Here is a 46,188-nt window from a genome sequence, read left to right as displayed (position 1 = left end):
CACCTGGGCCGAGGGCCGGGCCGCCGGCGTCCGCGACGCCGTCACCGAACACGCCAGCGGCACCGACGTCAACGGCCTGCCCGGCGCCCTGGCCATCGTCGCCCTCGCCGCGCTCGTCGCCGTCTTCGCCGTCCGCGGCGTCTGGCGCACCGTCGTCGCCGCGCTGCTCGCCCTCAGCGGCGCCGGCGTCGCCGCCGCCTCCGTCGCCGGCGCCCTCGACACCTCCGCCCTCGCCGAGAAGGCCGCCAGGACCAACGGCCTCACCGGCACCGCCGTCACCGGCGTCACCCACACCGCCTGGCCCTGGGTCGCCCTCGCCGGCGGCGTCCTGCTGCTCCTCGCCGGGCTCCTCGCCCTGCGCCACGGCCGCGACTGGCCCACCATGTCCAGCCGCTACGAGCGCGACGGCACCCCCCGCCTCCGGGCCCGCCGCACCGCCCCCGACCCCGAGCGCCCCGAGGAGCTGTGGAAGGCCCTCGACCGTGGCGAGGACCCCACCCGGGACGCCCGGCCGTGACTCGGCCGTGACACGCCCCACCCCAGATCGAGGCGGCCGCCGACGTCGGGGACAATGACCATGAGCGTTCTCCGCGCCCGCGGGCGCGCCCACAGCAACGAGGAGTCATAGTCATGGCGGGTACCAGCCACGGACACACCCCGGCCGCCTGGACCGGTGTCACGATCGCCTTCATCGGCTTTTGCGTCGCCGGCGCGTTCATGGTGGCGGCCAAGCCGGTCGGGTTCTGGGCGGGCATCGGCGTGATCGCCCTCGGCGGCATCGTCGGCGGCATCATGCGCATGATGGGGATGGGCATGGCCCCCAAGGGCGGCAGCACGGCCAAGCGGGAGCCGCAGGCGCAGCCCCAGGGCTGACCGGCACCCCACCCACGCACCGAAGGCGCGGTCCGGGCCCGTACGGCCGAACGTACGGAACTCCGGGCTGCGCCTTCGCGCCGTCCGGCGGAGACTTCCCCGTATGCCGGACCGCACCGACGGCCCGCCGGAGGGCCGCGCCGACAACCGCGCGCACGTCCCCTCGCCGGGCACCGCGCCCGGACACCCCGCGCGCCGCCTGGCCGCCCCGCTCGGCGTCGCCGCCGCCCTCGGCACGGCCGTCGCCTATGTCGGCGCCGTCGACCCCAACCGGCCCGGCCACTACCCCGCCTGCCCCCTGCTGCGCCACACCGGCCTGTACTGCCCCGGTTGCGGCGGACTGCGCAGCATCCACGCCCTGTGCCACGGCGACCTCACCGCCGCGCTGGGCGCCAACGCCCTCGCCGTCGCCGGATACGCCGCCTGCGCCCTCCTGTGGCTCCTGTGGTGCGCCAGGGCCCTGCGGGGAGGAGGCGGGACGGCACCCCCGCGGCGCCCCGCCCACTGGTGGACGCTGGGCGCGCTCGTCCTGGCCTTCACCGTCCTGCGGAACCTGCCGTTCGGATCCTCGCTGGTCCCGTAGGACTTCCCGCCCCGTCCCCGCGCGGTCACCCCGCCGTCCCACGCGGTCTTCCCGTAGGCGCCCCGCGGGTGTCCACTGGGCATCCACGTTGTGGGACGTGCGTCAACCGGATGCGAAACCTTCGCCCTCCGGCAAGTACCATCGCAGTGCCTGGTGAGGAAGATTCGACATTTCCCGCCGCACCAGCCCAGACCATCCGAGTCCGGAAGGGGGCCGCTCGCGTGAGTGTGCTCGACGAGATCATCGACGGAGTCCGTGCCGACCTCGCGGAGCGGCAGGCGCGCGTCACCCTCGACGAGCTCAAGGAGCGGGCTGCCAAGGCCCCGCAGGCGAAGGACGGCGTCGCCGCCCTCCGCGGCGAGAACGTCAACGTGATCTGCGAGGTCAAGCGCTCCAGCCCCTCCAAGGGCGCGCTCGCCGCGATCGCGGACCCCGCCGGCCTGGCCGCGGACTACGAGGCCGGTGGCGCGGCCGTCATCAGCGTCCTGACCGAGCAGCGCCGCTTCGGCGGCTCGCTCGCCGACCTGGAGGCCGTCCGCGCCAAGGTCGACATCCCGATCCTGCGCAAGGACTTCATCGTCACGGCCTACCAGCTGTGGGAGGCCCGCGCCTACGGCGCCGACCTGGTGCTGCTGATCGTCGCCGCGCTGGAGCAGGAGGCCCTCGTCTCCCTGATCGAGCGGGCCGAGTCCATCGGACTCACCCCCCTGGTCGAGGTGCACGACGAGGAGGAGGTCCAGCGCGCGGTGGACGCCGGCGCCCGGATCATCGGCGTCAACGCCCGCAACCTCAAGACCCTCGAGGTCGACCGCGGCACGTTCGCCCGCGTCGCACCCGAGATCCCGGACCACATCATCAAGATCGCCGAGTCCGGGGTGCGCGGCCCGCACGACCTGATCGCCTACGCCAACGACGGCGCCGACGCCGTGCTGGTGGGCGAGTCCCTGGTGACCGGCCGCGACCCCAAGGGCGCCGTCGCCGACCTCGTCGCCGCCGGGGCGCACCCCGCGCTGCGGCACGGCCGGGGCTGACCGGGATGAGGACGTACGCACGGCTCGCCCGCGGCTGCAGGCCACGTGGCTGCCGTGCGCCCGCGCGGCGCGTTCTGGGGCGTCGCGTGCGGTATCACATCGGCTGTGAGCCCGGGCAGATCAACGGGATGCGATGGCGCGGCGGCGCGTCGCGCTAGTCGATCGCCATTGCCGGGTGCGGCGCCTCTGCGCCTGCGGCGGGCTTTTCCCGCCCACCCACCCGTTGCCCAGCACCTCATTACCTGTCCGAGGAGTACGTACGTGTCCTCTGAATTCTTTGTTCCGGACCCGGAGGGTCATACGCCGAGTGCCGAGGGTTACTTCGGCGCCTTCGGCGGCAAGTTCATCCCCGAGGCCCTCGTCGCCGCCGTCGACGAGGTCGCCGAGGAGTACGAGAAGGCCAAGGCCGACCCCGCCTTCGCGGCCGAGCTCAACGACCTGATGGTCAACTACACCGGCCGCCCCAGCGCCCTCACCGAGGTGCCGCGCTTCGCCGGCCACGCCGGCGGCGCCCGGGTGTTCCTCAAGCGCGAGGACCTCAACCACACCGGCTCGCACAAGATCAACAACGTGCTGGGCCAGGCGCTGCTCACCCAGCGCATGGGCAAGACCCGCGTCATCGCCGAGACCGGCGCCGGCCAGCACGGCGTCGCCACCGCCACCGCCTGCGCGCTCTTCGGCCTGGAGTGCACCATCTACATGGGCGAGGTCGACACCGAGCGCCAGGCGCTCAACGTCGCCCGGATGCGGATGCTCGGCGCCGAGGTCATCGCCGTGAAGTCCGGCAGCCGCACGCTGAAGGACGCCATCAACGAGGCGTTCCGCGACTGGGTCGCCAACGTCGACCGCACCCACTACCTCTTCGGCACGGTCGCCGGCCCGCACCCGTTCCCGGCGCTGGTCCGCGACTTCCACCGGGTCATCGGCGTCGAGGCCCGCCGCCAGATCCTGGAGCGCGCCGGCCGCCTGCCGGACGCCGCCGTGGCCTGCGTCGGCGGCGGCTCCAACGCCATCGGCCTCTTCCACGCCTTCCTGCCCGACACCGGCGTCCGCCTCGTCGGCTGCGAGCCCGGCGGGCACGGCCTCGCCACCGGCGAGCACGCCGCCACCCTCACCGCCGGAACCCCCGGCATCCTGCACGGTTCCCGCTCGTACGTCCTGCAGGACGAGGACGGCCAGATCACCGAGCCCTACTCGATCTCCGCCGGCCTCGACTACCCCGGCATCGGCCCCGAGCACTCGTACCTGAAGGACACCGGCCGCGCCGAGTACCGGGCCGTCACCGACGACGACGCCATGCAGGCGCTGCGGCTGCTCTCGCGCACCGAGGGCATCATCCCGGCGATCGAGAGCGCCCACGCGCTCGCCGGCGCGCTGGAGCTCGGCCGGGAGCTCGGCCCCGACGGGCTGATCCTGGTGAACCTCTCCGGGCGCGGCGACAAGGACATGGACACGGCGGCCCGCTACTTCGGGCTGTACGACGAGGGGGCGAAGTGAGCGGCACCATCGATCTGTTGAGCGGCGTCCTGGCCAAGGCCGGGGCCGAGAACCGCGCCGCCCTCGTCGGCTACCTCCCCGCCGGCTTCCCGACCGTCGACGACGGCGTACGCGCCGTCACGGCGATGCTGGAGGGCGGCTGCGACATCGTCGAGGTCGGGCTGCCGCACAGCGACCCCGTCCTTGACGGCCCGGTCATCCAGACCGCCGACGACATCGCCCTGCGCGGCGGCATCAAGATCGTCGACGTGATCCGCACGGTCCGCGAGGCGCACGCCGCGACGGGCGCGCCCGTGCTGTGCATGACCTACTGGAACCCCGTCGACGCCTACGGCGTCGAGCGGTTCGCCGCCGACCTCGCGGCGGCCGGGGGAGCGGGCTGCATCCTGCCCGACCTGCCGGTCGAGGAGTCCGAGGTCTGGCGCAAGGCCGCCGACCAGCACGGCCTGGCCACCGTGTTCGTCGTCGCCCCGAGCAGCCGCGACGAGCGGCTCGCCAAGATCACGGCGGCGGGCAGCGGCTTCGTCTACGCGGCCTCGCTGATGGGCGTCACCGGCACCCGCGAATCCGTCGGCCAGGAGGCACAGGACCTGGTGCGCCGCACCCGGGCCGTGACCGACCTGCCCGTCTGCGTCGGCCTCGGCGTCTCCAACGCCGAGCAGGCGCGGGAGGTAGCGCAGTTCGCCGACGGTGTCATCGTCGGCTCGGCCTTCGTCAAGCGGCTGCTGGACGCCCCCGACCTGGAGGCCGGCCTGGCCGCCGTCCGCACTCTGGCGGGTGAACTCGCCGAGGGCGTACGCGGGCGTTCGTAACTCTTTTGAAGGAACCGACGACCGGGGGCGCGCAGGCCGCGCCCCCGGTTCGTTGTACCGGGACGTGAGCCAGAAGAACCCTGAGGGGAAGCGCACCGCCCGTGAGCGGCTGCAGGAACAGCGCCAGAAGGAAGAGGCCCGGACCAAGCGCCGGCGGGCCCTGATCGCGGGCGCGGTCGTGGTCGCGGTCCTGGGCGTCGGCGCCGGCATCGGCGCCCTGGTGGCCAACGCGGGCAAGAGCAAGAAGGAGACGGCCGGCCCGCTGGTCGCGCCCCAGGGCGCCACCGGCAAGGACACCGTCACCGTCCCGGTCGGCAAGGCCGCGGCCAAGTCCACCCTGACCGTCTACGAGGACTTCCGCTGCCCCGGCTGCGGCCAGTTCGAGGTCGGCTTCCGCGACACCGTCCGCGACCTGGAGAAGAAGGGCCGGCTCAAGACCGAATACCACCTGGTCACGCTGATCGACAAGAACCTCGGCGGCAAGGGGTCCCTCAACGCCGCCAACGCGGCGGCCTGCGCCCAGGACGCCGGGAAGTTCGCCGAGTACCACGACGCGCTCTACAAGAACCAGCCCCCCGAGACCGACGACGCCTTCGGCAAGAAGTCGCGCCTGATCGAGCTGGCCGGGCAGGTCCAGGGCCTGGACACGCCGGCCTTCCGCACGTGCGTCGAGGACGGCACCCACGACAGCTGGGTGAAGAAGTCCCACGACGCGTTCGGCAAGTCCTCCTACCACGCGACCCCGACCGTCCTCCTCGACGGCAAGGACGTCTACGGCGACCAGAGCAACCCGCTGACCCCCGACAAGCTGCGTCAGATGGTCACGTCCGGGACCAAGGGCTGAGGGCGTTACGCAGCTGTTGCTCCGGGTGGGTTGCCGTGCGCGCGTCCCGGCAGGGTAGCGTCGGTGCTGCCATGGACATCGCTTACATTCCCAGCCCGTCGACCGGGGTGGTCCATCTCGGACCCGTCCCGCTGCGCGGCTATGCCTTCTGCATCATCATCGGCGTCTTCGTCGCCGTCTGGCTCGGCAACCGGCGCTGGATCGCGCGCGGCGGCCGGGCGGGCACGGTCGCCGACATCGCCGTGTGGGCGGTGCCCTTCGGGCTCGTCGGCGGACGGCTCTACCACGTGATCACCGACTACGAGCTGTACTTCGGTGAGGGGCGCGACTGGGTCAACGCCTTCAAGATCTGGGAGGGCGGCCTCGGTATCTGGGGAGCGGTCGCGCTCGGCGCGGTCGGCGCGTGGATCGGCTGCCGCCGCCGCGGCATCCCGCTCCCCGCCTGGGCGGACGCGCTCGCCCCGAGCCTCGCGGTGGCCCAGGCGATCGGCCGCTGGGGCAACTGGTTCAACCAGGAGCTGTACGGCAAGAGGACCGACCTGCCGTGGGCCCTGAAGATCGACGCGGACCCGGCGATCGGGCGGATCGCCGGTACGTACCACCCGACGTTCCTGTACGAGTCGCTGTGGTGCCTGGCCATCGCGGGCCTGGTCATCTGGGCGGACCGCCGCTTCACCCTGGGGCACGGGCGGGCCTTCGCGCTGTACGTGGCGTCGTACACCGTGGGCCGCTTCTGGTTCGAGTACCTGCGCGTGGACGACGCGCACCACGTCCTGGGCCTGCGGCTCAACGGCTGGACGTCGATCGTGGTCTTCATCGCGGCGGTCGTCTACATGGTGATCTCCGCGAAGCGGTGCCCTGGCCGGGAGCTCGTGGTGGAACCGGGTGCCGTCGAGGACGGCGAGAAGGCGGAGTCGGGCTCCCCGGAGCCGAAGAAGCTCTGACGCGGCGTATCAGGCCCCCACGGAAGGCTTTCCGGCACCGCCGGACTCCTCCGCGGGGGCCTTTCGCCGTCGCGGCGGGAAGTGAGCGGGCGCTGCGGGCCGTGTCGTGTGCACCACCGCTGTGCGGTGGTGTCCTCAATCGCCCGACGGGCTGCTGTGTTGTGTCCTCAAGCGCCGGACAGGCTGAAGCGGCTGAGCCCAGCCGAATCAAGCCCGTCCGGCGCTTGAGGACGCGCCCGCAGGGCGCCCGCCGCCGCAGGCGGCAAAGTAGCCCGCAGCTGCGCGACCCGTGCCGAACTGGCCGCTCCGTACGACGACTTTCGCCCGGCCCACAGCAAAACCGCAGGTCACAGAGGTAAGTTCGGCCTTCCTTGCTAGCGCCGCGCCCCTCTTCGTGCGTACCTTCGACCCAGGGGGCGAGCGACAAGGCCCGTACCCCCTTGGGGAAAGGGAGCACCCGGAGAGATGTCTGTCCTGGAAGCCGTCGCGGCACCGCACATCGCGCATCGCGACAACCACACGCACCGCGATGTGAACGGCGGCTGGCTGCGGCCCGCCGTCTTCGGTGCGATGGACGGGCTCGTCTCCAACGTCGCCCTGATGACCGGCGTCGCCGGTGGTTCCGCCTCCTCCCAGGCGATCGTGATCGCCGGCATGGCCGGCCTCGCGGCGGGCGCGTTCTCCATGGCCGCCGGTGAGTACACCTCCGTCGCCTCGCAGCGCGAGCTCGTCCTCGCCGAGCTGGAGATAGAGCGGCGGGAACTGCGCAAGCACCCCGCCGACGAGCAGGCGGAGCTCGCCGCGCTCTACGAGTCCCGCGGCGTCGAACCGCTCCTCGCGCGCGAGGTCGCCCGGCAGCTGTCCAGCGACCCCGAGCAGGCCCTGGAGATCCACGCCCGCGAAGAGCTCGGCATCGACCCGTCCGACCTGCCGTCGCCGACGGTCGCCGCCGTGTCGTCCTTCGGCTCCTTCGCGCTGGGCGCCCTGCTGCCCCTGCTGCCCTACCTGCTCGGCGCCACCGAGCTGTGGCCCGCCGTGCTGCTGGCGCTGCTCGGGCTCTTCGCCTGCGGGGCCGTCGTGGCCCGGGTGACGGCCCGCTCCTGGTGGTTCAGCGGACTGCGCCAGCTGGTGCTGGGCGGCGCGGCCGCGGGTGTGACTTACATCCTCGGTATTGCCTTCGGCACCGCCCTGGGGTGATGCTTTATGCGGGCCCCCGCATAACGTACGCGTTACCTCGCGGTTTCAAGCCCTCGACGATCGGGCACAATCCGGAAGCGCAGCGGGCAACGCCGCCCGCTCTGCGCTGTGCCCGGCGCGGCCGGGCCCGGTGATCCCACGCTCCCCAGGGGCCGCCACCTCGTCAGCAGTGTCCACATGCTGGACCGCAGCTTCCGCTTTCTGAGAAGCGCGCCATCATGTGAAACTGCACCGAATTCTCAGCAGAGGGCCAACGTCGTCCCTCGGCACATGCACACGCCATGACTGCCAGACGACGACGGGAGAGCCGATGCGCCCCTTTATTGCCGCATCCCACCCCGCCCAGCAGGGGATGTACGACCCGCGCAATGAGCACGACGCCTGCGGCGTGGGCTTTGTCGCGACCCTCACCGGCGAGGCGAGCCACGCGCTCGTGGAGCAGGCACTCACCGTCCTGCGGAACCTCGAACACCGCGGTGCCACCGGCTCCGAACCCGACTCGGGCGACGGCGCGGGCATCCTCCTCCAGGTCCCCGACGCCTTCCTCCGCGAGAGCGTCGCCTTCCCGCTCCCCGAGGCCGGCGCGTACGCCGTCGGCATCGCCTTCCTCCCCGCCGAGGACGCCGCCGCGGACGCCGCCGTCTCGCACATCGAGACGATCGCGGCCGAGGAGGGCCTCACCGTCCTCGGCTGGCGTGATGTCCCCGTCGCCCCCGAGCTGCTCGGCAACGGCGCCCGCGCCACGATGCCCGCCTTCCGGCAGCTGTTCGTCGGCGACGGTGTGAGCGAGGGCCTGGCCCTCGACCGCAAGGCGTTCGTCCTGCGCAAGCGCGCCGAACGCGACGCCGGCGTCTACTTCCCCTCGCTGTCCGCGCGGACCATCGTCTACAAGGGCATGCTCACCACCGGTCAGCTGGAGCCGTTCTTCCCGGACCTCTCCGACCGCCGCTGCGCCACCGCCATCGCGCTGGTCCACTCCCGCTTCTCCACCAACACCTTCCCCAGCTGGCCGCTCGCCCACCCCTACCGGTTCGTCGCCCACAACGGTGAGATCAACACCGTCAAGGGCAACCGCAACTGGATGCGGGCCCGCGAATCCCAGCTGGCCTCCGGCCTGTTCGGCTCCGCCGAGAGCCTGGAGCGGACCTTCCCCGTCTGCACCCCGGACGCCTCCGACTCCGCCTCCTTCGACGAGGTCCTGGAGCTGCTCCACCTCGGCGGGCGTTCGCTGCCGCACAGCGTGCTGATGATGATCCCCGAGGCATGGGAGAACCACGCCTCCATGGACCCGGCACGCCGCGCCTTCTACCGGTACCACTCCACCCTGATGGAGCCCTGGGACGGACCGGCCTGTGTCACCTTCACCGACGGCACCCTCGTCGGCGCCGTTCTCGACCGCAACGGCCTGCGCCCGGGCCGCTACTGGGTCACCGACGACGGCCTCGTCGTCCTGTCCTCCGAGGTCGGCGTCCTGGACATCGACCCCGCCAGGGTCGTCCGCAAGGGTCGCCTCCAGCCCGGCCGGATGTTCCTCGTCGACACCGCCGAGCGCCGCATCATCGAGGACGACGAGATCAAGGCCGGACTGGCCACCGAGAAGCCCTACGGCGACTGGCTGGAAGCCGGCCTGATCGGCCTCGCCGACCTGCCCGAGCGCGAGCACATCGTGCACACCCACGCCTCGGTCACCCGCCGCCAGCAGACCTTCGGCTACACCGAGGAAGAGCTGCGCGTCATCCTCGCGCCCATGGCCAAGGCCGGCGCCGAGCCCATCGGCTCGATGGGCACCGACTCGCCGATCGCGGCCCTCTCGGAGCGCCCCCGGCTCCTGTTCGACTACTTCACCCAGCTGTTCGCGCAGGTCACCAACCCGCCGCTGGACGCCATCCGCGAGGAGCTCGTCACCTCGCTGGTCTCCTCCCTCGGCCCCCAGCGCAACCTCCTGGACCCCACCGCGGCCTCCTGCCGTAGCGTCACCCTGCCCTTCCCGGTCATCGACAACGACGAGCTCGCCAAGCTCATCCACATCAACGCCGACGGCGACCTGCCGGGCCTGAAGGCCGCCACCCTCTCGGGCCTCTACCGGGTCGGCGGCGGCGCCCAGGCGCTCGCCGCCCGGCTGGCGGACATCCGCGCCGAGGTCGACGCGGCCATCGCCGACGGCGCCCGTCTGATCGTCCTCTCCGACCGGCACTCCGACGCCGAGCACGCCCCGATCCCCTCGCTGCTGCTGACCTCCGCCGTCCACCACCACCTCATCCGCACCAAGCAGCGCACCCAGGTGGGCCTGCTGGTCGAGGCCGGTGACGTCCGCGAGGTCCACCACGTCGCGCTGCTGATCGGCTACGGCGCCGCCGCCGTCAACCCGTACCTGGCCATGGAGTCCGTGGAGGACCTCGTGCGCGCCGGCACGTTCCTGACGGACATCGAGCCCGAGGACGCCATCCGCAACCTCATCAAGGCGCTCGGCAAGGGCGTCCTGAAGGTCATGTCCAAGATGGGCATCTCCACCGTCGCCTCCTACCGCGGCGCCCAGGTCTTCGAGGCCGTCGGCCTCGACGAGACCTTCGTGGACACCTACTTCCACGGCACCGCCAGCAAGATAGGCGGCGCCGGCCTGGACGTCGTCGCCCAGGAGGTCGCCGCCCGGCACGCCAAGGCGTACCCGGCCACCGGCATCGCCGCCACCCACCGCCGGCTGGAGATCGGCGGCGAGTACCAGTGGCGCCGCGAGGGCGAGCCGCACCTCTTCGATCCCGACACCGTCTTCCGGCTCCAGCACTCCACCCGCGCCCGCCGCTACGACATCTTCAAGCAGTACACCGAGCGCGTGAACGAGCAGTCCGAGCGGCTGATGACGCTGCGCGGCCTCTTCGGCTTCACCAGCGACCGCGAGCCCGTGCCGCTGGACGAGGTCGAGTCCGTCGGCGAGATCGTCAAGCGCTTCTCCACCGGCGCCATGTCCTACGGATCGATCTCGCGCGAGGCCCACGAGACGCTCGCCATCGCCATGAACCAGCTCGGCGGCAAGTCCAACACCGGCGAGGGCGGCGAGGACCCCGACCGCCTCTACGACCCCGCCCGCCGTTCCAGCATCAAGCAGGTCGCCTCCGGCCGCTTCGGCGTGACCAGCGAATACCTGGTCAACTCCGACGACATCCAGATCAAGATGGCCCAGGGCGCCAAGCCCGGCGAGGGCGGCCAGCTGCCCGGCCACAAGGTCTACCCCTGGGTCGCGAAGACCCGGCACTCCACCCCGGGCGTCGGCCTGATCTCACCGCCCCCGCACCACGACATCTACTCCATCGAGGATCTCGCCCAGCTGATCCACGACCTGAAGAACGCCAACCCCGCGGCCCGCATCCACGTGAAGCTGGTCTCCGAGGTCGGCGTCGGCACGGTCGCGGCGGGCGTCTCCAAGGCCCACGCCGACGTCGTCCTGATCTCCGGCCACGACGGCGGCACCGGCGCCTCGCCGCTCACCAGCCTCAAGCACGCCGGCGGCCCCTGGGAGCTCGGCCTCGCCGAGACCCAGCAGACCCTGCTGCTCAACGGCCTGCGCGACCGCATCGTCGTGCAGACCGACGGCCAGCTCAAGACCGGCCGCGACGTGATCATCGCCGCCCTCCTGGGCGCCGAGGAGTTCGGCTTCGCCACCGCCCCGCTGGTCGTCTCCGGCTGCGTCATGATGCGCGTCTGCCACCTCGACACCTGCCCCGTCGGTATCGCCACCCAGAACCCCGTGCTGCGCGAGCGGTTCTCCGGCAAGGCCGAATTCGTCGTCAACTTCTTCGAGTTCATCGCCGAGGAGGTCCGCGAGCTCCTCGCTGAGCTGGGCTTCCGCACCCTCGAAGAGGCCGTCGGCCACGCCGAACTCCTCGACACCACCCAGGCCGTCACCCACTGGAAGGCCCAGGGCCTGGACCTGGCACCCCTGCTGCACGTCCCCGAGCTGCCCGCCGGCGCCGTGCGCCACCGCGTCACCGAGCAGGACCACGGCCTGGCCAAGGCGCTCGACAACGAGCTCATCGAGCTCGCCACCGACGCCCTCGCCGTCGACTCCGCCGAGCAGGCCCGCCCCGTACGCGCCCAGGTCCCCATACGCAACATCAACCGCACCGTCGGCACGATGCTCGGCCACGAGGTGACCAAGAGGTTCGGCGGCGCCGGACTGCCCGACGACACCATCGACATCACCTTCACCGGCTCCGCCGGCCAGTCCTTCGGCGCCTTCCTCCCGCGCGGCATCACCCTGCGCCTGGAGGGCGACGCCAACGACTACGTCGGCAAGGGCCTCTCCGGCGGCCGGATCGTCGTCCGCCCCGACCGTGGCGCCGACCACCTCGCCGAGTACTCCGTCATCGCCGGCAACACCCTCGCCTACGGCGCCACCGGCGGCGAGCTCTACCTCCGCGGCCGCGTCGGCGAACGGTTCTGCGTTCGCAACTCCGGCGCCACCGTGGTCTCCGAGGGCGTGGGCGACCACGGCTGCGAGTACATGACCGGCGGCCGCGCCGTCGTCCTCGGCGAGACCGGGCGCAACTTCGCGGCCGGCATGTCCGGCGGCGTCGCCTACGTCATCGACCTCGACCCCGACAACGTCAACAAGGAGCTGGCCGGCGCCGTCGACACCCTCGACGCCGACGACCGGCGGTGGCTGCACGACGTGGTGCGCCGCCACCACGAGGAGACCGCCTCCACCGTCGCGGCCCGGCTCCTCACCGACTGGGACAGCGCGGCCGACCGCTTCCGCAAGGTCGTCCCCGCCACGTACAAGGCAGTGCTCGCCGCCAAGGACGCCGCCGAGCGAGCGGGGCTCTCGGAGACCGAGACCCACGAGAAGATGATGGAGGCGGCGAGCAATGGCTGACCCCAAGGGCTTCCTGACCACCGGCCGCGAGGTCGCACGGACCCGTCCCGCCGGTGAGCGCGTCAAGGACTGGAACGAGGTCTACGTCCCCGGCTCCCTGCTGCCGATCATCAGCAAGCAGGCCGGCCGCTGCATGGACTGCGGCATCCCCTTCTGTCACAACGGCTGCCCGCTCGGGAACCTCATCCCCGAGTGGAACGACTACGCCTACCGCGAGGACTGGCAGGCGGCCAGCGAGCGCCTGCACGCGACCAACAACTTCCCCGAGTTCACCGGCCGCCTGTGCCCCGCGCCCTGCGAGTCCGCGTGCGTGCTGGGCATCAACCAGCCCGCCGTCACCATCAAGAACGTCGAGGTCACCATCGTCGACAAGGCGTGGGACAGCGGCGACGTCACCCCCCAGCCGCCCGAGCGGCTCTCCGGCAAGACCGTCGCCGTCATCGGCTCCGGCCCCGCCGGCCTCGCCGCGGCCCAGCAGCTGACCCGGGCCGGCCACACGGTCGCGGTGTACGAGCGCGCCGACCGCATCGGTGGCCTGCTGCGCTACGGCATCCCCGAGTTCAAGATGGAGAAGCGGCACATCAACCGCCGCATCGAGCAGATGCGCGCGGAGGGCACCAAGTTCCGCACCGAGGTGGAGATCGGCCGCGACATCGACGCGGCCAAGCTCCGCAAGCGCTACGACGCCGTCGTCGTCGCCGCCGGTGCCACCACCTCCCGCGACCTGCCGGTCCCCGGCCGGGACCTGGGCGGCATCCACTTCGCGATGGAGTACCTGCCTCTGTCCAACAAGGTGCAGGAGGGCGACTTCGTCGCCCCGCCGATCACCGCCGAGGGCAAGCACGTCGTCGTCATCGGCGGCGGCGACACCGGCGCCGACTGCGTCGGCACCGCCCACCGCCAGGGCGCGGCCTCCGTCACCCAGCTGGAGATCATGCCCAGGCCGGGGGAGGAGCGGAACGCCGGCCAGCCCTGGCCCACCTTCCCCATGCTCTACAAGGTCACCTCCGCGCACGAGGAGGGCGGCGAACGGGTCTACTCCGTCTCCACCACCCGCTTCGAGGGCGACGAGGACGGCAACGTCCAGTGGCTGCACCTGGTCGAGGTCGAGTTCACCGGCGGCAAGCTCGAACAGAAGCCCGGCACCGAGCGCCGTATCCCGGCCCAGCTGGTCACCCTCGCCATGGGGTTCACCGGCACGGACGTCCGCAACGGGCTCGTCGACCAGTTCGGCCTGGAGCTGGACGCGCGCGGGAACATCGCGCGCGACGCGGACTACCTGACCAATGTGCCGGGTGTGTTCGTGGCCGGTGACGCGGGGCGCGGGCAGTCGCTGATCGTGTGGGCCATCGCGGAGGGGCGGTCCGCCGCCCGTGGGGTGGACCGCTTCCTCACGGGGGCCAGCACCCTGCCGGCACCGGTCCGGCCGACGGACCGGGCGCTGACGGTCTGACGGGATCTCTTCCCCACCCCGCCCCTTCCCGTGACCGGGGGCTCCGCCCCCGGACCCCTGGTCCTCAAACGCCGGACGGGCCTGATAGTGCCCCGACCGGCAGGATTTTCAGCCTGTCCGGCGTTTGAGGACAACGGGGGTCCGGGCGGAGCCCCCGGTTCGGGAAGGGGCGGGCAGGGGAAACCTCCCTCACCCCCCCAACCCCCGCGCCACCAGATCCCGGAACTCCACCTTCGCGTCCTCGGTGTACACCCCGACGTGCCCGCTGAGGTAGGGCCGCTCGTGGTCCTGGTACGACACCAACCCCCGCCCGCCCACGCTCGCTTCCATCCGCGCGTCACGCTGGGCGATCCGCACATCCGACCATTCGCCCACCGGGAACTTCCCGGAACCCGTGGCCAGGAAGCGCTGCCCGCCCTCATAGGCGGGATCCCGCTTGCCGAGCTCCCAGCCGTTGGGCTTGAGGGCGAGGTAGTAGAAGTGCTCGGGATCGGTGTACGCCCACACCAGCCACGGCACTTCCCACGGATTGGGGCGGGGCGTCCGCAGTTGGGCGACCGTCCGCATCCGGGCCCGGAAGTCCACGGCCTCGTACCGCTCCGTGGAGACGATCAGGCCGGCGTGGGTCTCCTCGGGCATCCGGGCGGGCAGGGGGGAGAGCTCCAGGCCGTCGTGGCGGCCGATGTTCTCGCCGTGGCCGTCGAAGACCGACCGCCACGGCCCGTGGACCGATCCCTCGGCCCACGGCCGTTCGGGCTCGCCGTCGCCGGCTCCCCACAGGGTCACGGCCAGCGCGGTGCCCGCCACCACTGCGGCGAGCACCGCGAGGCCGATCAGCCGGCGCACTCTCGTCATGCGGTCGAGTATGACCCCGGACCCTCGCCGGGGGTGCCGACCAGCGGCACGACGGCCCCTTCCGGTCCCGCGTCCGCGCCGAAGTCCTCGGCGAGCTGCGCGACGATCCGGTCGGTGGCACGGCCGTCCCCGAAGGGATTGCCGGCCGTCGCCATCCGCTCGTACGCCACCGGGTCATCCAATAGGGTGATGGCCGCCTCCAGGATGGACTCCGGCTCCGTGCCCACCAGCCGGGCCGCGCCCGCCTCCACCGCCTCCGGGCGTTCCGTGGTCGTCCGCAGCACCAGCGCCGGCTTGCCGAGCGTCGGGGCCTCCTCCTGGATCCCTCCGGAGTCGGTCAGCACCAGATCGCAGGAGGCGAGCGTGGCGGAGAAGTCGACATAGCCCAGCGGCTCCACCACCCGGATGTTCGGGTGTCCGGTCAGCTCGGGCAGCAGCGCGTCCCGGACAGCGGGGCTCTTGTGCAGCGGCAGCACCATCTCCACGTCGCCGCGGTCGGCCAGCCGCCGCAGCGCGCCGCCCATCGCCCGCATCGTGGCGCCCTGGTTCTCCCGCCGGTGCAGCGTCACCAGCACCCGGCGCAGTTCGCTCTCGAAGAGGCTGCGGCCGGTGCCCTCCGCCAGTACCCACAGCAGATTGTCGATGACGGTGTTGCCGGTGGTGAACACCTCGGCGTCCGGCACCCCTTCGGCCGTCAGATGGGCGGCGGCGCGGGGCGTGGGCGCGAAGTGCCAGCGTGCCATCCGGCCTATCAGGCGCCGGTTGGCCTCCTCCGGGAAGGGATTGTCGAGCACCCCGGTGCGCAGCCCCGCCTCGACGTGGGCGATGGGGATGTGCTCGTAGAACGCGGCCAGCGCGCCGGTCAGCGCGGTCGTGGTGTCGCCCTGGACGATGACGAGGTCGGGGCGCTCCGCGCGGACCGTCTCGCCGAGGCCGTCGATCAGGCGGGCCGTGAGGGTGGACAGCTGCTGCCGGTCGCGCATCACGTCGAGCTGGGTGTGCACGGGCACGTGGAGGAGGTCCAGCATCTGCTGGAGCATCTCGCGGTGCTGGCCGGTCGTGACGACGATGGGGTCGAAGAGCGGGGAGCGCGCCATGGCACGGGCCACGGGCGCCAGCTTGATGGCCTCCGGACGGGTGCCCAGTACGAGCATGGCGCGTACCGGCGCGCCGATGATGTTCGGGGACATGGATCTCCCTAGAAAGGGCGGAGCGGTGGGCGGAGGAGCGGTGGTTCTCAGGTGCGCGCGGTCTTCAGCCAGGTCCGTTTGCCGGTGAGCATCCGCCACAGGCCCCACCACCCGGCGGCGAACCAGATGTAGCCGTAGAAGACGAAGACGTGCGAGAGCAGGACCGCGCGCGGCAGTCCGAGCCCCCGCTCGCGCCGGGAGTAGACGAATCCGTACGCGTAGGCCGCCGTGAAGGACAGCACGTACGGCCCGACGACCCACATGGGAGAGATCAGCGGCCGCCCGACCTCCACCGAGCCGATGACCGTGCCGGTCAGGGCGACGAGGAAGGACAGCGGCAGCAGCGAGGTGAGCAGGATCAGCACCGGGCTGGAGAGGTGGTAGAGCAGGTCCACGGCGGCCCGGGTGGGCACTTCGCGCAGGATCAGCGGCACCAGCCCCGCCGACTGGAGGTGGCCCTGGAACCAGCGCGAACGCTGGCGCACCAGGCGCCGCACGTCGAGCACGGCCTGCTGGGAGACCGCGGCGGTGGTGCAGTGCTGGTTGGTCCAGCCCTTGGCGATCAGCCGGACCCCGAGGTCGAGGTCCTCGGTCAGCGAGTCGCTCCAGGGCCCCTGGCCGTCCTCGCCCATCAGGGAGTCCAGTGCGGCGAGCCGCATGAACTGGCCGTTGCCGCCCATCCCGACGCTGCCGATGTAGCGCCGGGCGCTCTGGAAGATGTCGCCGTAGATGACGAACTCCATGTCCTGGAGCCGGGCCAGCAGGCCCTTGTCACGGTTGTACATCCGCACACCGATCTGGGTGCCGCCGGTGCGCGGGTCGTCGAAGTAGGGGTCGACGGCCTGGACCACGTGCGGGTCGAGCCGGCCGTCGGCGTCCACGACGCAGACGATGACGTCGTGCGGGTCGTACGCGTCGAGCAGCCCCGACGAACGCAGGTGCGCGATACCGGCGTTGAGCGCAGCGCCCTTGCCCCGGCGGGCATCGGGCAGGTGCCGCTGGAGCAACTGGACCCTGCCGGGTGTCGCGCGGCCGGCGGCTCGGGCGATCTCCGCGGTGCCGTCGTCGGAGGCGTCGTCGATGACGAGCGCCATGAAATTGCCGGCGGGCAGTCCGGTGATGCGGGCCAGGCTCTCGGCGAGGACCTTCTCCTCGTTCAGACACGCGAGCAGAAAGACGTACAGGCGTTGCCGGCGCGGGTCGCGGGCGTGGCGGATCCTGCGCCGGGAGAGGACGAAGAGGGTGGTGTTGTAACCACCGGCCATCACGATGATGGCGATGGCGGACCAGAGCAACAGGTCGGTGATCAAGACTGATCACCGGTGCCGCGCATATGGAGCCACAGCTTGATCGAGAGAAGTGCTATCGCGGCCGTGCAGTACAGCAGAAAGCCCGCGCCCGCGGCCTGCTGCAATCCCCTGGCAAAAGGAACGCCGGGAAGTACTTCGGGTGCCGCTGTCAGCCCCGCCATGGGCAGCACGGTGCCCAGAGCCGGTTTTCCGTACATGGGTTCCCCCCCGATTTTCACCTCACATGAGGCGTGCGCAGGGAAAGTATCAGATGCAACGGGTACTACTGTCGGACTTGATGAAAGTTGTTTGACCGGAATCTCAAATTCGGTAAACCTACCGTTCGTTATGCCAGTTCAGCTGCGCTTGTTACGCATGTGGCGAATGGTCTGCGCCAATGAAGTTGAACAGAACTGCGCACTCCGGACCGAATTTGTCTATTGACAGGACTTGTTGACCACAGAAGAATCTGCCAACGGTCGGGCCCTCGAATCTCCGTGGGTGGCGACACGTGGCATTACCAGGGGGAAACACACATGCGAAAAAGGACAGGGAGACCCAGGATTTCCCGGATCTCCGCCGTCGTCATGCTCCTCGCCGCCCTGCTGGGCGGCGTCATCATCTCCACGACCGCCCGAGCGGCCAGGACCGCGATATCCGAGCCCGGCAGCCGGGACCGCGTCAACCCCACCTCGCTCTCACCGAAGAGCGCCAAGGACCTGGGGGCCTGGGCCAAGAGCCGCCTGGCCATGGACCAACTGCGCCGCGCCGGATCCCTCGTCGTCCAGCCGGCCCCGCAGCCGAAGACGGCGGTCACCCCCGCCGCGTTCACCCAGCTCGCCGCCCCGGCCGGTACCTCGGCGCTCGTCCTCTACGACACCGCCGGCCCCTACGGGCACCTGGGCCAGCTCTACGCCATGGCGACCGCGAACCTCGCGGGCCACTTCGGCACCGTCACCGCCAAGCCCGTCTCCGCCTACACCGCGGGCCTCGTCGAGCAGTACACCGCCACGGTCTACCTCGGCTCGACCTACTACGGCGGCACCCTCCCCGACGCCGTTCCAGCCGCCTTCTATCAGGACGTCCTGGCCACCAGCCACCCCGTCACCTGGATCGGCGACAACATCTGGAACATGGCCAACGCCGTCGGCGTCACTGGCTTCGGGCAGAAATACGGCTGGGACCCCACCAACTCGTACTACGACACGGGCAACGGCGTCGGCGACATCACCGAGGTCACCTACAAGGCCCGGCAGCTGACCCGCAGGATCCCCGCCGGCCAGGACGGCGGTGTCCTGCACCCCTCCCTCCTGACCGGGCCGGGATACCCGCAGGTCACCCAGCTCGCCACGGCCAAGGACGGCACCTCCGGTGCGACCAGCCCCTGGGCGATCCGCTCCGCCAACCTCACCTACCTCGGTGAGGTGCCCTTCAGCTACGTCTCCGAGAGCGACCGCGTCATCGCCTTCGAGGACCTCCTCTTCGACGCCCTCGCCCCCGCGACCGCCGAACGGCACCGGGCGTTCGTCCGCCTGGAGGACATCAGCCCCACCGCCGACCCCGCACAGCTGCGGGCCATCGCCGACTACCTCTACTCCCAGCGGATCCCCTACGGGATCAACGTCATCCCCGTCTACACCGACCCCAAGGGCGCCTACAACAACGGGGTCGCGAAAACCGTCACCCTCGCCCAGGCCCCGGCCGTCGTGACCCAGCTGAAGTACATGCTCGCCCACGGCGCCGTCCTGATGAACCACGGCTACACCCACCAGTACAGCAACGTCAACAACCCCTACACCGGCGTCAGCGGCGACGACTTTGAGTTCTTCCGGGCCCACGTCGACACCGCCACCGACAACGTCGTCTACGACGGGGCGCCCGCCGAGGACTCCACGGCCTGGGCCCAGACCCGCGTCACCCAGGGCCTCGCCGCCTTCGCCGCCGCCGGTCTGCCCAAGCCCACGCTCTGGACGACTCCGCACTACGCGGCGTCCGCCACCGACTACCGTGTCTTCGGCCAGAACTTCTCCGCCCGTCTGGAGAGATCGTTGTACTTCGCCGGCACGCTCAGCGGAACCACCGCCGACCCCAGCCGCTACATCGGTCAGTTCTTCCCGTACGCCGTGAAGGACGTCTACGGCACGACCGTGCTGCCCGAGAACATCGGCAACTACGAACCCGAGCCGTACAACAACCACCCGGCCAGGCTCCCCGCCGACCTCATCTCCTCCGCCAAGGCCAACTTGGCCGTGCGCGACGGAGTGGCCAGCTTCTTCTACCACCCCTACTACCCCGTGGCCCCGCTCCAGCAGACGATCGACGGCATCCGCGCCCTCGGCTACACCTTCGTCGGTCCCACGGACCTCGCCCAGTGAACGCGATGAGGAGGGCGGCCGCCGCGCTGGCCGCCGCGGCCGCCCTCTTCGTCGCGGGCTGCTCCGGCTCCGGCGACGACGGCCCGCCCGAACCCGACAGCAGGGAGGTGAGCGGGCTGCGCGGCATCACGCTCCCCTCATGGAACACCGACGACTACAGCAGCCCCCAGGCCAGGACCTACCTCCGGCAGATCGCCGCCACCGGCGCCCGCTGGGTCACCTTCACCCCCACCTGGTACCAGGACCGCGTCACCGACCCGGCCATGCGCACCACCGGTGAGAGCGCCGGTGACGACAGCCTGCGCCACGTCATCGGCCTCGCCCACGACGCCGGCCTGAAGGTCATGGTCAAACCCCACGTCGACCTGGTGAAGGGCGGCGACCGGGCCGAGATCCGCCCCACCGACCCGGACGCCTGGTTCGGCGCGTACGAACGCTTCATCACCCACTACGCGCACCTCGCCGCCGACACCGGCACCGACCAGCTCGCGGTCGGCACCGAACTGGCGGGCACCTCCCGGGACAACGCGCGCTGGAGCAAGGTCATCGCCGCCGTCCGCGAGAGCTACCGCGGCCCGCTGACCTACGCCGCCAACTACGACGAGTACCAGAAGATCCCCTTCTGGGGTGAGCTCGACGTCATCGGCATCGACGCCTACTGGCCGCTGGCCGACACCGCCACCACCGACACCGAGCGGCTGCGCCGGGCGTGGCGGCCCATCACCGAGGAACTGGCCGCCTTCTCCGAACGCCACCACCGCAAGATCCTCTTCACCGAGGCCGGCTACGTCAGCCAGCGCGGCACCACCACCGCCCCGTACTCCTGGACCGTCAGCAAGACGGGCGGCGACGCCGAACAGGCCGCGGCCTACGAGGCGTTGCTCACCGCGCTCGACGGCAAGCCGTGGTGGGCGGGCGTGTGCTGGTGGATGTGGGACGACTGGCCCGACAGCGGCGAGACCGCCAAGCGGCTGGCGTACACACCGCACGGGAAGCCGGCGGAGAAGGTGCTGCGCGAGTGGTGGACCGGGAAGGAATGAGACCGGGCCGTGCTCCACGCGGCCGGTCCCCGGCTACGTGTCGCAGTCCAGCACCGTCCGGCACAGCCCGCACCGGGCCCGCAGGCGTCCGCGCACCGGCACCCTGATCCGCTGGTGACAGGTCGGGCAGGGGAAGCTGACCCGCGGCGGGTCGCCGCCCTCGAAGGCGTAGCCCCCACTGGGCGAGCTCTGCGCCGCCCGCCGGTCGCGCGCGTACCGGTGCCGGCCCAGCCGTCCCGCCGCGGCCAGCGGCGCCCGCTGCTCGTCGCGGCGTGCCCGCTCGCGTCCGCGCGCATACGCCTCGTACCCCTGGGGGCTGGTGAACCAGGGGGAGGGGTCCTCCCCGAAGGCCGACGCCCGTTTGGCGAGGACGTAGCCGAACTCCTCCGGGGTGAGGTAGCCGAGCTTCTGCGTCGAGACCGACGACTCGCGGTAGGCGTCCAGCAGCAGCCAGCCGGAGCCGAGGTAGGCGGCCGCGGTGTCGGTGAGGATCTCGTTGTCCCGGGTGCCGGGGAAGGCGAGGTCGAGGCGGTGCAGATAGACGTGCATCACCTCGTGCGCGAGGGCGGCGCCGATGTCGCGGCGGTGGGTCTTGAAGCGGGAGTTGAGCTCGATGAAGTACTCCGGGCCCGCCGCGAGCTCGACGCTCCCGGCGTGCCGCATCTCCCGGAAGCTGACGATCATCCGCGCGTCCGGCAGCCGCAGGTGCCGCACCATCGCGCCCGCCACGCGCTGCACGCCCAGATAGGGGTCCTCGTCGTCGGAGAACGCGGCGTCGGTCGGCGGCACGCTCAGGCCGAAGGAGTGCACCGTGTCGTAGGAGAGCCGCTTGTAGAGCGCGGTGATCGCCGTGCGGACGGTATCCAGGTGCGGAAACCCGTGCTCGATCTCGATGGCTTCCCCGGCCTGGCCCACGCGGCCACCCCCCTTGATCCGTCATGCTGCCCCCTGCCGTCCACTGTACGGGTGGGCCGGGGCCGGCGGGCAGGGCGGGAGGCGGTGCGGGGGCGCGGTGAGTGGCTGAAACCACCACTTGTCGCTGCTTTCACCCAGTCCCCATAATCGCACCGCGCTCCGAAGGCTGAATTCCGATTATCGGACCGGAATGATTGTCATGAGCCTGACATGAGTGCGCAACCTCCCACGGAAGGAAGCACCTTGCGCAATTACCTCAAGGCGCTCAGGAGAACCCTCGCGGTCGGCGCCGTCACCCTCGCCGCCGTCAGCCTCCAGCCCCTCCACGCCCAGGCGGCCGACGACCCGGGAGCCCGCCCCAGCCCCACGGTCGTCGGCGGCGTCCGCGCCCAGCAGGGCGAGTTCCCATGGATGGTGCGGCTGTCCATGGGCTGCGGCGGCGCCCTCTACACCCAGCGGATCGTCCTGACCGCCGCGCACTGCGTCGACGGCAGCGGAGCCAACACCTCCATCACCGCCACCGGCGGCGTCGTCGACCTCAACTCCACCCAGGCGATCAAGGTCAAGTCCACCCAGGTCCTCCAGGCCCCCGGCTACAACGGCACCGGCAAGGACTGGGCGCTGATCAAGCTCGCCAAGCCCATCGCCAAGCCCACCCTCAAGATCGCCGACACCACGGCGTACAACAACGGCACCTTCACCGTCGCCGGCTGGGGCGCCACCCGCGAAGGCGGCGGCCAGCAGCGCTACCTGCTCAAGGCCGACGTCCCCTTCGTCGACGACACCGCCTGCGGACAGGCGTACGGCGGCAGCCTCACCCCCGGCGAGGAGATATGCGCCGGCAAGCTCAAGGAGGGTGGCGTCGACACCTGTCAGGGCGACTCCGGCGGCCCCATGTTCCGCAAGGACAACGCCGGCGCCTGGGTCCAGGTCGGCATCACCAGCTGGGGCACGGGCTGCGCACGGCCCGGCTACCCCGGCGTCTACACCGAGGTCAGCACCTTCGCCGCCGACATCAAGAGCGCGGCCGCGAGCCTGGGCGGCTGAGCCCGGCCCGTACCCACGCCCCGCCGCCGCTCCGCTCCGCCACCGGCCCGTCCGGTGTCACCCGACCCGGACGGAGCAGCGCCCGGCCCGCGTCCGGTACGGCCTTCCACGGCCCGCCCGCACGACTCCGGTATGACGCGGGCGGGCCACCGTCATCCTTTCGGCCGACATGAGAATGGTCGGACAGTCGAAGTGTGGAGCGCGTAAACGTCCGTAACGTGAAAGGGACGCGGCCGGCAGCGGGCCGCGCACCGAACCGCACGTACGGAAAGGGACCCCGTGTCCGCCAAGCACCGCCTCGCCACCGTCACCGTCGTCACCGCCGCCGCCGGCGCGGTGATCTGGCCGACGGCCGACGCGCTCGCCGCGGGCACCGCACAGCGGGACACCCGCCCCGGCCGCCCGGCCGCCACCGTCCAGCAGGTCAGCCTCCCCGACGGCAGCCACGCCCGTCTCACCTCGGGCGACGGCCGTACGAGCGTGACGGTCACCCGCCACGGCGCCAAGGGGCACACCATCGACGGCAGCCGCCCCGCCGCCGACCTCGACCGGCTCCACCTGCGCATCATCGGCGCCGACACCGCCCGCCCCACCCTGCGCGCCACCGTCGACGGCACCAAGAGCCCCACCTACTACGACTTCGCCTCCGGCGCCGCCCGCCACACCCCCGACGGCGCCACCGGTGCCGCGTCCCACCCGCCCAAGGAACACCGGCCGACCGTCAAGGCCGCCCACCGGGCCGCCGGACAGGACCGGACCACCGCACAGGACCGGACCACCGGCCAGGACCGGAGCACCGGGCAGAACCGGACCAGCGCACAGAACCGGACCCCCGGGCAGGAGCGGACCCCCGGGCAGGACCGGGCCGCCTCCGGCGGCACCGCCGAACGGCCGCACAAGGTCCGCCTCACCTCCAGCAACCCCGTCAAGCGGGTCGTCCAGGCCGGCGAGGCGATCAAGGGCCGGCACGACGTCCGCACCCCCGCGCTCGCCGGAGCCGTCCTCCTCGCCGCCGGCGGCGGCGCCTACGGCATACGGTTCGCGCTGCGCCGCCCGGGGCGCGAGGACACCTGAGGCGCTGCGGTTGCGGCGCCCGGACACCCCCGGTGACATGGAGGGACGCGCACCGGAACACCACGACCCCCGGCCCGCGCGCCCGGGTGGACCGCGGTCTCACGCGGCGACAGTGCGAGGGAACAGCATGGCGATCACCGTGGTCATCGCGGACGACCAGGAGATGGTCCGCACCGGCTTCCGGATGATCCTGGAGAGCCAGCCCGACATCGACGTCGTCGCCGACGTCGTGGACGGCGAGGCCGCGCTGGCGGCCGTCGAGGAACACCTGCCCGACGTCCTCCTCCTCGACATCCGCATGCCCAAGCTCGACGGCCTGGAGGTCACCCACCGCCTCTCCGAACTCTCCGCCGCCGACCCCGACCGCTGCGGGCGCCCGCGCATCGTCATCGTCACCACCTTCGACCTCGACGAATACGTCCACACCGCGCTCCGCAACGGCGCCTCCGGCTTCCTCCTGAAGGACGCCAGCCCCGCCATGCTCGTCGAGGCCGTGCACGCGGCCGCCGTCGGCGACTCCCTCATCTCACCCGCGATCACCGTCCGGCTCCTGCGCGACATGGCCCCCACCGGCACCACCGGCGCCCACCGCACCCCCACCGAACCGCTCACCGACCGCGAGGCCGACGTCGTACGCTGCCTGGCCCGCGGAGCGACGAACGCCGAGATCGCCTCCGAACTGTTCGTCTCCCTGTCCACGGTCAAGACCCACCTCGCCAACGTGCAGCTGAAACTCGACGCCCGCAACCGTGTCGAGATCGCCGCCTGGGCGTGGGAGAGCGGACTGGCCACGGGCGGCCCATGAACAGAATGGCCGGGTGGGCCGCCCGGCACCCCCGGTGGGCCACCGCCGCGAAGGCCGTCCTCGCGGTCGTCCTGCTCTGCCTCGTCGGATTCGAGAGCCACGTCCTCGCCCACCGGCCCAGCCCCTCGCACGCCCTCGTCCTGGCCTCCGGCATCACCGTCTGCCTGTGCGCCGTCCCCTACAGCTGGATCCCCCTCGCCGCACGGGCCGCCGCCGCCAGTGCCGTCTCCCTGTCCACCTCGGCCGCCCTCATGGCCGGCGACCATCCCTCCGCCGTCTGGGGCATGGGCGAGGACATCGCCCTCCTCGTCCTGCTCACCTCCGTCGTCCAGCACGCCCCCACCCGCGTCGCCGTCATCCTCGGCCCCCTCCTCGGCATCGCCTGCCTCGCCGCCCCCATGCGCGACCTCGACCCCGGCCGCTTCGCCGCCGTCTTCGGCACCCTCACCGTCGTCGTCGCCGCCTACTCCCTCCTGCTGCGCGGCCAGTCCGGGCAGCGCGTACGCGACATGGCGGCCGTCCGCACCGCCGAACGCCTAGAACTCGCCCGAGAACTCCACGACCTCATCGCCCACCACGTCACCGGCATCGTCGTCCAGGCACAGGCCGCCCGCTTCACCACCCTGGACGGCCCCGCCGCCGCGGCCGCCTTCGAACGCATCGAGACCTCCGCCGGCGAGTCCCTCCACGCCATGCGCCGCCTCGTCGGCGTCCTGCGCGAAGGCGACGCCCGGACCGAACCCGTCGCCGGCCTCCCCGAGGTCCGCGCCCTCACCGAGTCCTTCGCCCGCACCGGACCACCCGTCGTCCTCTACATCGAGCAGGGCATGGAGGACTGGATCCCCGGCGAGGTCGCCGCCGGCGTCCACCGCGTCGTCCGCGAAGCCCTCACCAACATCCGCAAGCACGCCGCCGACGCCACCGCCGTACGCGTCGGCGTACGCGGCGTCCCCGCCGGCGTCGAACTGCGCATCGCCGACGACGGCAAACACGCCGCCACCCTCTCCGACCGGGCCCGCGGCGGCGGCTTCGGCCTCGTCGGACTCAGCGAACGGGCGAAGGCGATGGGCGGCCTGCTGCGCGCCGGACCGGCGCCCGAGGGCGGCTGGGAGGTCACCGCGCTCTTCCCCGTCGAACAGGTCCGCGCGAAGCACACCTGAACCCTTCCGGCACCGCTACGGGGCCGGGCGGGCCGCCGCCCCGTTCGCCCGGCGCTCAATCCGCCCTCGGCGCAAAACCCCCGGCGGACCGCACCGTGATCCTTACCGTGGGCGGCATGGAAACCACCCAAGTCACCGACAACATATGGATGTTCCGCTTCCCGGTCGGCCAGGCGTACGCGCTGCGCCTGCCGGACGGCTGGGCCCTCGTCGACACCGGACTGCCCGGCTACGACCGGCAGATCCTCGACGCCCTCCGCGACCTCGGCGCCGCCCCCGGCGACCTCCGCGAGATCCTCCTCACCCACTCCCACCTCGACCACACCGGCTCCGCGGCCCCCCTCGCGGCGGCCACGGGAGCACGCGTCCTGGCCGGCACCGCCGACGCCGACGTCATCCGCGGCACCGCCCCCGAGCCGCCACCCGCCCTCCTCGACTGGGAGATCCCGATCCACGCAGCCGTCCACGAGCAGATCTCCGACATCCCGCCCGCCCCGCCCTGCCCCGTCGACCGCGAGCTCGCCGACGGCGACACCCTCGACTGGGGCGAACGCGCACGCGTCCTCCACGTCCCCGGTCACACCGCCGGCGGCATCGCCCTGCACCTGCCCGACTCCGGCGTGCTCTTCACCGGCGACACCATCGCCAACGTCCCCCACGTCATGCTCGGCGTCTTCAACACCGACCGGCCGCAGGCCGTCGCCTCCTTCCACCGACAGGCCGCCCTCGACGTCGAGACGGCCTGTTTCGGCCACGGCGAACCGCTGCTCACGGGGGCCGGCGACGCCCTGCGCGCGGCGGGGAAGGAACTGCGCTGAGGGGTACGCCTGTTCGGTGAACGGGGGCTGGTGATCCGGGGCCCTGCCCGTACCTCCCGGTCACCCCTGCCCGTACATCCCGGTCACCCTTGCCCGTAGCAGAGGCAGAAAGGGTGCCCCGCGGGGTCGGCGAACACCTGAAAACCGCACGTCCCGCCCCCACTGTCCCGCAGGAACGTCGCACCCAGCGCGAGCACCTCCCGGTGCGCCCGTTCCAGGTCCGCGCGCTCGACGTCGAAGTCCAGGTGGAACTGCTGCGGGTGGTCCGGGTCGGGCCAGCGGGGCGGACGGTGGTCCTCGGCCCGCTGGAACGCGAGCCGCGGACCACCCGCCGGGCCGGTCAACCACACCCAGTCCGGGTCGCTGTCGTCGGCGTCCACCCGCCAGCCCAGAACGGCCGCGTAGAAGGCGGCCAGAGCGGCGGGGTCCGGGCAGTCGATGACGGTGCACTGCAGTTTGGCGATCACGAGCCGATGATCGCGGGCCGGCGCGGGCGAACCGCGCAGCCGCCGCCCGCGAGTCCGGACATTCCGTAAGGCACCCACCGATCCCGGGTGAACCGACCGGGGAGGGTCCTGCGGCCCCTCACGCCGCGCCCGAGAGTCCAACACCACCCCACCCTTTGTCCATGGTCACCCCAGCCACCCACGCCCCACAGTGACGCCGTGACCACCGGCGTGAGGAGCGCGTGCAGATGGCCGAAAACCGACCCGGACCCAGCCGGCGCACCGTCGTCACCACCGCCCTCGCCGGCCTCGGCACCACCGTCGCCACCACCGCCCACGCCACCGCGGCCACCACACCCCCCACCACCGAAGCCGTGCTCCGCTCCGCCGCCCTCGACGTACGCGTCGACACCACCTTCCCCCGCGTCCTCACCTACACCGACCGCACCACCGGCGCCGTACTCCACGGCCAGGAAGACCCCCTCACCTCGCTGATCGTCGACGGCACCGAACACACCCCCACCGTCACCACCTCCACCGCCGCCGACCACGCCTCGTACACCCTCACCCTGCCCGGCGGCACCCGCATCGACATCGAGATCCGCGTCGACGGATGGCGCCTGCACTGGCGCGTCACCCGCATCACCGACACCCCCACCCTGCGCATCGGCACCCTGCACATCCCCCAACTCGCCCTCCTCAGCGTCCGCAGCACCCAGCCCGGCTCCGCGCTCCTCGCCGCCCGCATCCAGCTCGACAAGGCCAAAAACGGCGACACCCTCATCGAGCCCGCCCCCGGCACGCCCGCCGACACCACCCCCACCGGCTGCGCCTACGCCGTCGTCAGCACCGGCCTCCTCGCCGCCGCCGTCGAGACCAACACCGTCCACGACCGGCCCGACGCGCACAGCGCCTGGGAGAACGGCCGCCTGTGGCACCAGACCCTCCACCGCACCGGCTACACCAAGACCCAGCTCACCTGCGGCCCCTGGACCCACCGCGCCGCCACCGCGGCCACCGACGACACCGAACCCCTGCCGTACGCCACCGTCATCGTCACCCGCGACCGCAACGGCGACGGCCGCGCGGACTGGCAGGACGCCGCCATCGCCTTCCGCGACATCATGACCAACCCGCTCGGCGCCGACGAACAGCACCTGCGTGTCGTCCCCCACATCCCCTTCAACTTCGCGAGCCAGGCCACCAACCCGTTCCTGGCCACCCTCGACACCATCAAGCGCATCCACCTCGCCACGGACGGACTGCGCCAGTTCACCCTCCTCAAGGGCTACCAGTCCGAAGGCCACGACTCCGCCCACCCCGACTACGGCGGCAACTACAACACCCGCGCCGGCGGACTCGCCGACCTCAACACCCTCCTGCGCACCGGAAAACGCTGGAACAGCGACTTCGCCGTCCACGTCAACACCACCGAGTCCTACCCCGTCGCCCACGCCTTCTCCGACACCCTCGTCGACCGCAAGAACCCGCAGTGGGACTGGCTCGACCAGTCGTACCGCATCGACGCCCGCCGCGACCTCGTCTCCGGCGACATCGCCCGCCGCTTCCAGCGACTGCGCGACGAGACCGACCCCGCGCTCGACACCCTCTACATCGACGTCTTCCGCGAATCCGGCTGGAACTCCGACCGCCTGCAGCACATCCTGCGCCGCCAGGGCTGGCAGATCACCACCGAATGGGGACACGGCCTGGAACGCTCCAGCCTCTGGGCACACTGGGCCAACGAGACCGACTACGGCCCCGACACCTCACGCGGCATCAACTCGACGCTCATCCGCTTCATCCGCCACCACCAGAAAGACGTCTTCGCCGACAAGTGGCCCCTTCTCGGCCATGCCAGGCTCGGCGGTTTCGAGGGCTGGCAGGGCAAGACCGACTGGGAACCCTTCTACCGGCAGCTGTGGACCCACAACCTCCCGGCCAAGTACCTCCAGGCGTTCCCGATCCACACCTGGGACGACCACCGCATCACCTTCGCCGGACCGACGAACACCGTCGTCTTCGATGCGGAGGGTGCCGACGGTACGGGCGATACGGGAGGTACGGTCCGCGCGGAGGGCCCCACCCCCACCCGCCGCATCACCACCGACGGCCGCACCGTCTACGACTCCGGCACCTACCTCCTGCCCTGGGAACCCCGCGACGCCACCGACCCCGCCAAGCTCTACCACTACAACCCCACCGGCGGCCGCACCACCTGGACCCTGCCCCGCGGCTGGTCCCGACGCCGCACCGTCGCCCTGCACCGCCTCACCGACCAAGGCCGCGCCGGCACCCGCGAACTGCCCGTACGCGACGGCCGGGTCACCATCGACGCCGAGGCCGGCCGGCCCTACGTCGTCACGCGCGAGCCCGAAGGGTCCGGCCGCCGGGACCCCGCCTGGGGCGAGGGCACCCCCCTGCACGACCCCGGCTTCCAATCCGGCACCCTCGACGGCCGGCAGGTCACCGGCCCCGCCACCGTCGCCCTCAGCCCCCTCGGCGACAACGAACTCGTCATCGGCGCCGGGGGAGCGGCCACCGTCACCCAGCGCCTGGCCCGCCTCGCCCCCGGCACCTACGCGGCATCCGTCCAGGTCGAGGTCGGCGCCACCGCGGGCGAGCGACGCCGCGCCGCCCTGGAGGTCCGTACCGCCGACGGCATCACCGCCACCAACTGGACGGACACCTCCACCGCCGTCAACCACGTCGCCGCCGACCGCAAACACGGCACCCGCTTCCAGCGCATGTTCACCTGGTTCACCGTGCCCACCGGCGGCGGGCCCGTCACCCTCGCCCTCACGGCCGCCGCCGGCAGCGCACGCGTACGGTTCGACGCGCTGCGCGTCGTCCCCGCCCGCCGCGCCCACCGCGACGACGCCCTCGTCTTCGAGGACTTCGAACACGTCCCCCAGGGCTGGGGACCCTTCGTCAAGGGCGACGCCGGCGGCGCCACCGATCCCCGCACCCACATCGCCCAGCGCCACGCGCCCTACACCCGGCGCGGCTGGAACGGCAAAGCCGTCGACGACGTCATCGACGGAACCCAGTCCCTCAAATCACGCGGCGAGAACCAGGGCATCGTCTACCGCACCGTCCCGCACACCGTCCGCTTCCTCCCCGGCCACCGCTACCGCGTCACCTTTCGCTACGAGAACGAAACCGCCGGCCAGTACGCGTGGATCACCGCCGTCGACGAACCCGCCGCACGGGAGCTGCGGCACACCCCCCTGCCCGCCGCCACCACGCCCGCCACCCACACCTACGCATTCACCGCACCCCGCGCGGGCGAGGCATGGGTCGGCCTGCGCAAGACGGGCGACAGCGGCACCGCCGAATTCGTCCTCGACGCCTTCGCCGTCCACCACCTCGACGGCTAGCCCCCCACAGGGCCCGCCCCGTCGGTCACCGCCGCCGGCCGGTGACCGGCGGGGGACCACGGCCCCGCGCCGCCCGTACCGGTGCCCTCTGGCGGGGGAGCGGAACATCGGCGAACATCCGGGTCCTGGGAGCAGCCGACAGGGCGGGGGACCGGGACATGTACCAGACCTGGATGCGGTACTTCAGCCCCGGACCCGTCCACCACCGGCTCGGCCTCGTCTGCCTCGGCGTCGGCCTCCAGCACGGCGCCCTCCCCGCCGTCGGGCCCCGCACCCTCGACCACCACGTCGCCGTCGTCATCAGCGCCGGCACCGGCTGGCTCCGCACCCCCGACCACCACACCCACACCGTCACCGCCCCCGCCCTCCTCTGGCTCACCCCCGGCACCCCCCACCACTACGGCGCCGCCCCCGGCCCCGGCTGGGACGAGAGCTTCGTCGACTTCACCGGCCCCGCCGTCGCCGCCTACACCGAACTCGGCTGCATCGAACCCCACCGGCCCCTCGTCCCCCTCACCGACACCACCGCACCCCGCGCGGCCGTCCACCGCATCGCCCGCGCCGCCCGCCGCGGCAACCCCCTCCTCGAAATCGAGACCGCCGCCGCCGTCCATGAACTCCTCATCGCCCTGCGCCACGCCCGCCTCGACCCCGGCCACCCCACCGACCCCGTCCTCCAGGCCCTCGCCCGCGACGCCTTCCTGCCGCTGTCCGTGGCCCAGCACGCCGCCCGCCACGGCATGACCCCCACCGAACTGCGCACCGCCGTGCGCCGCGGCGCCGGACGCAGCCCCAAGGACTACCTCCTCGACATCCGCCTCGGCCGCGCCAAGGAACTCCTCGCCGCCACCGAACTGCCCGTCGCCGCCGTCGCCCGCCGCGTCGGCTACACCGACCCCGCCTACTTCAGCCGCCTCTTCACCCGCCGCGTCGGCACCGCCCCCGTCCGCTTCCGCGCCCACCAGGGCCGCGCCGTACCCGGCGGCTGGAGCGACCGCGTCCCCGACCCGGACCACCCACCGGTCATCGGCCCCCGCCCGTCCGCATAGGCTCGGTGACCATGACCACCAGTGCCAACGACGAGTCCGTGACGGCCGAGCTGACCCGGCTGCGCGACAGCATCGACAACATCGACGCCGCAGTGATCCACATGCTCGCCGAGCGGTTCAAATGCACCCAACAGGTGGGCCACCTCAAAGCCGCCCACAAACTCCCCCCGGCCGACCCCGCCCGCGAGTCCCGCCAGATCGCCCGCCTGCGCGAACTCGCCGAGAACGCGAAGCTGGACCCGGCGTTCGCGGAGAAGTTCCTCAACTTCATCATCGCGGAGGTCATCCGCCATCACGAGACGATCGCGAGGGCGTAAAGGATCTCTTGGGGTTCTCCGCGTCCTCGATCGCCGGACGGGCACCACCACCGGCTCCGAGGCGGTCCGGTTCCGGGCGACGACAAGCCCGTCCGGCGATCGAGGCCCGGGGCCCGGGGCGGAGCCCGGCAACGGCGAGCAACCCCACCGCCCGGCACCCAGGCCCCCTGGGCCGTGTCCGGCGGGTCTTCGGCCGCCTGCGGCGGCGAGCCCTGCGGGCGCGTCCTCAATCTCCCCCAGCTACCGCTGGGGGTGCCCCCAAAGGGCTTGATTTCGCTGGGCTCGGCCTCCGTCAGCCCGTCCGGCGTTTGAGGACACCGCCGCGCAGCGGTGGTGCGCATGACATGGCCCGCAGTGCCCGCTCACATGATCCGCCGGACACGGCCTGGGCCGGCGCCCAGCGATACGGCGGACCCGAGTCCAGCTCCTCGACGTCCACCGCTACACCCCGACGCCGTCGCCCTCGCCGCCCGCCGCGGCCCCACCCTCGCCGCCCTGGCCGGCACCCGGGCGTTCCGCGCCCCCGGTTGGATCAGAGCGGCCGCGCGGGCGGGGAGCCCGCCGGGCCGGGCACGGCAAAAAGGCGAGGCCCCCGGAACCCTGACAGGGTTCCGGGGGCCTCGCCGTACAGCCCGCGGTGCGGGTCAGTCGCGCTTGTCGCTCACCGCGTCCGACGGCTCGGCCGTCCGCAGCTCCTCCAGGAAGCGTTCGACGACACCGCTGTCCCGCGCGAAGTCCGCGACCGGCTCGCCGGCGATCCGGCCCGCCAGCTCCGTGGCCAGCACGCCGACCTGCTCGCGCAGCTCGGCCTCCGCGACCGCGCGCTCCGCGTCGATCACGGCGTGACCGGCGGCGATGATCTCCTCGCGCTGCCGCTGACCCTCGGCCCGCAGCTCGGCGACGATCGCCGTACCCTGCTCGACCGACTCCTGACGCAGCCGCGCCGCCTCGTGGCGGGCCTCCGCCAGCAGCTCCAGGTACTCGGCGTGGACGCGCGCGGCCTCCGCGCGCGTCGCCTCCGCCTCGTCGAAACGCCCCTCGGTGGCCTTCTCGCGCTCGTCGAGGACCTTGCTGATCCGGGGCAGCAGCACCTTCGCCATCACGGCGAAAAGGATGAAGAAGAGGACGAACCCAAGGACGAGCGGCACAGGCTCGGGCTTGAGCGGCCCTACGTCGATAGCGAGAAAGTTCATGGCCATGGGTGCAGGTTAGTCGACGCGCCGCCCCGGGTGCGCCTCGCACCCCATTAGCAGACTCATCCGGCCCCCGCCGCAGGGCGGTCCCCCCATCGGGCGAAACCCATCCGGAGCACCATCACCGAACGTGCCGCGCCGGTAACTTGTTGCAATTAGCGCCCGTCAGTGCCCGCGCCGGCCGGGCCGTAACCCTCCAGAGCACTCTTCCGACCACTGCCCCGACCTCCTCGGAAGCCCAGGCAAATTACCTCAAAAGGGTCACCATCATGTCCGCACCCGACACCGCGCCCCCCACCGCATCCGACACCCCACCCCACTCCCCGCCCCCCGCACCCGACACCGCACCCCTCGCCGGCGGCACCCACGGCCCCCACGCCCTCCGCCCCCTCCTCGACACCGCCCTCGACGCCCTCACCCAGGGCGCCACCGCCCGCGCCGGCCCGCTCCCCGCCGGCGGCCCCGACCTCGTCACCGCACGCCTACGAGCCGCCGTCGGCCCCGTGCTCCCCGAAACCGGCACCGGAGAGCACGACGCCCTCCACACCCTCGTCCGAGCCCTCGCCGAAGGCTCCGCCGACCCCGCCGACCCCCACTGCGCCGCCCACCTCCACTGCCCACCCCTGGCCGTCGCCACCGCCGCCGACCTCGCCGCCAGCGCCCTCAACCCCTCCCTCGACTCCTGGGACCAGGCACCCGCCGCCTCCGCCCTCGAAACCCTCACCACCCAGGCCCTCGCCGCCCTCGCCTACCCCACCCGCCCCGCACCCGACGCCCTCGTCACCACCGGCGGCACCGAGTCCAACCAACTCGCCCTCCTCCTCGCCCGCGAAGCCGCCCCCTGGCCCCTCCAGATCATCTGCGGAGCCAACGCCCACCACAGCATCCACCGAGCCGCCTGGCTCCTCGGCCTCCCCCAACCCCACACCCTCCCCACCCCCACCGGCGTCATCGACCCCACCGACCTCAAAACCGCCCTCACCGCACTCCGCAACATCCCCACCCTCGTCGTCGCCACCGCCGGCACCACCGACACCGGCCAGATCGACCCCCTCACCGACATCGCCGACCTCTGCACCACCCACCACACCCCCCTGCACATCGACGCCTCCTACGGCGGCCCCCTCCTCTTCAGCGACACCCTCCGCCCCGCACTCGACGGCCTCGACCGCGCCCACACCATCGCCCTCGACCTGCACAAACTCGGCTGGCAACCCATCGCGGCCGGACTCCTCGCCGTCCCCCGCACCACCGACCTGCACCCCCTCGCCGCCCGCGCCGACTACCTCAACGCCACCGACGACACCGAAGCCGGCCTCCCCGACCTCCTCGGCCGCTCCCTGCGCACCACCCGCCGCGCCGACATCCTCAAGATCGCCGTCACCCTCCGCGCCCTCGGCCGCCGCGGCATCGCCACCCTCGTCGAACAGGTCTGCGCCACCGCCCACCGGCTCGCCGACCTCATCGAAGCCCACCCCCGCTTCGACCTCTACGCCCGCCCCACCGTCAGCACCGTCCTCTTCCGCCCCACCAGAACCGACGACCACACCACCGCACACATCCGCCGCCAACTCCTCCACACCGGCCACGCCGCCCTCGGCCGCGCCACCACCCCCGACGGCCTCTGGCTCAAAGCCACCCTCCTCAACCCCCACACCACCACCGAAGACCTCCGCACCCTCCTCACCCTCGTGGAAGGCCACACCACTCCATGACCCACAACAACAAACCACCCCAGAACCCCAACAACGGCCCCCGCACCACCCCCGACCAACCCCTCGACCTCGCCGGCATCGGCATCGGCCCCTTCAACCTCTCCCTCGCCGCCCTCGCCCACGGCCTCCCCGACCTCCGCACCGCCTTCTACGACCAGACCCCCACCTTCCGCTGGCACCCCGGCCTCCTCATCGACGGCACCAGCCTCCAAGTCCCCTTCCTCGCCGACCTCGTCACCCTCGCCGACCCCACCAGCCCCTGGACCTTCCTCAACTACCTCAAAACCCGCGAACGCCTCTACCCCTTCTACTTCGCCGAGCGCTCCCACATCCAGCGCGCCGAATACGACGCCTACTGCCGCTGGGTCAGCCAATCCCTCCCCGACCTCCACTTCGCCCACCAGATCGACGCCCTCCGCTGGAACCCCGAACGCAACCTCTTCGAAATCGACTACACCCAACTCGACGCCGACGGCGAAGCCGAAGCCCTCGGCCGCGCCTACGCCCGCAACCTCGTCCTCGGCGTCGGCACCACCCCCCACATCCCCGAACCCCTGCGCCCCCTCACCGAAGCCCCCACCGTCCCCGTCATCCACTCCGCCGACTACCTCGACCACCGCGACCACATCCTCGCCGCCGACCACGTCACCGTCATCGGCGCCGGCCAATCAGGCGCCGAAGTCTTCCTCGACCTCCTCCGCAACCGCCCCGCCGGCCACGAAAAACTCCACTGGCTCGCCCGCACCCCCGCGTTCGCCCCCATGGAATACAGCAAACTCGGCCTCGAACACTTCACCCCCGACTACACCCGCTACTTCCACGCCCTCCCCGAAGCCGTACGCAACCAACTCCTGCCACAGCAATGGCAACTCCACCGCGGCATCGACGCCGGCACCCTCGCCGACATCCACGACGAGCTCTACCGCCGCAGCCTCCACGGCGGCTGGCCCGACACCGTCCTCACCCCCGGCGTCTTCGTCCGCACCGCCGGCCGCGTCGGCACCACCCGCGTCGAACTCCACCTCGAACACGCCCAACAAGGCACCCGCTCCCGCATCACCACCGACGCCGTCGTCCTCGCCACCGGCTACCGCGAACGCCGCACCGACACCCTCCTCGCCGCCCTCGACCCCTACATCCGCCGCGACCACAGCGACCGCCCCCGCATCGACGAACACCACCGCCTCGTCCTCGACCCCCTCGTCACCGGCGCCATCCACGTCCAGAACGCCGAACACCACACCCACGGCATCGGCACCCCCGACCTCGGCCTCGCCGCCTGGCGCAGCGCCGTCATCCTCAACGCCCTCACGCAAAAGACGGCCTACCCCCTCCCGGAGCGGACCGCCTTCACCACCTTCGGCCTGGAGCCGCGACCACAGCCACGGCCCCACACCCACCACAACCACTCAGAAGACCGGCACACCATCCCGCGTCAACTTCCAGTCCATTGAAGCGAACCGGCCCACATCAATAGATCCCTGGGCCTTCACCCACGAAATCAACGTATTACGAATCTCCTCCGAATTCGCCCACACCTGCTTCGCCCGCGCCACATGCGGGAAGTTACCCCCACCACTCGCCCGGTAATTATTCACCGCCAGCACAAACTGCGCCGCGTCATCCAGCGGCTTCCCGCCGAACGACAGCTTCGCGATCCGCGACCCCGGAGCCTTCGCGATGTCGATCTCGTACGAGAGGCCGCCGACCGCGTCATAGTTGTAATCCGGAATGCTCTCCGCATTCGTCAGCCGCGCCGGATCCACCACATCACCCGCAGCCGTCCGCACGTAATACCGCGCAGAGAACTCCAGATAGTCACGCAACTGCGCACCCGTCAGCACCCGGGCCTCCAGCGTATTCTCGAACGGATACAGACCCGCCACCTCGCGAATCGACACCCGACCCGCCGGCATCGCCGCCGTACGCGAGAAACACGACGCCTGCGACAGCACCGGCAACGACGCGTACGCCGTACCCGCCAGCGCCGCCTTCACCGTCTCCACCTGCACATGGTTGATGAAGTCGATGATCGGCGTGTCCTTGAACGGAGCCTCCGCCGCACTCATCGCCGCCGACGACGTACCGATCACCTGGTTCACATACGCCACGACCTTCTCGTGCTCGTCCCGCAGCAGACCGGTGATCCTCGGGTCCTCCGCGGCCGTATTGGAGTTCAGCACCTTCGCCGCCACCGACTCCACCCGCCAGCAGCCCCGCTCCCACACCAGGCCGAAGTCGAACAACGTCAGACGCTGCCCCCACTTCAACGGCTCCGAGAGCACGACCTCCTTACCCGTCTTCTTGTTCGCCACCCGGTACTGGGGAATCTCCGTATGCGCATGACCCACCAGAATCGCATCGATACCCGGCACCTGCTCGGCCACCAACGCCGCCGCGTTCTCCACATACGGCAACTGATCACCGTACGACGACGTACCACTCGAACCCGAATGCGCCGACACGATCACCACATCCGCCCCCATCGACCGAAGCCGCGGCACCCACTTCGCCGCCTGCTCCTCCAGCCCCGGAAACGTCATCTTCCCCTGGACATTCGCCTTGTCCCAGATCGCGATCCCCGGATTCGTCAGACCCAGAATCGCCACCTTCACATCACGACCGAACGGCGTCCGCACCCGCTTCATCACATACGGATCGAACGCCGGCCGCAACGTCTTCGCATCCAGCGCGTTCGCCCCCAGCAGCGGAAAATCACACTGCTCCTCGAACTTCCGCAGCACCGGAATGCCGTAATTGAACTCATGATTGCCCAGCGCCGCCGCGTCGTACCCGATCGCGTTCATCGCCTGCGCCATCGGATGCACCGGACCATGCTTCCGCGTGATCGGATCCACCTTCGCGTAGAAATACGACAGCTGCGTGCCCTGAATCGTGTCACCCGCGTCGATCAGCAGCGTGTTCCGCCGCCCCTTCTCCGCCCGTACCTGATTCACCAGCGTCGAGATCTTCGCCAGCCCCACATCGTTGTGCGCCTTGTCATCGAACTCCGCATCGGTGAAGTAATCCCAGTTGAAGACGTTCCCGTGCAGATCCGTCGTCCCCATCACCGTGAAGGCGTAACGCTTCTTCCGGTCACCCCGCACCAGCCCCGCGTCAGCGGCCTCCGCCGACCCGGTACCCACCGCCCCCGCCAACGCCACACCCGCACCCGTCGCCACGGAACGCCCCAGAAAATCACGCCGGTCCAGCGCCACTTCATCTCCCCATTCGGATCACATCAGGTCACTTCGTGTCAGCTCGCGCCACACACAACGCGCGTAGATTCTGGCCCCACCACCCCTACTCACAACACCCCCGCAAGGTTGCGATCCGATGACCGACCAGTAACCCGCCCCCGCACCCCCACCTGAGACCCTGACCCCATGACCACACCACCACCCCTGCCCTACGGCACCCCCGAAACCCCCCGCCTCGCCGTCCGAGGCGAAGCCCGCCTCGAAGTCGACCCCGAAATCGCCCACATCACCATCACCATCAGCGCCCGCGGCACCGACCGCCGCGCCGCACTCGACGACCTCACCCGCCGCAACAAACAAACCCTCGACCTCCTCAAGTCCTACGGCGACACCGTCGAAAAACTCGAAACCGGCTCCTTCACCATCACCCCCCAGCTCACCGACAAGGGCCGCAACGAACGCATCCGCGCCTACCACGGCAGCGTCCGCCTCACCGCCACCCTCAACGACTTCACCACCCTCGGCGAACTCACCACCCGCCTCGCCGAACTCGACCTCACCCGCGTCGACGGCCCCTGGTGGGCCCTGCGCACCACCTCACCCGCCCACCGCCAGGCCAGGCAGCAAGCCGTACGCGAGGCCGTCCAGCGCGCCCGCGAATACGCCGAAGCCATAGGCGCCCACCTCGACGCCCTCGTCGAGCTCGCCGACGACGGCGCCGAGAACGCCGCCCAGCCCGGCCCCCCTCCCTTCGGCGGCATGCGCGCCGGCGGCTACGGAGGCCCCCCGGCGGCCCCCGGCGGCGCGGCCCCCGCACTCGATCTCGAACCCCGCCGCCAGACCGTTCACGCACAGGTGAGCGCACGCTTCACCATGACCCGCCCCACCCTCTGAAACACCAGCGCGGGGCGTGCGCCCAATGCTCATCAGAGCACCCCCGCGCACATTTCACTTACCGTCAACAAGCTTTTACCCAAAGGCCGTTGGCCCGATGGGACACGCACAATTCCTACCCACCGGTAGGTCGTATGGTCGTGCCATGCGCCGAGCGAAAATCGTCTGCACCCTGGGGCCCGCCACCGACTCGTACGAGCAGATCAAGGCACTCGTCGAAGCCGGCATGGACGTCGCACGCTTCAACCTCAGCCACGGCACCTACGCCGACCACGAGGCGCGGTACCACCACGTACGCAAAGCCGCCGAGGAAACCGGCCGCAGCATCGGCATCCTCGCCGACCTCCAAGGCCCGAAGATCCGCCTCGGACAATTCCACGAAGGCCCCGTACTTCTCGAACGCGGCGACGAATTCACCATCACCGTCGAAGAAGGCGTCCAAGGCGACCGCCACACCTGCGGCACCACCTACGACGGCCTCGCCGCCGACGTCACCAAAGGCGAACGCATCCTCGTCGACGACGGCCGCGTCACCCTCGAAGTCACCGAGGTCGACGGCCCCCGCGTCAGGACCATCGTCATCGAAGGCGGCATGGTCTCCGACCACAAGGGCCTCAACCTCCCCGGCGTAGCCGTCTCCGTCCCCGCCCTCTCCCACAAGGACGTCGAAGACCTCCGCTGGGCCGTCACCACCGGCGCCGACGTCATCGCCCTCTCCTTCGTCCGCAGCGCCCGCGACATCCACGACGTCCACCGCGTCATGGACGAGGAAGGCCGCCGCCTCCCCGTCATCGCCAAGATCGAAAAACCGCAGGCGGTGGAGAACCTCAACGGCATCATCGACGCCTTCGACGGCATCATGGTCGCCCGAGGCGACCTGGGCGTCGAAATGCCCCTCGAAACGGTCCCGATCGTTCAGAAGCGAGCAATCAAGCTCGCCAAGCGCAACGCCAAACCGGTCATCGTCGCCACCCAGATGCTCGACTCCATGATCGACGCATCCCGCCCCACCCGCGCGGAGGCCTCCGACGTCGCCAACGCCGTCATCGACGGCACGGACGCGGTGATGCTCAGCGGCGAGACCAGCGTCGGCAAGTACCCCGTCGAGACGGTCAAGACCATGGGCCGCATCGTCTCCGCGGCGGAGGAGGACATTCTCGCCAAGGGCCTCCCACCCCTGACCGAACGCAGCAAGCCCCGCACCCAGGGCGGCTCGGTCGCCCGCGCCGCCGCCGAAATGGGCGACTTCCTGGGCGCGAAGTTCCTGGTGGCCTTCACTCAATCCGGTGACACGGTGCGGAGGCTCTCGCGGTACCGGTCCCCGATCCCCCTGCTGGCGTTCACCCCGGAACCGGCCACGCGGTCGCAACTGAACCTGACGTGGGGCGTGGAGACGTTCCTTGGCCCGATGGTCCAGACGACGGACGAGATGGTCGACCAGGTCGACGAGTACCTGCTGAGGATCGGCCGCTGCCGCAAGGGCGACATGGTCATCATCACGGCGGGGTCCCCGCCGGGGGTGGCGGGGACGACGAACCTGGTGCGGGTGCACCACATCGGTGAGGCCCGGTAGGAAGGTCAGTACTTCGGACCGATGTGGGCGTCCATGAGAGCGACGGAGTCGCGGCGGGCGACGGAGATGTTGAAGGGGTCCTTGCCGCGACGGGTCGTGGTCCACTCGACGCCGACCTTGTCGAGGGTGTCGGAGTAGAGGCCCAGGATGTCCTCGGACTTGTTGGTGAAGAAGTAGCGCGGGTACTCGTAGCGCTTGCGCTCACCGGCGACGAGGCGGGTGGTCCAGTTGGTGATCCGCGACCCGTCGGAGTGGAAGAGTCCGCGGATGAACGCCCACGGGTGCTCGTCCACGAGCCGTGCCTGCCAGGATTCGAGCTCGATCAGGCGCTCGTGCTTCTTGCCGGGGCCGTGCTGAGGAAAGAGGCAGGGCCAGTGCTTGCTGGTGCTGGTGACCATCACGCACCCCTGCTTGCGGGCGATGAAGACGCTGTTCGACGGCCGGACGCTCGTCATGGCTCGTCGACAGTCGATGATCAGCCCTGGCCATGCGTTCGCACAGGCAATGCGTAAGGCATAGACGCCGCGCCGACCGGGGCTGAGGCACCCATCGCCCAGGTAGAGGCCGAGCAAGTACACGTATGCGACGTGATCCTTCGGAGGCTGCGGATCGGCGTCGCAGAGGGAGCAGTCGGCTCTGCGGGCGAGAGGTTCGACCCTGATTCGCCACTCTCGTATCGCGGCGCGGGACACGCCCGTCTGCTTGCTCACGGAGTTGAGGCTGTGGCCTTGGTCGACGAGTGCGAGAGCGTGTTGACGCGTTGCCATGTCGTACATGCCTACGAGCGTGACGCGGTCACTGGCCGAGGGGGCCGGTTCGAAAGGTTGTTCACCGTAGTGGGTGAAGATCCCCAACGGTTGGGAATTCTCTCGAACCTTCAAATCGAAGGTGAAGTGCCCTGGGTGGGATTCGAACCCACGCTGTCGGTGGTTTGAGCACCGTGTCTCTCCCGCTGGACTACCAGGGCTGGCCTATGAAACCAAGGTTAGCGTAGATCAGCTGTGTATCAAACATACAGGAGCTAGGTAGGCTCAAGGGGCACCACCTGCCCTGAGCGAGGAGACCCGTGACCGCCGCCGAGCCCACGCCGCCCGTCGACGACGAGCCGCAGCACATCCCTCCGCACGTCACCCGTGTCGTGATCGCCGAGGACGAGGCCCTGATCCGTCTCGACCTGAAAGAGATGCTGGAGGAGGAGGGCTACTCCGTCGTCGGCGAGGCCGGTGACGGCGAGACCGCGGTCGCGCTGGCCAAGGAGCACAAGCCCGACCTCGTCATCCTCGACGTGAAGATGCCCGTCCTCGACGGGATCTCCGCCGCGGAGCGGATCGCCGCCGACTCCATCGCGCCCGTACTGATGCTCACCGCGTTCTCCCAGCGGGAGCTGGTCGAGCGGGCCAGGGACGCCGGCGCCATGGCGTACCTCGTGAAGCCGTTCAGCAAGAGCGACGTCGTGCCCGCCATCGAGATGGCGGTGTCGCGGTTCACCGAGCTGAAGGCGCTGGAGCAGGAGGTCGCGGACCTCTCCCTGCGGCTGGAGACGCGGAAGCTCGTGGACCGGGCGAAGAGCGTTCTGCAGACGCAGTACGGGCTGACGGAGCCGGCCGCGTTCCGGTGGATCCAGAAGACGTCGATGGACCGCCGGCTGTCGATGCAGCAGGTGGCCGAGGCGGTCATCGAGGACGCCGAGGAGAAGAAGTCGTCGAAGGGGTAGTAGCCCCGGCGATACGTACGTGAGGGGCCCGCCGGTGATCATGCCGGCGGGCCCTTTCATATGTCTCAGTCCTCGCCCAGGTACGCCTTCCGCACGGACTCGTCGTGGAGCAGATCCGGCCCCGTCCCCGACAGGACGATCTTGCCGATTTCCATGACGTGTCCCCGGTCGGCCAAGGACAGCGCGGCCTGGGCGTTCTGTTCGACGAGGAGGATCGTCGTGCCGGCGGCCTTCAGCTCCGCGATCGTCTCCATGATCTTCTGCATCATGATCGGGGAGAGGCCCATGGACGGCTCGTCGAGCATGAGGAGTTTGGGGCGGGACATCAGGGCCCGGCCCATGGCGAGCATCTGCTGTTCGCCGCCGGAGAGGGTGCCCGCTGCTTGGCGCGACCGTTCGCCGAGGATGGGGAAGAGCTCGTAGACCCGCTGGGTGTCCTTCTGTATGCCGGCCGTGTCCTTGCGGAGGAACGCTCCCAGCTGGAGGTTCTCGGCGATGGTGAGGCGCGGGAAGATGTGGCGGCCTTCGGGGGAGTGGGCGAGGCCGAGGGCAACGATCTTGTGGGCGGGGACGCCGGTGAGGGGGCGGCCGTCGAAGCGGATGGTGCCGGCGAGGGGTTTGAGGAGGCCGGAGAGGGTGCGCAGGGTGGTGGTCTTGCCGGCGCCGTTGGTGCCGATGAGGGTGACGACCTGGCCGGCCTCGACGGTGAAGGTGATGCCTTTGACCGCTTCGATCTTGCCGTAGGCGACGCGGAGGTTCTCGACTTCGAGGAGGGGGGTCATCGGTCTTCCTCCGTACGGGCGTCCGCTTCGGCGGCTTCGACTTCGGCGAGTTCTTCTTGGCCGGGGGCGCCTTCGAAGGGGGTGCCGAGGTAGGCGGCGATGACGCGTTCGTCGGCCTGGACGATGTCGGAGGTGCCTTCGACGAGTTTTTCGCCCTGGACGAGGACGGCGACGCGGTCGCAGAGGTTGAAGATGAAGCGCATGTCGTGCTCGATGACGAGGACGGCGGTGCCCTGGGCGCGGATGTCGCGAACGAGGGTTTCGGTGGCGCGGGTTTCCTGGGGGTTCATGCCGGCGGTGGGTTCGTCGAGGAGGAGGAGTCCGGGGTCGCTGGCGAGGGCGCGGGCGATTTCGAGCTTGCGTTGTTCGCCGTAGGGGAGGTTGCGGGCGAGGTGGTCGGCCTTGGCGGCGAGGCCGGTGAAGTCGAGGAGTTCCATGGCGCGTTGTTTGGAGGCGGCTTCGGCGCGGTGGAAGCGGGGGCTGCGGAGGAGGGCGGAGAAGAGTCCTTCTTTGGTGCGGGTGTGGCGGCCGACGAGGACGTTTTCGAGGACGGTCATGTTGGCGAAGAGGCGGATGTTCTGGAAGGTGCGGGCGATGCCGGCCTGGGTGACGAGGTGGGGTTTGGGTGGGAGGACGGTGTCGCGGTAGGTGACGGTGCCTTCGGTGGGTACGTAGAGGCCGGTGAGGCAGTTGAAGAAGGTGGTTTTTCCGGCGCCGTTGGGACCGATGAGGCCGACGATTTCGCCGGGGGAGACGGTGAGGTCGACGGCGCGTACGGCGGTGAGTCCGCCGAAGCGCATGGTGACGCCGGTGGCGGTGAGGGCCGGGGCGGCGGTCTCGGTGGTGGTGGCCATGGTGGTCAGGCCTCCGCTTTGGTGATGCCGACGGTGCTGTCGGGGAGGCGTGGTTCGGGTACGGCGAGTTGGTCGGTCTCGTGGAATTCGAGTTGTTTGCGGCGGTCGGCGACCAGGCCCTCGGGGCGGAAGCGCATCAGGAGGATGAGTGCGACGCCGAAGAGGAGGAGTTGGTAGTCGGCCATGAAGTCCATTTTGTTCGGGATGAGGTAGAGCAGGGCGGCGCCGATGACGGGGCCGCTGATGGTGCCCATGCCGCCGAGGATGACGGCGGCGAGGAGGAAGGCGGAGTTGGGCGGGACGGTGCCGGCGAATTGGTACTGGTCGGGGGTGGCGGTGGTGATGACGTGGGCCTGGACGGTGCCGGCGAGGCCGGCGAGTGAGGCGCCGAGGGCGAAGGCGAGGAGTTTGAGGCGGAAGGCGTTGATGCCCATGGCGGTGGCGGCGGTCTCGTCCTCGCGGATGGCGACCCAGGCGCGGCCGATGCGGGATTCGGCGGCGCGTCGGAAGACGAGGACGACGAAGAGGGTGGCGAGGAGCATCAGGAGGTAGTAGTTGCCGAAGCGGCCGATGGTGGCGCCGAGAATGTCGTGGTTCTCGCCGAAGTTGAAGCCGAGGATTTCGAGTTCGGGGATGTTGGGGATGCCCATGGCGCCGTTGGTGATGTCGGGGCCGGTCTTGCCGTTGAGGTTGACCATGGTGATGCGGAAGATCTCGCCGAAGCCGAGGGTGACGATGGCGAGGTAGTCGCCGCGCAGGCGCAGGGTGGGGGCGCCGATGACGATGCCGAAGACGAGGGCGGCGCCGATGCCGGTGAGGACGGCTGCCCAGAAGGGGAAGTGGACGCCGATGGCGGATTCGGGTGAGCCGGAGACGAGGGCGGCGGCGTAGGCGCCGACGCCGAGGAAGGCGACGTAGCCGAGGTCGAGGAGGCCGGCGAGGCCGACGACGACGTTGAGGCCGAGGGCGACGGTGGCGAAGATCAGGATGCTGGTGGCGAGGTTGGTGTAGGCGTCGTTGGTCTGGGTGAGGGGGAAGCAGGCGGCGGCGATGAAGGCGGCGGTGAGGGTGATATTGCGGTGTTTGGTGGTGAGGTTGCTGAGGCGGGTGGTGAGTCCGGCGCGGGTGAGTGCGGTGAGGCCGGCGAGGGTGAGGAGGAGGTAGCCGACGAAGAGTTCGCCGTATTCGGTGTCGATGCCGTAGGTGAAGAGGGCGAGGCCGAGGGCGTAGGCGGCGGCGATGACGAGGATTTCGGCCCAGCGGGGGAGGGGTTGGGGGCGGGGTGGCCGACCGGTGGTGAGGGTGTGGCGGAAGCGGCGCCAGGGGGTGGGTGGGTTGGTGCCGTCGGCGTCGTCGTAGGGCTGGTCGGCGGGGAGGGCGAGGGTGCCGGTGAGGGTGATGAGGGTGGTGAGGGCGGCGATCCAGCCGCCTGGTTCGAGGTGGGCGAGGCCGCCGAGGTCGGTGGTGATGGCGCCGAGGGTGTACCAGGTGGTGGCGAAGGTGCCGAGGGCGAGGAGGAGGGTGGGTGCAGTGGAGCCGGCGGGGGTGAGCCAGCGGAGGCCGGGGGTGTGGTGTTTGGCGAGGGCGAAGGCGAGGGTGAGGAGGGCACCGGTGAGGGTGATGGTCTGGAGGCCGCCGGGGTAGCCGTTGACGGTGAGGTTGCCGGGGAAGGCGGTGGTCCAGGTCCAGGCGAGGAAGGTGGAGATGATGGTGAGGGTGGCGCCGGTGATGGTGGTGATGCGTGCGGCGGTGGTGGGGAGGGGGATGAGCTGAGTGGGGCGGGGTGCTGGGGTTTTGGTGGTCATGGGGTTCACGCCCGATCCGCGACGCGTTCGCCGAGCAGTCCTTGGGGCCGGAGCAGGAGGACGAGGATGAGGAGGACGAAGGCCCAGACGTCCTTCCAGGATCCGCCGCCGAATTGGGTCATGCCGGGGATCTCCTCGATGTAGCCGGTGGCGAGGGCTTCGGCGACGCCGAGGACGACGCCGCCGAGCATGGCGCCGTAGATGTTGCCGATGCCGCCGAGGACGGCCGCGGTGAAGGCTTTGAGGCCGGTGATGAAGCCCATGCGGAAGTCGACCTGGCCGTATTTGAGGCCGTGGGCGACGGCGGCGATGGCGGCGAAGGCGGCGCCGATGGCGAAGGCGATGACGATGATGCGGTCGGTGTTGATGCCCATGAGCTTGGCGGTGTCGGGGTCCTGTGCGGTGGCCTGCATGCCGCGGCCGGTGCGGGTCTTGGCGACGAAGAGGCCGAGGGCGACCATGCACAGGGGGGCGGCGATGAGGAGGAAGATCTCGCCGCGTTGGACGGTGGCGCCGAGGACGTCGAGTGATTCGCCCTTGAACTGGGGGAAGACGCGGGCCTTCTTGGCGTCGGGGTACCACTTCCAGATGGCT

Annotated in this window: 40 protein-coding genes and 1 tRNA gene; 27 read left to right on the top strand and 14 right to left on the bottom strand. The window is 70.9% G+C overall.

The features are described from left to right. The 12 genes from J7E86_RS16135 to J7E86_RS16085 all read left to right on the top strand — a co-directional run. On the top strand, window positions 1–517 hold a 517-nt coding region (locus tag J7E86_RS16135; protein WP_215082369.1), incomplete at its 5' end, for a TIGR02234 family membrane protein. Window positions 518–630: 113 nt separating this feature from the next. Continuing rightward, window positions 631–873, top strand: a complete 243-nt coding sequence (locus J7E86_RS16130) for an HGxxPAAW family protein (protein ID WP_215082368.1) — start codon at window positions 631–633, stop codon at window positions 871–873. A gap of 103 nt (window positions 874–976) precedes the next feature. Next, on the top strand, window positions 977–1,456 hold the full coding sequence (locus J7E86_RS16125) for a DUF2752 domain-containing protein (RefSeq protein ID WP_215082367.1): 480 nt from the start codon (window positions 977–979) through the stop codon (window positions 1,454–1,456). A 221-nt stretch (window positions 1,457–1,677) separates the two neighbouring features. After that, window positions 1,678–2,487, top strand: a complete 810-nt coding sequence (gene trpC, locus J7E86_RS16120; RefSeq protein ID WP_215082366.1) for an indole-3-glycerol phosphate synthase TrpC — start codon at window positions 1,678–1,680, stop codon at window positions 2,485–2,487. A 5-nt stretch (window positions 2,488–2,492) separates the two neighbouring features. Further along, the gene (trpM, locus tag J7E86_RS32050; protein WP_374223806.1) at window positions 2,493–2,645 is read left to right on the top strand and encodes a tryptophan biosynthesis modulator TrpM; all 153 of its coding nucleotides are present in this window, start codon (window positions 2,493–2,495) and stop codon (window positions 2,643–2,645) included. A 103-nt stretch (window positions 2,646–2,748) separates the two neighbouring features. Then, window positions 2,749–3,984, top strand: a complete 1,236-nt coding sequence (trpB, locus tag J7E86_RS16115; protein WP_215082365.1) for a tryptophan synthase subunit beta — start codon at window positions 2,749–2,751, stop codon at window positions 3,982–3,984. Continuing rightward, window positions 3,981–4,796 (top strand): tryptophan synthase subunit alpha, encoded by an 816-nt coding sequence (gene trpA / locus J7E86_RS16110; protein ID WP_215082364.1) that lies wholly within the window; start codon window positions 3,981–3,983, stop codon window positions 4,794–4,796. Before trpB ends, trpA begins: the two co-directional genes overlap by 4 nt. 64 nt (window positions 4,797–4,860) lie before the next feature. After that, the gene (locus J7E86_RS16105; protein WP_215082363.1) at window positions 4,861–5,640 is read left to right on the top strand and encodes a thioredoxin domain-containing protein; all 780 of its coding nucleotides are present in this window, start codon (window positions 4,861–4,863) and stop codon (window positions 5,638–5,640) included. A gap of 71 nt (window positions 5,641–5,711) precedes the next feature. After that, complete coding sequence (gene lgt / locus J7E86_RS16100; RefSeq protein WP_215082362.1) at window positions 5,712–6,584, top strand: prolipoprotein diacylglyceryl transferase; 873 nt, start codon at window positions 5,712–5,714, stop codon at window positions 6,582–6,584. Between the two features lie 465 nt (window positions 6,585–7,049). Then, window positions 7,050–7,781 carry a VIT1/CCC1 transporter family protein gene (locus J7E86_RS16095; protein WP_215082361.1) on the top strand — a complete coding sequence of 244 codons (732 nt, stop codon included), beginning with the start codon at window positions 7,050–7,052 and terminating at the stop codon, window positions 7,779–7,781. Between the two features lie 310 nt (window positions 7,782–8,091). Then, window positions 8,092–12,651 (top strand): glutamate synthase large subunit, encoded by a 4,560-nt coding sequence (gltB, locus tag J7E86_RS16090; protein ID WP_251019211.1) that lies wholly within the window; start codon window positions 8,092–8,094, stop codon window positions 12,649–12,651. Next, window positions 12,644–14,104 (top strand): glutamate synthase subunit beta, encoded by a 1,461-nt coding sequence (locus J7E86_RS16085; protein WP_215082360.1) that lies wholly within the window; start codon window positions 12,644–12,646, stop codon window positions 14,102–14,104. The genes gltB and J7E86_RS16085 overlap by 8 nt, the downstream gene beginning before the upstream one ends. 189 nt (window positions 14,105–14,293) lie before the next feature. Here the strand turns inward: J7E86_RS16085 and J7E86_RS16080 are convergent, their stop codons facing one another. From J7E86_RS16080 to J7E86_RS16065, 4 genes are read right to left on the bottom strand one after another with little or no spacing between them, the layout of a single operon-like run. Continuing rightward, entirely contained in the window at window positions 14,294–14,959 is a 666-nt protein-coding gene (locus tag J7E86_RS16080) for a DUF1080 domain-containing protein (RefSeq protein WP_215082359.1), read from the bottom strand. After that, the gene (wecB, locus tag J7E86_RS16075; RefSeq protein ID WP_251019210.1) at window positions 14,956–16,149 is read right to left on the bottom strand and encodes a non-hydrolyzing UDP-N-acetylglucosamine 2-epimerase; all 1,194 of its coding nucleotides are present in this window, start codon (window positions 16,147–16,149) and stop codon (window positions 14,956–14,958) included. The genes J7E86_RS16080 and wecB overlap by 4 nt, the downstream gene beginning before the upstream one ends. A gap of 47 nt (window positions 16,150–16,196) precedes the next feature. After that, complete coding sequence (locus J7E86_RS16070; protein ID WP_215082358.1) at window positions 16,197–17,459, bottom strand: glycosyltransferase; 1,263 nt, start codon at window positions 17,457–17,459, stop codon at window positions 16,197–16,199. Continuing rightward, the gene (locus tag J7E86_RS16065) at window positions 17,456–17,656 is read right to left on the bottom strand and encodes a hypothetical protein (protein WP_215082357.1); all 201 of its coding nucleotides are present in this window, start codon (window positions 17,654–17,656) and stop codon (window positions 17,456–17,458) included. The genes J7E86_RS16070 and J7E86_RS16065 overlap by 4 nt, the downstream gene beginning before the upstream one ends. Window positions 17,657–17,974: 318 nt before the next feature. On the opposite strand from J7E86_RS16065, the gene J7E86_RS16060 reads away from it, so the two are divergent. Together J7E86_RS16060 and J7E86_RS16055 are read left to right on the top strand one after the other, a co-directional pair. After that, the gene (locus J7E86_RS16060; protein WP_251019209.1) at window positions 17,975–19,813 is read left to right on the top strand and encodes a DUF2334 domain-containing protein; all 1,839 of its coding nucleotides are present in this window, start codon (window positions 17,975–17,977) and stop codon (window positions 19,811–19,813) included. A 5-nt stretch (window positions 19,814–19,818) separates the two neighbouring features. Next, entirely contained in the window at window positions 19,819–20,853 is a 1,035-nt protein-coding gene (locus tag J7E86_RS16055) for a hypothetical protein (RefSeq protein WP_251019208.1), read from the top strand. A gap of 33 nt (window positions 20,854–20,886) precedes the next feature. On the opposite strand, the gene J7E86_RS16050 is transcribed toward J7E86_RS16055, so the two are convergent. Next, the gene (locus tag J7E86_RS16050) at window positions 20,887–21,768 is read right to left on the bottom strand and encodes a hypothetical protein (RefSeq protein WP_308312608.1); all 882 of its coding nucleotides are present in this window, start codon (window positions 21,766–21,768) and stop codon (window positions 20,887–20,889) included. A 243-nt stretch (window positions 21,769–22,011) separates the two neighbouring features. On the opposite strand from J7E86_RS16050, the gene J7E86_RS16045 reads away from it, so the two are divergent. The 5 genes from J7E86_RS16045 (at window position 22,012) to J7E86_RS16025 (ending at window position 26,672) form a co-directional block, all read left to right on the top strand. Continuing rightward, the gene (locus J7E86_RS16045; RefSeq protein WP_251019207.1) at window positions 22,012–22,815 is read left to right on the top strand and encodes a trypsin-like serine protease; all 804 of its coding nucleotides are present in this window, start codon (window positions 22,012–22,014) and stop codon (window positions 22,813–22,815) included. Between the two features lie 279 nt (window positions 22,816–23,094). Continuing rightward, window positions 23,095–23,889 (top strand): hypothetical protein, encoded by a 795-nt coding sequence (locus J7E86_RS16040; protein WP_215082354.1) that lies wholly within the window; start codon window positions 23,095–23,097, stop codon window positions 23,887–23,889. 127 nt (window positions 23,890–24,016) lie between these two features. Continuing rightward, window positions 24,017–24,694 (top strand): response regulator transcription factor, encoded by a 678-nt coding sequence (locus J7E86_RS16035; protein ID WP_215082353.1) that lies wholly within the window; start codon window positions 24,017–24,019, stop codon window positions 24,692–24,694. Next, window positions 24,691–25,854 (top strand): histidine kinase, encoded by a 1,164-nt coding sequence (locus J7E86_RS16030; RefSeq protein ID WP_308312607.1) that lies wholly within the window; start codon window positions 24,691–24,693, stop codon window positions 25,852–25,854. Before J7E86_RS16035 ends, J7E86_RS16030 begins: the two co-directional genes overlap by 4 nt. A gap of 116 nt (window positions 25,855–25,970) precedes the next feature. Then, on the top strand, window positions 25,971–26,672 hold the full coding sequence (locus J7E86_RS16025) for an MBL fold metallo-hydrolase (protein ID WP_215082352.1): 702 nt from the start codon (window positions 25,971–25,973) through the stop codon (window positions 26,670–26,672). A gap of 83 nt (window positions 26,673–26,755) precedes the next feature. Here J7E86_RS16025 and J7E86_RS16020 read toward each other — a convergent pair whose 3' ends face one another. Then, window positions 26,756–27,139 (bottom strand): VOC family protein, encoded by a 384-nt coding sequence (locus J7E86_RS16020; protein ID WP_215082351.1) that lies wholly within the window; start codon window positions 27,137–27,139, stop codon window positions 26,756–26,758. A 227-nt stretch (window positions 27,140–27,366) separates the two neighbouring features. Between J7E86_RS16020 and J7E86_RS16015 the strand changes: the two genes are divergently transcribed. The 3 genes from J7E86_RS16015 to J7E86_RS16005 all read left to right on the top strand — a co-directional run bounded on the left by J7E86_RS16015 (window position 27,367) and on the right by J7E86_RS16005 (window position 31,864). Continuing rightward, complete coding sequence (locus J7E86_RS16015) at window positions 27,367–30,498, top strand: endo-alpha-N-acetylgalactosaminidase family protein (protein WP_215082350.1); 3,132 nt, start codon at window positions 27,367–27,369, stop codon at window positions 30,496–30,498. 158 nt (window positions 30,499–30,656) lie between these two features. After that, window positions 30,657–31,547, top strand: a complete 891-nt coding sequence (locus tag J7E86_RS16010) for an AraC family transcriptional regulator (protein ID WP_215082349.1) — start codon at window positions 30,657–30,659, stop codon at window positions 31,545–31,547. An 11-nt stretch (window positions 31,548–31,558) separates the two neighbouring features. Beyond that, window positions 31,559–31,864, top strand: a complete 306-nt coding sequence (locus J7E86_RS16005) for a chorismate mutase (RefSeq protein WP_215082348.1) — start codon at window positions 31,559–31,561, stop codon at window positions 31,862–31,864. Window positions 31,865–32,508: 644 nt separating this feature from the next. Here J7E86_RS16005 and atpF read toward each other — a convergent pair. Beyond that, the gene (atpF, locus tag J7E86_RS16000) at window positions 32,509–33,063 is read right to left on the bottom strand and encodes a F0F1 ATP synthase subunit B (protein ID WP_251019206.1); all 555 of its coding nucleotides are present in this window, start codon (window positions 33,061–33,063) and stop codon (window positions 32,509–32,511) included. Between the two features lie 263 nt (window positions 33,064–33,326). Between atpF and J7E86_RS15995 the strand changes: the two genes are divergently transcribed. After that, window positions 33,327–34,772: an aminotransferase class V-fold PLP-dependent enzyme gene (locus J7E86_RS15995; RefSeq protein ID WP_215082347.1), complete on the top strand. Its 1,446-nt coding sequence runs from the start codon at window positions 33,327–33,329 to the stop codon at window positions 34,770–34,772. Then, window positions 34,769–36,226, top strand: coding sequence for a lysine N(6)-hydroxylase/L-ornithine N(5)-oxygenase family protein (locus J7E86_RS15990; protein ID WP_215082346.1), 1,458 nt, complete (start codon window positions 34,769–34,771; stop codon window positions 36,224–36,226). Before J7E86_RS15995 ends, J7E86_RS15990 begins: the two co-directional genes overlap by 4 nt. Here the strand turns inward: J7E86_RS15990 and J7E86_RS15985 are convergent. Next, window positions 36,182–37,990 (bottom strand): bifunctional UDP-sugar hydrolase/5'-nucleotidase, encoded by a 1,809-nt coding sequence (locus J7E86_RS15985; protein ID WP_215082345.1) that lies wholly within the window; start codon window positions 37,988–37,990, stop codon window positions 36,182–36,184. The two genes, J7E86_RS15990 and J7E86_RS15985, sit on opposite strands and share 45 nt — an antisense overlap. Window positions 37,991–38,158: 168 nt before the next feature. Here J7E86_RS15985 and J7E86_RS15980 point away from each other — a divergent pair, with 168 nt between their 5' ends. Next, window positions 38,159–38,866, top strand: coding sequence for an SIMPL domain-containing protein (locus J7E86_RS15980; protein WP_215082344.1), 708 nt, complete (start codon window positions 38,159–38,161; stop codon window positions 38,864–38,866). A 145-nt stretch (window positions 38,867–39,011) separates the two neighbouring features. Next, the gene (pyk, locus tag J7E86_RS15975; RefSeq protein ID WP_215082343.1) at window positions 39,012–40,439 is read left to right on the top strand and encodes a pyruvate kinase; all 1,428 of its coding nucleotides are present in this window, start codon (window positions 39,012–39,014) and stop codon (window positions 40,437–40,439) included. A gap of 5 nt (window positions 40,440–40,444) precedes the next feature. Here pyk and J7E86_RS15970 read toward each other — a convergent pair whose 3' ends face one another. Continuing rightward, on the bottom strand, window positions 40,445–41,215 hold the full coding sequence (locus J7E86_RS15970; RefSeq protein WP_215082342.1) for a transcriptional regulator: 771 nt from the start codon (window positions 41,213–41,215) through the stop codon (window positions 40,445–40,447). 118 nt (window positions 41,216–41,333) lie between these two features. Continuing rightward, a tRNA-Leu gene (locus J7E86_RS15965) sits at window positions 41,334–41,406 on the bottom strand. 99 nt (window positions 41,407–41,505) lie between these two features. Here J7E86_RS15965 and J7E86_RS15960 point away from each other — a divergent pair. Next, entirely contained in the window at window positions 41,506–42,153 is a 648-nt protein-coding gene (locus J7E86_RS15960) for an ANTAR domain-containing response regulator (RefSeq protein ID WP_215082341.1), read from the top strand. 65 nt (window positions 42,154–42,218) lie between these two features. On the opposite strand, the gene J7E86_RS15955 is transcribed toward J7E86_RS15960, so the two are convergent. From J7E86_RS15955 to J7E86_RS15940, 4 genes are all read right to left on the bottom strand, one after another. Further along, complete coding sequence (locus J7E86_RS15955; RefSeq protein WP_215082340.1) at window positions 42,219–42,935, bottom strand: ABC transporter ATP-binding protein; 717 nt, start codon at window positions 42,933–42,935, stop codon at window positions 42,219–42,221. Further along, on the bottom strand, window positions 42,932–43,798 hold the full coding sequence (locus J7E86_RS15950) for an ABC transporter ATP-binding protein (protein ID WP_374223807.1): 867 nt from the start codon (window positions 43,796–43,798) through the stop codon (window positions 42,932–42,934). Before J7E86_RS15950 ends, J7E86_RS15955 begins: the two co-directional genes overlap by 4 nt. Beyond that, window positions 43,795–45,594 carry a branched-chain amino acid ABC transporter permease gene (locus J7E86_RS15945; RefSeq protein WP_215082338.1) on the bottom strand — a complete coding sequence of 600 codons (1,800 nt, stop codon included), beginning with the start codon at window positions 45,592–45,594 and terminating at the stop codon, window positions 43,795–43,797. Before J7E86_RS15945 ends, J7E86_RS15950 begins: the two co-directional genes overlap by 4 nt. A gap of 5 nt (window positions 45,595–45,599) precedes the next feature. Continuing rightward, the coding region (locus J7E86_RS15940) for a branched-chain amino acid ABC transporter permease (protein WP_251019205.1) at window positions 45,600–46,188 on the bottom strand (589 nt) is incomplete at its 5' end.

The sequence above is a fragment of the Streptomyces sp. ISL-11 genome (assembly GCF_018614525.1).
In the GTDB taxonomy this organism is placed as follows: Bacteria; Actinomycetota; Actinomycetes; order Streptomycetales; family Streptomycetaceae; genus Streptomyces.
This window is presented reverse-complemented; position numbering and strand designations above follow the sequence as displayed.

Coding starts and splice junctions, on each gene's coding strand:
- J7E86_RS16035 (WP_215082353.1), top strand. CDS start 24,017: ATGGCGATCACCGTGGTCATCGCGGACGACCAGGAGATGGTCCGCACC.
- J7E86_RS16010 (WP_215082349.1), top strand. CDS start 30,657: ATGTACCAGACCTGGATGCGGTACTTCAGCCCCGGACCCGTCCACCAC.
- J7E86_RS16055 (WP_251019208.1), top strand. CDS start 19,819: ATGAGGAGGGCGGCCGCCGCGCTGGCCGCCGCGGCCGCCCTCTTCGTC.
- J7E86_RS16125 (WP_215082367.1), top strand. CDS start 977: ATGCCGGACCGCACCGACGGCCCGCCGGAGGGCCGCGCCGACAACCGC.
- J7E86_RS15970 (WP_215082342.1), bottom strand. CDS start 41,215: ATGTACGACATGGCAACGCGTCAACACGCTCTCGCACTCGTCGACCAA.
- pyk (WP_215082343.1), top strand. CDS start 39,012: ATGCGCCGAGCGAAAATCGTCTGCACCCTGGGGCCCGCCACCGACTCG.
- J7E86_RS15995 (WP_215082347.1), top strand. CDS start 33,327: ATGTCCGCACCCGACACCGCGCCCCCCACCGCATCCGACACCCCACCC.
- gltB (WP_251019211.1), top strand. CDS start 8,092: ATGCGCCCCTTTATTGCCGCATCCCACCCCGCCCAGCAGGGGATGTAC.
- J7E86_RS15980 (WP_215082344.1), top strand. CDS start 38,159: ATGACCACACCACCACCCCTGCCCTACGGCACCCCCGAAACCCCCCGC.
- J7E86_RS16060 (WP_251019209.1), top strand. CDS start 17,975: ATGCGAAAAAGGACAGGGAGACCCAGGATTTCCCGGATCTCCGCCGTC.
- J7E86_RS16015 (WP_215082350.1), top strand. CDS start 27,367: ATGGCCGAAAACCGACCCGGACCCAGCCGGCGCACCGTCGTCACCACC.
- wecB (WP_251019210.1), bottom strand. CDS start 16,149: ATGTCCCCGAACATCATCGGCGCGCCGGTACGCGCCATGCTCGTACTG.
- J7E86_RS16080 (WP_215082359.1), bottom strand. CDS start 14,959: ATGACGAGAGTGCGCCGGCTGATCGGCCTCGCGGTGCTCGCCGCAGTG.
- J7E86_RS16095 (WP_215082361.1), top strand. CDS start 7,050: ATGTCTGTCCTGGAAGCCGTCGCGGCACCGCACATCGCGCATCGCGAC.
- lgt (WP_215082362.1), top strand. CDS start 5,712: ATGGACATCGCTTACATTCCCAGCCCGTCGACCGGGGTGGTCCATCTC.
- J7E86_RS15990 (WP_215082346.1), top strand. CDS start 34,769: ATGACCCACAACAACAAACCACCCCAGAACCCCAACAACGGCCCCCGC.
- J7E86_RS15955 (WP_215082340.1), bottom strand. CDS start 42,935: ATGACCCCCCTCCTCGAAGTCGAGAACCTCCGCGTCGCCTACGGCAAG.
- J7E86_RS15945 (WP_215082338.1), bottom strand. CDS start 45,594: ATGACCACCAAAACCCCAGCACCCCGCCCCACTCAGCTCATCCCCCTC.
- J7E86_RS16030 (WP_308312607.1), top strand. CDS start 24,691: ATGAACAGAATGGCCGGGTGGGCCGCCCGGCACCCCCGGTGGGCCACC.
- J7E86_RS16025 (WP_215082352.1), top strand. CDS start 25,971: ATGGAAACCACCCAAGTCACCGACAACATATGGATGTTCCGCTTCCCG.
- trpM (WP_374223806.1), top strand. CDS start 2,493: ATGAGGACGTACGCACGGCTCGCCCGCGGCTGCAGGCCACGTGGCTGC.
- atpF (WP_251019206.1), bottom strand. CDS start 33,063: ATGGCCATGAACTTTCTCGCTATCGACGTAGGGCCGCTCAAGCCCGAG.
- J7E86_RS16085 (WP_215082360.1), top strand. CDS start 12,644: ATGGCTGACCCCAAGGGCTTCCTGACCACCGGCCGCGAGGTCGCACGG.
- J7E86_RS16130 (WP_215082368.1), top strand. CDS start 631: ATGGCGGGTACCAGCCACGGACACACCCCGGCCGCCTGGACCGGTGTC.
- J7E86_RS16065 (WP_215082357.1), bottom strand. CDS start 17,656: ATGTACGGAAAACCGGCTCTGGGCACCGTGCTGCCCATGGCGGGGCTG.
- J7E86_RS16005 (WP_215082348.1), top strand. CDS start 31,559: ATGACCACCAGTGCCAACGACGAGTCCGTGACGGCCGAGCTGACCCGG.